Here is a 57,671-nt window from a genome sequence, read left to right as displayed (position 1 = left end):
AACTGATCTCTTTCGACCCCGTTACATCCGAAATAAATCCGGTCAACGTTGGGGCGACAACCGCTGAACTCATGCCAAAGAAGTTAAAAAGGCTGAAAGCTCTTCCCAGACTTTTTGCCGAAGCCTGTTCAGATACAAAGGAGATCAGGATCGGGTCTACCGCCATTTTCCCCAGCAAGCCGTATAGCGTCAGGCTGACCATCAGCATCGTGGTATTCGGGGACAAAACCGTAAACGCCAACATTGCTGCTGCCACAATTTCCAGACCGAGAATAACCTTAACTTTACTGTTACGAAATTTATCTGACAGATGGCTAAAAAATAACGCCCCCGGTACGCCAACTACCGCCACCAGCGCTGATGCCAGCCCGATAGCTCCGCCATCAAATCCTCTTTCAGTCTGTAGATAAGAGGGCAGCCAGGTCACTATCAAATAATAACCGTAGCAGGTACAGAAATAGAGGAAGTAAACGCTACACAATAAACCAGAGAATAAAGGCGCGCGTTTCTCATCTTCCGTAACGGTTTGGGTTTGCTTTTCCGCTTGCGCAGAGTCGCTTTTGGCTTTACCACGAATGACCAGCGTAAAAACGCACAGCATGATTACTAATATCGCGGCCACGATATACAGTACATTCTGCCAGGCCATGCTCATGTTTTTTACTAATACGCTGGAACCGATTAAGCCAATCCCCATCCCTATAGCCGACCCGCTGTTGATAATCGCATTGGCTAATGCCCGACGGGCCTGCGGCACGTTTGCCGAAGAGAGTGAATAAGCCGAGCTAAAGAAAGAAGCGCATCCTCCGCCTGCCATTAGCGACCCTATATAGATCATGGTCAGGCCATTGGCTTTCGCGATACAGAGTGTACCAATAATAAAAAGCGTAAATCCGGCCATCAGCATGATTTTTTGACCGAATTTATCGACCAATATTCCGCAAGGGATTTGCATACTGCAGTAAGCAAAAAAGTAAAAACTTGCAATGGCGCCTATTTCAGCATTACTTACATTGTCTAAAGATGCCTGAATTTCTGGATAAATTGGCGTAAGCACGGTGCGATAGATCCAAATCGCTACCCAGCCCAGACTCATTACGACAACAATTTGTTTCCAGTAATCAATTCCGGATTTTTTAGTTTCACTCATGTTCTTCACCTTTACAGAGTGTTCCTTGTGAACAGGTATCGCTGCAGCCGCAGCGATACACATAATTAGGACAATTTATGATTGGCCATTAATTCCAGCGCCTGTACCATTGCCGAATGATCAAGCTGGCTCCCGCCATTTGCCGCACAGGTATTGAATAATTCCTGGCAGGTCGCCGTATTCGGTAAATTCAGCGCCAGCGCTTTTGCGCTTTGCAATGCAAGATTAAGGTCTTTCTGATGAAGCGCGATTTTGAAACCAGGCTCGAACGTCCGGTTGATCATCCGCTCGCCGTGAACTTCCAGAATGCGTGAAGAGGCGAACCCGCCCATTAACGCCTGGCGCACGCGTACCGGATCGGCGCCTGCTTTTGAAGCAAACACTAAGGCTTCAGAAACCGCTTCAATATTCAGCGCAACAATAATTTGGTTAGCCACCTTACAGGTTTGCCCATCCCCATTGCCGCCCACCAGGGTGATATTTTTTCCCAGGATGTCAAAGAGCGGTTTAACGCGGTCAAAGACTTTCTGCTCGCCGCCGACCATAATCGACAGAGTGCCTTCACGCGCCCCGATTTCTCCCCCGGAAACCGGGGCATCCAGGTAATCAGCGCCCATTTCATTAACGCGCTGGGCAAAACGTTTGGTTTCGATAGGAGAAATAGAACTCATATCGACGATGGTTTTTCCCTGAAGCGATGTTTTGGCGCAACCGTGTTCGCCAAATAACACCTCTTCAACCTGCGGCGTATCCGGCACCATTATGAAGATAATGTCTGCAAATTCAGTTACCTGACGTGCAGTCTCAACATTTACCGCCCCCAGCGAGAGCAGTTCGTCCGCGACCGGACCAATAGTCGTAACGTGTAATTGATGACCGGCGCGTGCCAAATTGATAGCCATTGGCGAGCCCATAATTCCCAGGCCAATAAATCCCAGTTTCATATACAACCTCTTTTATTGCTTTCGGTGTTTCCAGATTCAGGCAACACAATCCCTTTCCAACACAGTGGAAAAAAAAGCGCTGCCCGAATTATTCTGCGTTTTAACGGTACTGATTAATCCACGATAATCCCGCTTCCGTGGTAGTCAGTGGTTTATATTCACAGCCAACCCAGCCATCATAACCAGACTGTTTAATGACATTAAAAATAAAGTCATAATTAATTTCCCCGGTCCCCGGCTCGCCGCGACGCGGGTTATCAGCAATCTGTAAATGGCCTATTTTATCGGCCCATGCCGTCATGGTTTGCGTTAATTCCCCTTCCATGCGTTGCATGTGATAAATATCATACTGAATTTTGATATTATCGCTGCCGATATCCTTAATTAATGCTAACGCCTGTTGAGTGCCGGTGAGATGGAACCCCGGCATATCAAAGTGATTAATAGGTTCGATAAGTAATAAAATGTCTTCTTTCGCCAGCATATTTGCCGCATAGCGCAGGTTTTCGACCAACGTGTCGTGGATCTCCGTTGCGGAGAATCCTGACGGCGTTTTACCCACCAGACAATTTATTTTCTTATTGCCTAACGCACGTGCATAGCGGATTGCGGCCGCTACGCCATCGCGAAACTCTTCTTCGCGCCCAGGAATACAGGCAATTCCACGTTCGCCAGCCGCCCAGTCGCCAGCCGGTAAATTATGTAACGTATGTTCCAGATTATTATCCCTGAGCTTACGTTTTAACACTTCGATGTCGTTATCGTAGGGAAACATGAATTCCACGCCGCGAAATCCCGACAACGCCGCTTTATCAAAGCGTTCCAGGAAATCATATTCCGTAAACAGCATAGAAAGATTGGCAGAGAAACGTAACATCGATTACCTCCCTGACTCATATTTCATAAAACAGGTTTCTGTTGGCGCATCTTTCGCACTATCCGCAACTTCTTCAAACTCGGTTACGTTATCCAGTTCGCTGCCCATGGAAATATTGGTTACGCGTTCCAGAATGACTTCCACCACCACCGGAACGCGATATTGCGCCATCAGCGCTTTAGCTTGTTCAAATGCAGGCGCAATATCTTCCGGTTTAAAGACACGAATTGCTTTACAGCCTAACCCTTCTGCCACTTTTACATGGTCAACGCCATAGCCATTCACTTCGCTGGAATTGATATTTTCAAAGGCGAGCTGCACGCAATAGTCCATGTCAAATGCGCGTTGCGACTGGCGAATCAGACCAAGATAAGCGTTGTTAACCAGCACATGGATATACGGGATGTTAAACTGCGCGCCGACGGCTAACTCTTCAATCAGGAACTGGAAGTCGAAATCGCCGGAAATCGCCACCACATTGCGTTGCGGATCGGCAGCACAAACCCCTAATGCCGCCGGGATTGTCCAGCCAAGAGGCCCCGCCTGGCCGCAGTTGATCCAGTGTCTGTCTTTAAACACATGCAGCATCTGCGCTGCCGCGATTTGCGACAATCCAATGGTGGTGACATAGCACACATCGCGACCAAAGGCTTTGTTCATCTCTTCATAGACGCGCTGCGGCTTCACTGGCACGTTGTCAAAGTGAGTTTTACGCAGCAAAGTCCGTTTACGCTGCTGGCATTCGTCCACCCAGGTCTTCCGGCATGGCAAACGCCCCGCCTTTTGCATCTCCTGCGCGACATCGATCAGCAACGTTAGCGCCGCTTTGGCGTCCGAAACGATGCCCAGATCCGGGCACAACACGCGGCCAATTTGCGTCGGTTCAATATCGATATGGATGATTTTTCGCCCCTGAGTATATTTCTCAACGGACCCCGTATGACGGTTGGCGAAACGGTTACCGATGCCAAAAACCATATCAGATGCCAGCAGAGTGGCGTTGCCGTAGCGATGCGCCGTTTGCAGGCCGACCATCCCCGCCATTAAGGGGTGATCGTCCGGGATACAGCCCCAGCCCATCAGAGTAGGGATCACCGGTACGCTGGTCAGTTCGGCAAACTGCTGCAGCAGTGGCGCGGCGTCGGCGTTAATAACCCCGCCGCCCGCGACAATTACCGGACGCTCGGACTGAATCAGCATCTCCAGCGCCTTTTCAATCTGTACGCGGCTGGCGGCTGGCTTATATACCGGCAGCGGCTCATACATATCCGGATCGAATTCGATCTCCGCAACCTGGACATCAAACGGTAAATCAACCAGCACAGGACCTGGGCGGCCTGAGCGCATCAGATGAAAAGCCTGTTGTAATACGCGCGGCACCAGCGCCGCCTCACGAACCGTCACTGCCATCTTGCTGACTGGTTTTGCAATCGCTTCAATATCGACTGCCTGGAAATCTTCCTTGTGCAGACGCGCTCGTGGCGCCTGGCCGGTAATGCATAAAATCGGGATGGAGTCGGCAGAAGCGGAATAGAGCGCGGTGATCATGTCGGTTCCCGCCGGGCCGGAAGTGCCCAGGCAGACCCCAATATTACCTGCCGCCGCACGTGTGTAGCCCTCAGCCATATGCGAAGCGCCTTCCACATGACGCGCCAGTATATGGCGAATGCCTCCATGCTTACGCATTGCAGAATAGAAGGGGTTGATTGCAGCCCCAGGAACGCCGAATGCTGTGGTGATACCTTCTTTTTCCAGCACATACATTGCCGCATCCACGGCTCTCATTTTTGCCATTTTATTGCTACCTCTTTTTATTGGAAAAAGTTTCCAACTTTTAAAAATTTTAAAAAAGTCCCGCTCCAGCGAGCGGGATGCGGCTCAGGCTACAGGGGGTTTTAGCCCAAGCGCCGTACTGATGTCTTTCGCGGTATCCCGTACCAGTTCACCCTGGCTGATAAAGCGATCTTCCGTCAGCCGGGAAGCCGGTCCCGATATCGAGATAGCGGCGACCACGCTGCCCGCATCGTCATAGATAGCGGAGGCGATACAATTCAGCCCGACAACATGTTCTTCCTGGTCGACGGTGTAGCCCTGTTCACGCGCCTGCTCCAGATTTTTAAGCAGGATAGGTAAATCCACCAGAGTGGTCGGCGTAAACCGCCGCAAACCGGTATTGACGACGATCCCCACCAGCTCTTCTTCGGTGAGCGGGTAAAGCAGCGCTTTTCCGGCGCCGGAAGCATGTAACGGCAGACGACTCCCTAAGGGCGCGCACATTCTGACCATCGATTTGCACTCCTTTTGACCGATTAACACCGCTTCATTACCGTTGCGAATCGCTACGTTGACCGTCTCGCCAGAAAGCAGCATAAGTCGGTGCATAAAGGGTCCGGCCACCGAGAGGACATCGCGATTATGAATATACGCAGAGCCCACATTAAATACGCCTAAACCAATATGCCACCAGCCAAGCTGGCTATCCTGGTACACAAAATCAGCCGCTTGCAGTACCTTTAACAGGCGAAACGTCGTAGAAAGCGGTAAATCCAGGCTGCCGGAAATATCGCTAACTGATGAACTGCCGCCGCTTCTTTCGAGATATTGCAATATCGCTATGCCCCTCTCCAGCGCCTGAGCGCCTTTCTGCGCAGTCGGCTCTGCCTGTCCTGGCCTGCCGCGTCGTCTTACTTCCGTCATATTTACGTTAACTCCGGCCCAAAATATGAGCATAAACAATGAACAATATGTTCATCTTATGCAAGAAGGCCAATAGCGTCACGCAAAACAGAGTTCATGTGTCGGGATACTTTCAACATCACAGTTATCGCTGCCACCGCGATCCACCGTCAGAAAATCGGTAACCGTCTGCCACGCAAACAGCGGGTGATGCCATACATTACGGTGATAATTGACGCCCTGCCGTCCATTGCTAATAAACGCCCGCAGCGTGGAGAGATCGGGTTTATCATCGCCGAGCGCGACAATAACGACAAAAGCCTCGCCGTTCATCGGCACAAACGCCTGCGTACCTAAAGGATGACGTTCCAGTTCATGTACCACAATAGGCATCGCGGCCGGTTGCGCCCTGTTAATACTGATCAGCGTGCGATCCTGCTCCAGAACTTCAACCTTCGCCAGGTCGTGATATCGCTCAACTAACCCGTTGTTTATATGAAAAAAGTCACGTTCCTGCGTCTCAATAACATCGCCATAAGCGCTGAACGTCTTCTGATCTAACGGTAATACCTCAAGTTTCATTATTTTTCCCTTGTAGCTCGATTCCGTTTAACCGCGGTTTGGACTCTGTCCGGTTTCAATACCATGCAATCTAAAACCTTCGGGATTTAACATCAACATAAAAGTTGGAATATTTTTCCAAAAGTAGATTTAGACCACAAATCAAACATGGCTATTATGTAAAACTACTTAAAAATCATAGGAAAACAATTCTGGTTTTATCAGGATCGTAAGGAGGCGTCTGACGATGTTTGACCCGGAAACACTGCGTACCTTTATCAGCGTTGCCGAAACGGGGAGTTTCTCCAAAGCGGCGGAGCGTCTGTGTAAAACCACGGCAACCATTAGCTACCGCATCAAACTGCTGGAGGAAAATACCGGCGTAGGGCTGTTCTTTCGCACAACGCGAAGCGTCTCGTTGACGGCGGCGGGCTCTCACCTTCTCTCTCAGGCAAAAGACTGGCTTGCGTGGCTGGACAGCATGCCTGACGAGCTACGCCAGGTTAACGACGGCGTAGAGCGTCAGGTCAATATTGTGGTGAATAACCTGCTCTATAGCCCGCAAGCGGTCGCCAGTCTCTTATCGTGGCTTAATGCGCGTTACCCTTTCACCCAGTTTCACTTTTCCCGGCAAATTTATATGGGCGTCTGGGATTCGCTCCTGTATGAAGGTTTTTCGCTGGCGATTGGCGTAACTGGCACCGAGCCGTTGGCTAATACCTTTATGCTCGACCCTTTAGGTTCCGTACAATGGCGTTTTGTGATGTCCGCGGATCATCCTTTAGCTCACGTCAGCGGGCCTCTAACAGAAGCGCAGTTGCGCCGTTTCCCGGCAATTAATATCGAAGACAGCGCACGTACGCTGACCAAGCGGGTAGCCTGGCGCCTTCCGGGGCAGAAGGAAATTATCGTGCCTGATATGGAAACCAAAATCGCCGCTCATCTGGCAGGCGTCGGTATCGGTTTTGTCCCGCAGCCGCTTTGTCAAACGCTGATCGACAAAAACGAACTGGTAAGCTGTACCATCCCTACGATGCGTCCGCCCTCACCGTTAAGCCTCGCCTGGCATAAATTTGGCGGAGGCAAAGCGGTAGAAGACATTGTGAAATTATTTACCCAACGGCAACCCGAAATAGCCGGTTTTTTATCCATTTTCAATACCGTACGCTGTTAAAAATCAAGCCACTTTGCGAATTGGCGCGTAAAATAGCGCAAAGGATGATTTAAGGTTACGTTTTACGTTATGCAAGACAGACAAAAAGCACAGGACTATCGCGCGCTCCTCCTTGCCGATACGCCTTTAATTGATGTACGCGCGCCGATTGAGTTTGAACAGGGTGCCATGCCGGGCGCTATCAACCTGCCATTGATGATGGATGACGAGCGAGCCGCCGTCGGCACCTGCTACAAACGTCAGGGCGCGGATGCGGCGTTAGCGTTGGGGCATCGGCTGGTTTGCGGCGACATTCGCCAGCAGCGGCTTGAGGCCTGGAAAGCCGCGTATCAACGTTTCCCCAACGGGTATCTGTGCTGCGCGCGCGGCGGTCAGCGGTCACATATCGTACAACGTTGGCTGCAAGAAACAGGGATTGACTGCCCGCTTATTGAAGGCGGCTATAAAGCGCTGCGCCAGACAGCAATTCAGGCGACCTGGCAACTGGCGCAAAAACCGATACTTTTAATTGGCGGCTGTACGGGCAGCGGCAAAACGCAACTGGTGCGACAACAGCCCAACGGCGTGGATCTGGAAGGTCTCGCGCGTCATCGCGGCTCCTCTTTTGGCCGCACGCTGAACCCCCAGCTCAGCCAGGCCAGTTTTGAAAACAAACTTGCCGTTGAATTGCTGAAAATTAACGCGCGTCAGACGCTAAAAAGGTGGGTACTGGAAGATGAAGGGCGAACGATCGGCGCCAACCATCTGCCTGAGTGTTTACGCGAAAGAATGGCGCAGGCCCCCATTGCGGTAGTGGAAGATCCGTTTGCGCTTCGTCTGGAACGACTGCGTGAAGAGTATTTCATCCGTATGCATCACGACTTCACCCACGCCTACGGCGATGAAGCCGGTTGGCAGGCGTATAGTGAATATCTTCATCATGGACTGTTCGCTATTCGCCGCCGTCTGGGGTTGCAACGCTTTGCCGAACTGACGGACACGCTGGATAGGGCGCTGGCAGAGCAATTATCCAGCGGCAGCACCGACGGCCATATGGCATGGCTGGTTCCGCTACTTAACGAATATTACGACCCAATGTATCGCTATCAACTGGAGAAAAAAGCCGCGAATATCGTTTTTCGCGGCCCATGGCAAGACGTTGCCAACTGGCTAAAAGCGCAATAGCTTACTTTTATTGCCGGCTGACGCTACATTGAGCCGGCTTAGTGTCTGTCGCGCTTGTCGGCACGTTTTGCCAGCCAGTCGCCCAGCATCTGAACGACCTGAACCAGCACAATCAGCGCCACTACGGTAACAACCATCACTTCGGTTTCGTAACGGTAGTAGCCATAGCGAATCGCCAGGTCGCCTACCCCGCCGCCGCCGACAATCCCGGCCATCGCCGAGTAGCCGATTAAGCTTACCAATGTAATCGTCAGGCCGCGCAGCAGCCCTGCGCTGGCTTCCGGCAACAGTACGGTACAGATAATACGCATCGGACTAGCGCCGAATGCCAGCGCCGCCTCAATAATCCCTTTATCGACTTCACGGAGCGCGCTATCTACCAGGCGTGCATAAAACGCGATTGCGGCCACCGACAGCGGGACGGAGGCTGCAATCGGGCCTATCGTATTGCCCAGCAAAAGCTGCGTTAGCGGCAGTAACAGCACCAGTAAAATAACAAATGGCACCGAGCGGATAATATTCACCAGAACCGAGGCGACGAGATAAATAAAACGGTTCTGCCAGAACAGATGACGATCGGTGACAAAAATCAGAAAACCGAGCGGTAGACCGCCAAGAATCGCCAGCACCGTTGAAATACTCAACATCTGGAAAGTTTCATTGAACGCCAGCGTTAAATCCGGCAATAAATCATCCACGGATCACCTCCACCTGTGCGGTACGTTGACGGATATGCTCCACGGCGGCGGCCACCGCCGTTGGATTATGCGGCGCGATTAATTGCACCACCAGAATGCCCAACGCGCGTTCGCCGATATATTCAATCTTGCCATGCAGGATATTGACCGCGACGCCAAACTTGATCGCCACCTCCGACAGTACCGGCTGCTCCGCCGAATCGCCGATAAACAAAATTTTCAGCAACTGCCCGGGCAGGTGTTCCCGTAAACGTTCCGGCAGGGTCAAATTAAGGGTATGAGACACCAGTTGCTGTGTGAAAGCGTGTTGCGGGTGGGCAAACACATCAAACACCTCGCCCGATTCCACAACCTTACCGCCCGACATCACCGCCACGCGATCGCAAATAGATTTGATCACGTTCATTTCATGGGTGATCAGCACAATAGTAATCCCGAGCTGTGCGTTGATCTGTCTGAGCAGGGCCAGAATCGTGGCGGAAGTTTCCAGATCCAGCGCGGAAGTCGGTTCATCACACAGCAAAACATCCGGATGGTTAGCGATGGCGCGGGCTATCCCCACCCGCTGTTTTTGCCCGCCGCTGAGCTGTACCGGGAAACGGTTCGCTTTATCGGCAAGGCCCACCAGCGTTAAAATTTCCGCCACCCGCGGCGCGATTTTGCTGCGTTCCCAGCCAGCCGCTTTCAGGCTAAACGCAACGTTTTGCGCCACTGTCCGGGTATGCATTAAGTTAAAATGCTGGAAAATCATACCAATACGCTGCCGCGCCTGGCGTAACGCTTTTCCGTCCAGCGCCGAAATTTCCACGCCGTTGACGTTGACGCGCCCCTGGCTGGGACGCGTTAAGGCGTTCAGGGTACGCAGCAGAGTGCTTTTTCCTGCGCCGCTGGTACCGACAATGCCAAAAATCTCGCCCGCGGCGATATGCAGGCTCACATCATCCACCGCGCGCGTGGGGGTACCGCGACCGGCGGTAAAATCGACGCAGACTTTTTCTATTTCAATCATATTCACCTCAGAAATTGGGGATGGCTACCGCTGCGATCAGGGTGTCGCGGTCATCCATTCCGGTTTCTGGAAGGCGCTATAAATATTCTTTGGATCGTCGATGACCGCGCGATAAGCCGGCGATTTCACCGCCTCGACAATATCTTTGGCAAACGGCTTATCGGCATCTTCACTGCGTACCGCAATGATATTTTTCAGATTCTCATCCAGGTGTTCCTGCTTAATCGCGCTGGAGAGATCCAGTCCTGCCGCCACCGCAAAGTTCCCGTTAACCAGCGCGCCGGTCACGCCATCCAGCGTGCGCGGTAGCTGTGCGGCTTCCAGCGGTTTGAAAACCAGTCCTTTTGGATTGCTGGCGATATCTCGTTCAGAGGCTTTGGTCGGATCGATATTGTCCTTAATCGTGATAAGCCCCAACGATTGCAGGAAGCGAAGGCCGCGCGCCAGGTTGGTCGGATCGTTGGAGAGGGTAATAATGTCCCCTTTTTTAAGCGCATCCAGACTGTTGATTTTACGTGAATAGAAGCCCATCCCGGCGGTCGGTACCACAATAAGTTTGCTGAGCTTCAGCCCTTTGTCAGCGGTGAATTTGTCAAAATAGAGGGTATGTTGAAAGAGGTTGGCGTCGATGCTGCCGTTAGCTAACGCCATATTGGGCTGGACATAGTCGCTAAACTCGCGCACCACGACCTTATACCCTTTTTCTTTTAATGTCGGCGCAATCGCCTGCTTCACCATGTCGCCATACGGCCCTGGCGCGACGCCAAATACGATCGTTTGCGGGGAACCATCGGCATGGGCAAACTGTAATCCGCAGGCCAGTAATAGCGTGCTGGCCGCAATGCGTAAACTCTGACGCAATCCCATAATTTCTCCATTTTAAATAGTGTGATGCTGTGCCGGATGCCGTTCATGCGGCATCGTCTGTTTTGGCCCAAACGAAAGGCTATTTCTTAACATGACACAGATCACAGCCTGCTGTCCTTGAAATTATTTCATGATGTTTCCTGGTGTGTCGTTAAATGTACGAGGCAGGCGCTCAGGCGTGTGTCAGGCGGGAATGGCGTAAAGGGAAATGCCGGATAAGACGTTTTAACGCCAACATCCGGCACAGGAAAACGCTTTAGAAATCGTAACGCAGACGCACCAGGTTCATATCGCCCAGATTATCAGTGCTGGAGGTGAAAACATGTTCATAATCAACGCGGAAACCATAATCCAGTTGGAAGGTGATCCCCACGCCGTTATCGGTGCGCAGATAGTCGCGGCCATTCACATATTCAATGCGGTCGCCCATAAAGTACGGTTGAATAGCTTTCACGGCATACTGACCAATCGGGAAAGCGTAACCGACAAAATATTCCAGACCCCACGCATCGCCGGCAAAGTAATCATTCACAGACACTTTTTTGGTTGTCATAAAGTTCTGATACCAACCGCCGCCTGCGGCGATAGTCCAGTTTTCCGGCGTCCAGCTTAACGCGGTACCGACAATATTTTGATCGTAAGTTTTATTGCCGTTGCCGCGCATCTCCGCACGGGTATAGTTCCATGCCGTCCCCCAGGTCAGATCGTCGGTGAGATGGTAATCCGCGCCTAAAGAACCGCCGCCTTTACGTTTGTAATTCAGGCCGTTATTGGCATTATAATCGTCGCTGAACAGATAAGACGCGTAGAGATCGACATTGCCAATGCTTTTCTTATACTTCAATGACTTACGCGTGCGGTAAGAACCATCGTAGTCGCCGTTAATCCCGTTGCCCGGCGCCTGACCTATCATGTCGTAATCCCAGATATCGGTTTTTACGCCCACCACATCGTAATAAATGCTGTTCTGTTGACCGAAGGTCAGCGTTCCCCACGTCGCGCTCTTGAAGCCGGTATACAGCATACGGCGAGTGGTATCAGTCGCGCCCTTCGCATAATGGTTATCCCAGTCAAATACCGCAGGGATATTGACGCCCAGCTCGTAATAGCTAATCCAACTGATATCATCAAACAGATAATAATCCGCGGCGAAGCGGAAACGCGTCCCGCCATCAAAACCATTACGTTTATAACCGTTCGCGCCGTCATTACCGGTCATATTCTGGAACTGCGGACGAATACTCCCGCCAACGGTGAAATTGAGTCGGCTGAGTGGATTACCCGCCTGGGGATCTTGTTTTAAAACGGTGATTTCCGCCTGAGTGGCGAAAGGCATGAAAGCCACTGCCGCGCCGATCGATGCCGCCAACGCTGTTATTTTAATTGTCATTATATTTTCCTTGATAGATAGCCAATCCAAATCATTTAGCAGGCAAATAATAACTGTTATAAAACCTTACGTGTTGTGTATTTTTTAATGATTTGTGCTACTAAAAATCAAGGAGTTAGCAATTTGTGCGACTAAAAAAGTACGCGCCGTTTTAAAAACCGGCGCGAAATTATTCACATCATGAATTATCCGCTAAACTGTCGGAATAGCGCTTTGCCTTTCAGCAAACGAACGCCAAGCCAGCCGCCGCATACGGAAAGCAGCAGCGCGCCGCAAAACGGCAGTGCGCCCCATAAACGCCAGTCCGGCTCCCAGGGGAAATCAAAAACGTTGATTTGTAAGATCGCCAGCGCCGTTTCCGCGCCAATCGCGGCGACCAACCCGGCAACTAATCCCAGCATGGCGAATTCGCACCAGAGTGTGGTACGCAACAGTTTCTTTCCGGCTCCTAACGTGCGCCACACCACCAGCTCCTGATGGCGCTGACGCATCCCGACCTGTACCTGGGCCAGTAATAGCAACATGCCGCAGAGGGTGACTAGCACAACCATCACCTCCAGCGCCCGACTGACCTGCTCCAGCACCTGTCCCACCTGTTTCAGGATCGCCCCGATATCCAACAGGCTGACGGTAGGAAACTCGCGGTTAAGCTGCGTTAACATGCCGTTGCCATTCTCCCAGCGAAAACTGGTCAACCAGCTTTGTGGTTGCCCGTCCAGCGCCCCGGAAGGAAAAATGAAGAAAAAGTTGGGCCGCAGGCTTTCCCAGTCCACTTGACGCAGACTGGTAACTTTAGCGCTAAACGCCTGGGTATCGCCCATAAAGGTTACGCTATCGCCGAGTTTGACGTTCAGCCGCTTCGCCAGCCCCTCTTCCATGGAGACTTCGCCCGGTTTTGGCGGCCAGTGACCGGCGACCAGCGGGTTATGCGCCGGGCGCGTATCCTGCCAGGTCAAATTCAGTTCACGGTTGAGCGACTCATCCTGCTGACCTTCCGTCGGATTACCGTTTATCCTGGTTAACCGCGCCCGCACAATCGGATAAAACGTCTGCGGAATCACCTGATGTTCTGCCAAAAAGGCTTTCAGCGGCGCAACCTGTTCTGAAGCAATATTGATAAGGAAATAGTTCGGACTTTCCGGCGGGAGCTGCTGTTGCCAGCGATCAAGGAGGTCGCCGCGCAGCACCAGCAAGAGCGCCAGCAGCATAAACGAAAGCGAAAACGCCGAAAGCTGACTCAACGTTGACCACGGCTGACGCAGAAGTCGGCTGACGGCCAGACGCAGCGGTAGCGACGTCAACGTCATGCCGCGCAGCACGTTAAGCAGCATCCAGCCCACCAGACCGCACAGCAGCGCCAGTATCACGGCGCCCGCCAGAACCGCCCACAACAGCATACTTCCGCCCATCAATCCGGCGAGCAGCGCCACCACGACAGCGCAGGCAACAGGCAAATAAATTTTTAACGGCCAGACGCGAGCAACAACATCGCGGCGCAGCACCCGTAGCGGCTGGGTCGCCAGCAACAATCGATAAGGCCGTAAACCGACCAGCAGAGAGATGACCGTCATCGCGCCCAGCGCCCACAGCCAGGGCCACAGGCTGGCGGGCGGCAAATCGGCGGGCAATACCGGTTTTAGCAGCACCAGCAATATGTTTTCAAACAGTAACCCAATCGCGCCTCCCGTGACGGCGGAAAGCCCCAGCACCATCAACCACTGTCCGATAATAAGTTTACGCAACTGGGCCCGGCCCGCGCCCAACGTTTTTAAAATCGCCACCAGATCGTAGCGGCTACGGCAGTAATGGCTCATCGCCACCGCGACGGCAGCTACCGCCAGCAGTAGCGTTAATAACGCCGAAAGCAGCAAAAACTGCTGCGAACGTTCGAGCGATTTCCCCAATGCCCCGTCATCCTCCTCCAGTCCGTACCAGCGATGTTCCGGTTTAAGCTGCGGTAACAGCCAGCTTTCATAGCCAGCAAGCTGTTGCGGCGTTCCGCCGAATTTATACCGCCACATCACGCGGCTCCCCGGCTGTATCGCACCGGTTTTTTCCACATCGGCCATATTCATCATCAGACGCGGCGCCATCTGAAAAGGGTTAAACCCGGAATCCGGCTCCTGCACCACTTCACCGGCAATACGCAAGGTCACGTCGCCGACATCAATGGTATCGCCCGTTTTCAAATTAAGCAGCGCCATCAGACGCGGCGCCAGCAGTACGCTACCCGGCTGCGCTTTCACTCCGCCTGGACGGGTTTGCAATTCGCCGTACATCGGATAAACGCTATCTACCGCCTTCACGCTGGCCAGTTGCGGCGTATCGCCGGCAAACGTCATGGTCGCAAAGGTTAACTGCTCGCCCACGTTAAGGCCGCGTTTACGCGCCTCTTCAAGCCAGGCTTTCGGTACCTCCCGCGAACTTTGCAGCGTCCGATCGCCTGCCATAAACTCGCGGCTTTGCTGACTTAACCCTTTTTCCATCCGGTCGCTGATACTGCCGAGCGCCAGTACGCAGGCCACCGCCAGACTCAACGCCAGCCAGACAATAATCAGCGACGGCGAGCGCCATTCGCGCCAGAACCAGCGGGCTATCATGCCTCCTCCTGTAACTGACCGTTGACCAACCGCAGCCGCCGGTCGCAGCGCGCCGCCAGCGCCGGGTCGTGCGTCACCAGAATCAGCGTGGTGCCGTGCTCGCGGTTAAGCGAAAATAGCAGGTCGGCGATTTTATCTCCGGTCTGACGGTCAAGGTTGCCCGTCGGCTCATCGGCAAACAGCACATCAGGACGCCCGTTAAACGCGCGCGCCAGCGCTACGCGCTGCTGTTCGCCGCCGGAAAGCTGTGCCGGAAGGTGGTCAAGCCGTTTTCCCAGTCCCAGTTGTTCGAGCAGCGCTTTCGCCCCCGCCTTACTCTGACCGCTGTTTTCACCGCGTAGCAGGGCCGGTAGCTCAACGTTTTCCAGCGCGTTAAGCGTAGGAATAAGCATGAAGGATTGAAAAACAAAACCGACATGCTGAGCGCGAAGCTGCGCCCGCGCCTCTTCGTCCATCTGGTGAAGCGGTTTCCCCACCAGACTGACCTCTCCGCTACTGCCGTCATCCAGTCCGGCGAGAATCGCCAGCAGCGTAGATTTTCCCGATCCTGATTCGCCAATCAGCGCAATGGTTTCGCCGCGTTTGACAACCAGTTCAACTCCGGTAAGGATGGAAAGCTCATGCTCACCCTGACCGACGGACTTCCTGAGACGATGAACTTCAACACTGTTTTCCGCTGGCATTTGCCCTTCCTGTTTTTGATCCTGTTAACTTTCCGTGCCGCCGCCGCAGACACCTTATTAATTCTGGGCGATAGCCTCAGCGCCGGTTACCGTATGGCCGCCAGCGCGGCATGGCCGTCGCTCCTTAATGATAAATGGCAAAACAAAACGTCGGTCGTTAATGCCAGTATAAGCGGTGATACCTCGCAGCAGGGACTGGCGCGTTTGCCGGCGCTGTTGCAACAGCATCACCCGCGCTGGGTAGTGGTGGAGCTTGGCGGCAACGATGGCCTACGCGGTTTTGCGCCTGCGCAAACCGAACAGACGCTACGTAAAATCATTCAGACGGTGAAAGCCGCCGATGCCCAACCGTTACTGATGCAAATTCATCTGCCCGCTAACTACGGTCGCCGTTATAATGAATCCTTTAGCGCCATTTATCCTAAGCTCGCCAAAGAGTTCGATATTCCTCTGTTACCGTTTTTTATGGAAGAGGTATATCTGAAACCACAGTGGATGCAGGATGACGGTATTCATCCCAACCGCGACGCCCAGCCGTTTATTGCTGACTGGATGGCGAAGCAGTTGACCCCTTTTCTCTCCTGAATCATTCGAGTTGCATGAAGGCGGCACGTAAGAGAATTTCCAGGAGCACAGATACCTATGTGACTGGAGTAAACGAACGCACAGGCAACTTGAAGTATGACGGATATAGTTAAACACGACTCTTAAATCAACGGAGATCCTGACAGGTAAAGTTATGCAAAAATCGGTCTTAATAACAGGATGTTCCAGCGGAATCGGTCTGGACAGCGCGCTTGAACTTAAACGCCAGGGCTTTCAAATCCTGGCGGGCTGCCGCAAACCTGATGATGTCGCCCGGATGAACAGTATGGGATTTACCGGCGTGTTGATCGATCTCGACTCCCCTGAAAGCGTGGATCGTGCCGCCGATGAAGTGATCGCCCTGACCGATAATCGTCTGTATGGGATCTTTAACAATGCCGGCTACGGCGTATATGGCCCCCTTTCCACCATCAGCCGTGAGCAGATGGAGCAACAGTTTTCCAGTAATTTCTTCGGTGCGCATCAGCTTACTATGCGCTTACTTCCCGCCATGTTGCCGCATGGCGAAGGACGCATTGTGATGACCTCATCGGTAATGGGGCTGATTTCCACCCCAGGGCGCGGCGCTTACGCCGCCAGCAAATATGCGCTCGAAGCCTGGTCTGACGCGCTACGTATGGAGCTACGGCACACAGGCATTAAAGTGAGCCTGATAGAACCGGGGCCGATTCGTACCCGTTTTACCGATAACGTTAACCAGACGCAGCGTGATAAACCGGTAGAAAATCCCGGCATCGCCGCACGTTTCACCCGCGATCCTGACGCGGTAGTAGCGAAAGTACGTCATGCTTTTGCAAGCGATAAACCCAGGCTGCGCTATCCTGTTACGCTGGTCACCTGGGCGGTGATGGCGCTGAAACGCATATTGCCGGGCCGGATGCTGGATAAAATTTTACAAAGCTGAGTTGAAGCGCGCCCGTCAGCCCCCATGTAAACGTGACACAGACAAAAGAGAGCGACGCCATGTCCGTACAGAACATTGTCAATATTAATGAATCCAACCTGCAGCAGACCTTAGAGCAGTCCATGACCACGCCGGTACTGTTCTATTTCTGGTCTGAACGCAGCCAACACTGTCTGCAATTAACGCCAGTGCTGGAAAGTCTGGCTGCCCAGTACCACGGTCAGTTTATTCTGGCAAAGCTGGACTGCGACGCCGAACAGATGATCGCCGCTCAGTTTGGTCTGCGCGCCATCCCGACAGTCTATCTGTTCCAGAATGGCCAACCGGTCGATGGTTTCCAGGGGCCGCAGCCGGAAGAGGCAATTCGCGCTCTGCTGGATAAAGTACTGCCGCGTGAAGAAGAGCTAAAAGCGCAACAAGCGATGCAGTTAATGCAGGAGGGCAACTACATTGACGCGCTGCCGTTGCTCAAAGACGCCTGGCAGCTCTCTTCGCAGAACAGTGAGATTGGCCTGTTACTGGCGGAAGCGCAAATTGCGCTGAACCGCTCTGAAGAGGCCGAAGCGGTGTTAAAAACTATACCGCTACAGGATCAGGATACCCGTTATCAGGGGCTGGTTGCGCAGATCGAACTGCTTAAACAGGCGGCGGATACGCCGGAAATTCAGCAACTTCAGCAGCAAGTCGCGGAGAATCCGCAGGATGCGGCTTTGGCAACGCAACTGGCGTTGCAGTTGCACCAGGTCGGACGTAATGAAGAAGCGCTGGAATTGCTGTTCAGCCATCTGAGAAAAGATCTTACCGCCGCCGAGGGACAGACGCGCAAAACCTTCCAGGAGATCCTTGCCGCGCTCGGCACCGGCGACGCGCTGGCGTCGAAATACCGCCGCCAGTTGTACGCGCTACTGTATTAATCCTCTCTTGCCTGATGGCGCGCTTATCTGGCCTACCTGTCGTCCTCAGGCCGGATAAGGCGCTTGCGCCATCATTCGGCAACTATCATGATTTCTTGAGCGGCATCACTACCAACTGATGACGCGAATTATAGAACTTCCGGTAGGTTAAATAGCAGGCAATGATGGTAGACAGGCTGGCTGTCGACAACAGCATAAACGTTACCATAATTTGATATTTAATCGCTTTTACCGGATCGATCCCGGCAAAAATCAGCCCGGACATCATCCCCGGCAGGCTCACCAGCCCAACGGTCTTTGCCGAGTCGATCGTCGGGATAAGCGATGCGCGGATACTATCGCGGATAAGCCCGGCGGAGGCCATTTTTGGCGTTGCGCCCAAACTTAACTTTTCCTGGATTTGCTGCTGCTCGCTGTGAAAACGTAGCCCCAGTTGGTTGTAGCACAGCCCTACCGCTACCATCGCATTACCGGCGACCATGCCAGCGATGGGAATCACCTGCATCGGCGCAAATTCAATCGAACCGGTAAGCACCAGTACCGTCAGCGTTAGTCCGGCGCCGACGGTGATGGCGATAAACGAGGAGAGAAATGCCTTATCGATATATTTACTGCGCTTTTGCGCGTTCCAGGCGGCGTTAAAACAGATGAACAGCACCATCAGCAGCGTCAGGGCGGCATGATTAACGCCAAAGATGTATTTCAGTACATAGCCGACAATAATGAGCTGTATCACCGCCCGGCATACGCTCCACAGAATATCTTTTTCCAGCGCCAGCTTTTCCTTGTGACTGATGAGCATCGCGACCACCACCAGCAGCATCGATAACGCCAGCGAGGTATTGGTAATATTATGCTCGTTCATAACGCGCCTCCTGCATCTCTCCGGCAGATGGCGTTAACGTTATCACCTTATCCGCGTGTTGAATTTCATCTTTATCATGCGTTACCCACAAGACAGCGACCTGCTTATCGCGAACATAGCGATGAATAATATCATTCACATTCCGTTTGTTATGTTCATCCAGCGCGCTGGTTATTTCGTCGAGTAACAGTATTTTCGGCAGAAACTGTAGATTACGAATTAGAGCAATACGCTGTTTTTCCCCGCCGGAAAGCGCGGCAATCGGTTTTTGCAGAATCGTCTCCGGCAGTTCAAAACGCGCCAGATCATCTGCGAAGGCTGTCGGCTGCGGGCGCTGATGGCGAATTTGCCAGGGAAAAATCAGGTTATCGTAAACCGTATCGCCAAATAGCGCTGGCGTCTGAGCGCAATAAGAAACCTGCTGGCGATAGGCTTCCGGACTCAGAGTAGTAATATCCTGCCCCTCAAAAAGAATCACGCCGATATCAGGGCTTATTAACGAGGCCACCATTTTCAACAACGTACTTTTTCCGCAGCCAGAAGGACCGGTAATTAACTTAAATTCGCCGCGTTGCAGCGTAAAACTGATGTTATTCACTATTTTTGTCGTCGCAGTCCGGTAACCGACCTGCTTTAACTCAAGCAACATGCTACGTTCTGTCATTTATTGCGCATCCGTTGTTCATATTTTTATAGCGATAGTGTATCCCTGTAATTAATAAGGGGGGAACATGCTTTACTGAATCAGGTATAATTCGCTTAATTCGTCAGCAAAATCGGTTTATGGACAACGCAACAGGAGGTTTAGCTATGCTCATTCTTATCCCTATTCTCATTTTCGTCGCGCTGGTGATCGTCGGCGCGGGCGTCAAAATCGTTCCGCAGGGATACCAGTGGACGGTGGAGCGCTTTGGACGTTACACCAAAACCCTGCAGCCGGGATTAAGCCTTGTTGTACCGTTTATGGACAGAATTGGCAGAAAGATCAATATGATGGAGCAAGTGCTGGATATTCCGTCGCAGGAGGTGATCTCAAAAGATAACGCCAACGTCACTATCGATGCGGTCTGTTTTATTCAGGTTATCGATGCGCCGCGCGCCGCCTATGAAGTCAGTAACCTGGAACTGGCGATCATTAACCTGACCATGACCAATATCCGTACGGTGCTCGGTTCGATGGAGCTGGATGAAATGCTCTCCCAGCGCGACAGCATCAACACGCGGCTGCTACATATTGTCGATGAAGCCACCAATCCGTGGGGAATTAAAGTTACCCGTATCGAAATTCGCGATGTCCGCCCGCCCGCGGAATTGATCTCCTCTATGAACGCCCAGATGAAAGCGGAACGTACCAAACGCGCCTATATCCTTGAGGCCGAAGGGGTACGTCAGGCGGAAATCCTGAAAGCCGAGGGGGAAAAACAGTCGCAGATTCTGAAAGCCGAAGGCGAACGTCAGTCCGCTTTCCTGCAGGCGGAAGCGCGCGAACGTTCCGCCGAAGCGGAAGCCCGCGCTACGCAGATGGTATCTGAAGCCATCGCCGCCGGGGATATTCAGGCGATAAACTACTTCGTGGCGCAGAAATACACCGAAGCGTTACAGCAAATCGGCTCGGCGAATAACAGCAAAGTGGTCATGATGCCGCTGGATGCCAGCAGTCTGATGGGCGCTATCGCCGGGATCAGCGAGCTGGTTAAGGACAGCGCCAGCGAACGGAAAAAAGCATGATAGCGATGATTCTGGTACATCCGCATATCTTCTGGCTTAGCCTCGGCGGCCTGTTGTTGGCTGCGGAAATGCTCGGCGGTAACGGCTATTTGCTGTGGAGCGGCGTGGCGGCAGTGATTACCGGCTTAACCGTCTGGCTCTTACCGCTCGGCTGGGAATGGCAGGGCGTGCTGTTTGCGGCCTTAACGTTGCTGGCGGCCTGGCTTTGGTGGCGCTGGCTGGCGCGTCGCGTGCGGGAACAGAAGCCGACCGACAGCCGCCTTAACCAACGCGGACAACAACTGGTAGGCCGCCGGTTTATGCTTGATGCCGCGTTAGTGAACGGACGGGGTCATATGCGTGTCGGCGACAGCTCGTGGCCGGTATGCGCTGACGAAGACCTGCGCGCAGGTACGCATGTCGAAGTGATCGCCGTGGAAGGCATCACCTTACGCATTCGTGCCGTTTAATCAACGTGGCTTTTGCGCCTTGTGATGACAGCAGCCGGAAAGATTATCAATAATCGGGCAGTCGGCGCTGTCATCGCCGGGACAACTCTCCGCCAGCGCCAGCAGTTGATCGCGCATTGATTGCAGCTCGCTGATATGGCGCTCGATCTCCGCGACCTTTTCCAGCGTCCGCTTTTTCACATCTGCGCTATGGCGTCGCGGATCGTTAAACAGATTGACCAGTTCGCCACACTCTTCCAGATTAAACCCCACCTGCCTCGCCTGTCGCAGCAACGTCAGCTCGTTTAAATGCTTCTGCGTGTAGGTGCGATAACCATTTTCGCTACGTAATGGCGGCGTCACCAGCCCTTTCTCTTCATAAAACCGAATGGCTTTGCTGGTTAAACCGGTTTTTTTCGCCACATCGCTAATATTCATATTTCCCCCTTGACCTTAACCTTGCTGGAAGGTTTAACCTTTATCACAGTGAGTCACTACGATTACTAAGGTCAATGAATTGATGACCAATCATAAAGGAGTTTTTACTATGTCTCAAACTATCGACCTGACCCTGGACGGTTTGTCCTGCGGTCATTGCGTTAAACGCGTGAAAGAAAGTCTTGAACAACGTCCGGATGTTGAGCTGGCGGACGTCACCGTAACCGAAGCGCACGTTACCGGTACAGCCAGTGCGGACGCGTTAATTGAAACCATCAAACAAGCCGGGTATGGCGCGACGTTAAGCCACCCAAAGGCTAAACCGCTGACAGAGTCATCAATCCCGTCGGAAGCACTGGCAGCGGTTCCTCATGAGCTTCCGGTAGCGACGGCCGATGAAGAAAGCCAACAGTTGCTGTTAAGCGGCATGAGCTGCGCCAGTTGTGTCACCCGCGTACAACATGCGCTACAAAGCGTACCGGGCGTCACACAGGCACGGGTAAACCTGGCGGAACGCACTGCGCTGGTGATGGGCAGCGCGTCCGCCGCTGATTTAGTGCAGGCGGTGGAAAAAGCCGGCTACGGCGCAGAGGCGATTGAAGATGACATCAAACGCCGCGAGCGCCAGCAGGAAACCGCCATCGCCACCATGAAACGTTTTCGCTGGCAGGCCATCGTCGCCCTGGCGGTCGGTATACCGGTCATGGTCTGGGGGATGATCGGCGATAACATGATGGTGACCGGCGACAACCGCAGCCTGTGGCTGGCTATTGGCCTGATCACGCTTGCGGTGATGGTCTTTGCGGGCGGTCACTTTTACCGTAACGCGTGGAAAAGCCTGCTGAACGGCACGGCGACGATGGATACGCTGGTGGCGCTCGGCACCGGGGTCGCCTGGCTCTACTCCATGAGCGTCAACCTGTGGCCGCAGTGGTTCCCGATGGAAGCGCGGCACCTCTATTACGAAGCCAGCGCGATGATTATCGGTCTGATTAATCTCGGACACATGCTGGAAGCGCGCGCCCGTCAGCGTTCCTCAAAAGCGCTGGAAAAATTACTCGATCTCACCCCGCCCACCGCACGCGTCGTGACAGAAGACGGCGAAAAAAGCGTCCCGCTGGCGGACGTTCAGCCAGGGATGCTACTGCGACTCACTACCGGCGATCGCGTGCCGGTGGATGGCGAAATTACCCAGGGCGAAGCGTGGCTTGATGAAGCCATGCTGACCGGCGAACCCATTCCGCAGCAAAAAGGCGAAGGCGACAGCGTTCATGCCGGCACCGTCGTCCAGGACGGCAGCGTCCTGTTCCGCGCCAGCGCGGTGGGCAGTCATACCACGCTGTCACGCATTATTCGCATGGTACGCCAGGCGCAAAGCAGTAAACCGGAAATTGGCCAACTGGCCGATAAAATCTCCGCGGTATTCGTTCCCGTCGTCGTGGCCATTGCGCTGTTCAGCGCCGCTATCTGGTATTTCTTCGGACCGGCGCCGCAAATTGTTTATACGCTGGTCATCGCCACCACCGTACTGATTATCGCCTGCCCTTGCGCATTAGGCCTGGCGACGCCAATGTCGATTATTTCCGGTGTAGGCCGCGCTGCCGAATTCGGCGTGCTGGTACGCGACGCCGATGCCCTGCAACACGCCAGTACGTTGGATACCCTCGTTTTTGATAAAACCGGGACGCTGACGGAAGGCAAGCCGCAAGTGGTGGCGGTAAAAACCTTTAACGGCGTTGATGAAGCTCAGGCATTACGTCTGGCAGCCGCGCTCGAACAAGGCTCCAGCCACCCGCTGGCCCATGCGATTCTGGAAAAAGCCGACGACGATAAACTGCCGCAGGTGAACGGTTTCAGAACTCTGCGCGGACTGGGCGTCAGCGGTGAAGCGGAAGGCCATCAACTGCTTCTGGGGAACCAGGCGTTGCTGAACGAACAGCACGTCGCCACGGATGATATGACGGCGGAAATCACCGCGCAGGCCTCGCAAGGCTCGACTCCGGTCCTGCTGGCGATTGACGGTAAAGCGGCGGCGTTACTGGCGGTACGCGATCCATTGCGCAGCGATAGTATTGCCGCGCTTGAACGCCTGCACAACGCCGGATACCGTCTGGTAATGCTCACCGGGGATAACCCAACGACGGCTAACGCGATTGCCAAAGAAGCGGGCATTGATGAAGTGATTGCGGGCGTTCTGCCGGATGGCAAAGCCGATGCGATTAAACGTCTGCAAAGCCAGGGTCGTCAGGTTGCGATGGTCGGAGATGGTATCAACGATGCGCCCGCGCTGGCGCAGGCGGACGTCGGTATCGCGATGGGCGGCGGCAGCGATGTGGCGATTGAAACCGCGGCGATTACGCTGATGCGCCATAGTCTGATGGGCGTGGCGGATGCGCTGGCCATTTCGCGCGCGACGTTGCGCAATATGAAACAAAACCTGCTTGGCGCATTTATCTACAACAGCATTGGTATCCCGGTGGCCGCCGGTATTCTGTGGCCGTTTACCGGTACCTTGTTAAACCCGGTAGTAGCGGGCGCGGCAATGGCGCTGTCTTCCATTACCGTCGTCAGCAATGCCAACCGGCTATTGCGCTTTAAACCGAAAGCGTAAAAACGCTATATCAGGCAGCATCAGCTGCCTGATATATTATTAAGCCATCAGTAATTTACCGTATCAATATATAAAAATTTAACCGCACATCCTGTAGAAAAATAAAAATCAACATTTTATAATGCTTTTTTGAATCATAAGGATGTGTTATTTATGTTTAGAAAAGCAGTTACGCTTCTTTTCCTGCTTTCTCCCGCCGTCAGTTATGCAGGGTTATTTGATTCCACTCCAGAGTTAAAATGTGGCAACGATAATGCAGTCACGGCGGCAAAAGAATGGATTTACAATGAAGCATTAGGTCGTTTACAGCAAGACTATATTAAAGAGCCCTCCACGCTTTTCTTCGATATCCCCCAGACTCAATACGAGCAGCAACTCCGGGCTATTCCTGTTCAATTCAGTGATGTAATCACGCAGAACCCTCAAGCAGAAAATGCCAACCTACGAACTTGCTCGGCTACCGTCGCCATGGGTATTCCTCAGCCATTATTTAAATTAATGAAAGACTTACCAAATACTCTATTCTATATTTCACAAGGGGATGGACAGGTAATAAACAATACGGTGACCTGGAAACAGGTTAACTACAATATTCAGCTAGCAGACAACAACAAAGATATTGTTGTCACCTCTGTGCAAAAAACCGATAAATTGGCGCGATCTATTTATGTAATGGCAAGAATGACGGTATCTGGTGATAGCATTATAAAGAAAAAAAATAACTCACTGATTGAAATCGCAGCAAAGAAATTTGAGAGTAGAGATCGCGAGCTTAATCAGGTCTGGAAATCGCTACCCGCCTCTGCCCGAACGGCATTAAAACAAGAGCAGCGAGTCTGGGTGACCAAAAAAGAGCAGCAGTGCGGCAAACTTAGCGATGCAAAATCCGAGGCCATACCTGCTGAAAAGCGCATCAGTATTTATAAATGCCAGCTTGAAATGACCATCGCCAGAACGGCCTATCTCGACGGCAGCGAATAACCCGACCGATCGTTGACGTCCCGTCAGGGCGCATTGCGCCCTTTTCTCCAACGCGCTAGCATGAGCTTTTTCAAAGGGAGCGCGTATGGAGTTATTAAATCAACTTAAACGTTTATGGCGCGCGCTGCGTGGTACCCCAAATAGTTGGCCTGCTATCGATCTCTCCCTGCCCGGCGGTCGTCATCTGCATCTGGTTGGCAGTATTCATATGGGGACGCGCGATATGGCTCCTCTTCCAGCAAAGCTGGTGAAAAAGCTACGCCAGGCCGACGCGCTGGTCGTTGAAGCGGATATTTCTGGTAACGAAACGCCATTCAGCAATCTCCCCAAATGCCCGCCGTTGGTCGAACGTCTCAGCGCCGGGCAGCTAAGCGCACTGGAAAAACGGGTCAGCGAGTTGGGTATGCCGCTGATCCATTTTGATAATCAACCTTTATGGCAGATAGCTATGGTGCTACAGGCCACGCAGGCGCAACGGCTGGGATTGCGCCCGGACTATGGCATTGATTATCAGCTATTACAGGCTGCCCGCGAAATGTCGCTGCCGGTGCAAGAGCTGGAAGGGGCGAAACACCAGCTCGAACTACTCTGCGATCTGCCCGATGGCGGGATGGCGCTGCTCGACGACACGCTGACGCACTGGCACACCAACGCACGGCTTTTGCAGGTGATGATCGGCTGGTGGCTTGAGCAGCCGCCGACCAGCGTCGGCGCTTCGCTCCCCAGAACGTTTAGCCAGCCGCTGTATGATGTACTGATGGTGAAACGCAATGAAGCCTGGCGCGACGCGCTGCTGGCACTGCCGCCGGGACGCTACGTGGTAGCCGTAGGGGCGCTACATCTGTACGGCGAAGGCAACCTACCGCAAATATTGAAATAAAAAAATGGCCAATATCGCTATTGGCCCGTCAAAGAGGAATTTCATCGTTATTATTATCCCGACGCTTTCGCTTCGGATCTTCAGATTGTCGCTCAAAGTTGCCGCAACTGCCAAGACCTAATGCACAAGATTATACTATTTTTTAGTCCGCTTTCGGGCGTATGCTGATGGCAAATCACGTCTGTAGTAAGAAGGAACGTTATGACACCCGCAGTTAAGTTACTCGAAAAAAACAAGATTCCGTTTAACATTCACACCTACGATCACGATCCGAATGAAACTAACTTTGGCGATGAAGTGGTGCGTAAGCTCGGGCTAAACGCCGATCAGGTGTATAAAACGCTTTTGGTCGCCGTGAATGGCGATATGAAGCAACTGGCCGTCGCCGTGACGCCTGTAGCCGGACAGCTGGATTTGAAAAAAGTCGCCAAAGCTCTGGGCGCGAAAAAGGTCGATATGGCCGACCCGATGGTGGCGCAACGCACCACGGGATATCTGGTCGGCGGGATCAGTCCGCTGGGACAGAAGAAACGGCTGCCCACGCTGATTGACGCGCCAGCCCGCACGTTTGCCACTATTTATGTTTCCGGTGGTAAACGCGGGCTGGATATTGAACTGGCGGCTGACGATTTGGCCGCCATACTGGGTGCTAAATTCGCTGATATCGCGCGTCGGGATTAAGCCTGCGTAAAATACATTGCCGGATAGCGGCGCAAACGCCTTATCCGGCCTACAGCAGACATAATCCGTAGGCCTTAAGGCTGCGCGCCATCAGGCAGAAATGGCTATCCGTACCGCTACAGCCAGCTCACCTCGCCTTTTGGCGTAAACGCCGCCGCATCCAGCGGTGAATTTTGCTGAATAAACTCTTTCAGCACTTCCGCGTCAATAAACCCGGTATTCACGTATCCCGGTTTGTTATCGATGCGCGGATAACCATCGCCGCCCGTGGCGTTGAAACTCAGCGTCGCCATGCGGTAGGTTTTGGCCGGATCAACAGGCTCGCCTTTGATTTTCAGCTCGGTGAGCTTGCCCTCTTTGGCGACAAAGCTCACATTGGCGAACTGTGGATAGGCGCCGGAGTCCGGTTTCATCTGTGCTACGGCGGTGAGATAATCAACCACCTCTTTGCCGCTCATATCGGCATACACCACAATGTTGCCGAACGGCTGTACCTTGAGCACGCTTTTATAGGTAATATCTCCCGCCTCAATCGAGTCGCGAATACCGCCGCCGCTCATCACGCCAAAATCGGCGCCGGTGCGCGCGATCTGCGCAGCCAGAATCACCCGTCCCATATTGGTCTGGACAAATCTGACCTTACTGCGATCGCCTTCAAGAAGGCCATTCACGCTACCAATTTTCACCTCCAGTTGCGCTTTACCTTTATTCTGGAACGGCGTTAATAACGAGAGCATTTGCGGATTTTCTGCGATTTCCGGCGTGTAAAGTACACGCTCGCTTTTCCCGTTATCCCAGGTCACTTTTTTCTTGAGATTTACCGGAATAAGCTGGTAGTTAACCATTTTCATCTCGCCGTTACGGAATTCGAAATCCGCGCGGCCCACATATTTACCCCACTCATGCGCCTGCACGATCCAGATGCCATTTTGCTTATCCGGCGCGCAGGGCGTTCCCGGTACGTAATTCACCTGTTTTTTATTTTCCGACGCCATGCATACCGGGTCTTGTGAGTGACCGCCCACAATCATCGCCAGCGAACCGGCAGGCAGGCTACGCGCCATCTCAACGTCGCCCGGCGCGTTCGAACCGTGATCGCCGTTGTCATAATGTCCCATATGCGTGGTCGCGATAATCACGTCCGGTTTTTCATTCATATTAAGTTCCTGAATCACCACCTTTGCTTCTTCAGCAGGTTTACGAAACTCAATATCGGTGAAATATTCCGGGTTGCCTATTTTCGCCGTGTCATCGGTGGTTAAGCCGATTACCGCGATTTTTATATCCTGGCGTGTAAAAATAGCCCACGGCTTAAACAGACGCTCGCCGGTACTTTTTTGATAAATATTGGCGGAAAGAAAGGGAAACTTCGCCCACTTTTCCTGCTGGCGCAATACGGTGAGCGGATTATCAAACTCATGATTACCGACGGCCATAGCGTCGTAGCCAATCAGATTCATCCCGCGGAAATCGGGCTCCGCATCCTGGAGATCGGATTCCGGCACCCCGGTATTAATGTCGCCGCCGGATAACAACAGGACGCTTCCCCCCTCTTGCGCCACCTCTTTACGGATACTGTCCACCAGCGTTTTTTGCGCCGCCAGACCATATTCGCCATATTCGCTGCGCCAGAAGTGACCGTGGTGATCGTTGGTATGCAGGATAGTAATTTTATAGGTTTTATCTTTTTCGTAAGCCTGTGCAGGCTGAGTCGTCAGCGCGAACGCCGCCAGTAACGCCAGCGCCACACCCCGTTTCAAAAATTTCATCTTTCTCTCCCTGACTCAATATCAACCGCAGAAATTACCTTTCCTTGCAATAATAGACAAATATGTTTTCAGAATTGAGACTTCCTTCAAACACATTTCACAGGTATGTTAGGCAAGTAATAATTACACATCCTACTATCTCCAACATCGCATAAAATTTAAGTGACTTTCTATGGCCATGAGTGAACCAACCCAGCCGTTAGCCGGCGCGCCCGCAGCGGCCGCTAAAGCACGTACTTCGTTTGGTATTTTGGGCGCGATCAGTCTTTCCCATCTGCTGAACGATATGATCCAGTCGCTAATCTTAGCCATTTATCCCCTGTTGCAGGCGGAGTTCTCGCTGACCTTCGTCCAGATAGGTTTGATCACCCTGACGTTCCAGCTCGCCTCATCGCTACTGCAACCGGTCGTCGGCTACTGGACGGATAAGTATCCCATGCCGTGGTCGCTGCCTGTCGGCATGTGTTTTACCCTGAGCGGGTTGGTACTGCTGGCAATGGCGGGAAGTTTTGGCGGCGTATTGCTCGCTGCGGCGCTGGTGGGTACCGGCTCGTCCGTTTTTCACCCGGAATCGTCCCGCGTGGCGCGCATGGCCTCCGGCGGACGTCATGGTCTGGCGCAGTCTATCTTCCAGGTCGGCGGAAACTTCGGCAGTTCATTGGGCCCGCTGCTGGCCGCCGTGATTATCGCGCCCTATGGCAAAGGGAATGTCGCCTGGTTTGTGCTGGCCGCGCTGCTGGCGATCGTGGTGCTGGCGCAGATCAGCCGCTGGTATGCAGCCCAGCACCGGATAGCGAAAGGCAAGCCAAAAGCGATAATCGCTAACCCGCTGCCGCGCAATAAAGTCGTGCTGGCGGTCAGCGTGTTATTGCTACTCATTTTCTCGAAATATTTTTATATGGCGAGCATCAGTAGCTATTACACCTTTTATCTGATGCAAAAATTCGGATTATCAATACAAAACGCGCAGCTCCATCTGTTTGCCTTCCTGTTTGCGGTGGCTGCCGGGACGGTAATCGGCGGGCCGGTGGGCGATAAAATCGGCAGGAAATATGTGATTTGGGGCTCTATTCTCGGCGTCGCGCCGTTTACCCTTGTTTTACCCTACGCCACGCTGTACTGGACGGGGATTTTAACGGTGATTATCGGCTTTATTCTCGCGTCGGCGTTTTCCGCCATTCTGGTGTATGCCCAGGAGCTGCTGCCAGGACGCATCGGTATGGTTTCCGGCCTGTTTTTCGGGTTTGCCTTCGGGATGGGAGGCCTGGGCGCAGCGGTGCTGGGGCTGATTGCCGACCATACCAGTATCTATTTAGTTTATAAAATCTGTGCTTTCCTGCCGCTTCTGGGGATACTGACCATATTCTTACCTGATAATCGACATAAAGCGTGATTTTATGGCGGTTAAAGGTACGCTTTAACCGCCTGTACATCCCGATGCCATCATGCTTTGCCCATCCCATACTTATCACTTTTCCGTTCCGTGCTCTTTTTACCGTCAAATTGTATTTTTTTATAAAACACAACCATTTTTTATAAACATCCTGATTGAAATTGTCATAAACTATTACCCGGAGTTTTGGAGTCCAGCAACCAAAGGAGACGGAATGCATCACGCTACCCCGCTTATCACCACCATTGTCGGCGGCCTTGTGCTCGCTTTTATTCTCGGCATGATTGCCAACAAATTGCGTATTTCTCCACTGGTGGGATATCTGTTAGCGGGCGTTCTGGCGGGACCTTTTACCCCTGGTTTTGTTGCGGATACCAAACTGGCGCCGGAGCTGGCGGAGCTCGGCGTGATTCTATTGATGTTCGGCGTCGGACTGCATTTTTCGCTGAAGGATTTGATGGCGGTAAAGTCTATCGCCATTCCCGGCGCTGTCGCTCAGATAGCGGTGGCGACGCTGTTGGGTATGGCGCTTTCCGCCGTGCTGGGATGGTCATTAATGACCGGCATCGTTTTTGGGCTCTGTCTGTCTACCGCCAGTACCGTCGTCCTGCTGCGCGCGCTTGAGGAGCGACAACTCCTTGATAGCCAGCGCGGGCAAATCGCCATCGGCTGGCTGATTGTCGAAGATCTGGTGATGGTGCTGACGCTGGTCTTGCTGCCCGCCGTTGCCGGCATGGTGGAAAAAGGCGATGTCGGCATAGCCTCGCTGGCAGTCGATATGGGGATAACCATTGGTAAAGTGGTGGCGTTTATCGCCATCATGATGCTGGTCGGACGCCGCCTGGTGCCGTGGATTATGGCCCGCAGCGCCGCCACCGGCTCGCGCGAATTATTTACCCTTTCCGTACTGGCGCTGGCGTTAGGCATTGCGTTTGGCGCGGTAGAACTGTTTGACGTCTCTTTTGCGCTGGGCGCGTTCTTCGCTGGAATGGTGCTTAATGAGTCGGAACTGAGTCACCGGGCGGCGCACGATACGTTGCCGCTGCGCGACGCCTTTGCCGTCCTGTTTTTTGTTTCCGTCGGCATGTTGTTCGATCCGTTAGTCTTGATTCAACAGCCGCTGGCGGTGCTGGCGACGCTTGCCATTATCGTCTTTGGCAAATCGATCGCTGCGTTTTTCCTGGTGCGTATGTTCGGCCACTCGCCGCGAACCGCGCTGACCATTGCCGCCAGCCTGGCGCAAATCGGCGAGTTCGCCTTTATTCTCGCCGGACTCGGCATGGCGCTCAACCTGCTGCCGCAAGCGGGACAGAACCTGGTGCTGGCAGGCGCTATTTTGTCGATTATGCTTAATCCCGTACTGTTTACCCTGCTGGAGAAGTATCTGGCGAAAACCGAAACGCTGGAAGAGCAAACGCTGGAAGAGGCTATCGAAGAAGAGAAGCAAATTCCGGTGGATATCTGTAATCATGCCCTGCTGGTGGGTTTTGGCCGCGTAGGCAGTCTGCTGGGAGAAAAATTACTGGCGGCGGGGATTCCGCTGGTGGTTATCGAAACGTCCCGTACCCGCGTGGATGAACTGCGCGAACGCGGGATTCGCGCCGTGCTGGGCAACGCCGCTAACGAAGAAATCATGAATCTGGCGCATCTGGACTGCGCCCGCTGGCTATTATTGACCATCCCCAACGGTTACGAAGCCGGCGAGATTGTCGCCTCAGCGCGGGAAAAAAGCCCTGATATCGAGATAATCGCCCGCGCGCACTATGATGATGAAGTGAAATATATTACCGAGCGGGGAGCCAATCAGGTAGTGATGGGCGAGCGAGAAATTGCCCGGGCGATGCTGGAACTGCTTGAAACGCCGCCCGCGGGTGAAGTCGTCGCCAGTTAAGGGTTTGCCGGACGGCCCGATGCGCGCAGCGCCATCGGGCAAGCCAGATTAGCGATCCCAGTACGACTCTTCCAGGCTGTCCTCACGCTCCGGCAGCCCGCGTGTCAGACGCGGAGAATGCTGGTTCAGTACCTGATAACTGACACGGTTAGCATATTTACACACCTGCGCCAGCGACGAATAGGTCAGCCAGGTAAATTTGTGCTTACTGGAGTTCGGTACGTTGCTACGATGGTAACTGTTCGCCGTAATATCGTGCAGCAGCGCCGCCAGCGCGCCATCGCCCGCGCCGTTGGTGTTCATGATTTTTTCCGGCCCGCCCATATACGGCGCAATATGCGAATAAACGCGCAGCGGATTAATACAATCTTTATGGCGCATTGCCCGGCTAAATTCATACTGGTTAAATTCAGCAATAGCTCCCGGTAGCAGCGGATGCTGGGTTTTACGTTTTGCTTCCTCTTCGGTGAAGCCCGCCATATATAACCCTATCGGCCCGGCGGTGCATAACACCAGGTCGACCCAGTCCAGCGCCTTATCCGCCGCCAGCAGCGGGTCGTTTTCGCCGGTCAGCGCTTCCGCTTCTTCTTCATTCATTGCCAGAATCGAGACATTCTCTTTGAGAAACGCCTGCCACCACTGCGGATTATCGGCGATCACAAATTTGGTGCCCAGCGTCATGACAACCGGCACGTTATGCTTTTTCGCGTATTCGATCGCTTTCATCGTCGCGTCAGGCATCGGTTCGCCAGGCTTACAGCGCACCAGATATGAGGTCAACACCAGCGCGGAGGCGCCAGCGATCACCGCTTCCGGAATACTTTCCGCCCGTAGCTGATTCATATGGCCGGGGCTGATAGCGAAGGTACGCTCGCCGGATTCGCCAATCAGCGTGAAACAGCGGCCAATCGGGCCATCTACCGCTTGCAGATAATTCAGGTCAGTACGGCTGGAAGTATTACACAGGTAGCGATAAGCGTAGCTGCCAATCTCAATGTTGCTGCACATCACGCCCAGTAACACCGAACGGTCATCCGCCAGTACCGAGTAATTATGCATCGTATTGCCTATGGTGCCGCCAGCAAACTGATGGGTGATCAGATTTTCCCGCGTCAGTTCCTGATACAGCTTCTCCGCCACCTCGTCTTCTATCACCAGAGAATGCCCGGCGCTTAATCCATAGCGTGTAATAAAATCGTCATCCACTTTCGCCTCAATATCCACCAACGTCTGGTCGATACCGACGACCCAGGAGGCATTGGTTTCCTGTTCTGGCTGAATTTGTTGCAACAACGGGTCACGCGCATTGACGGGAAAATAGTGTTTGGATTTACGTTTACCGGGAAATTTCATGATTGTGCTTACGGATGAATAACGGAGCGCTGCATGGTAGCACATTCCCCCTGCTGCGCGCGACGGACGATGGCGTTTCAATATCGGACGACGAGATCGCAGTTTCTCCAGCCGCGTTTTTTACAATGGTTCACTTTCACAAGGAGCGTTTTATGAAGCCGGAAAATAAAATTCCCGTACTCACCCGACTGTCAGACGAAATGAAAGCCGTCGTAAACTTCCAGCAACCAGGCCTTCCCCCCTGGCCTGCCGATGGCGATATTGAGACCCAGCGTCAGTATTATCTTCTTGAGCGCCGTTTCTGGAATGCCGACGCGCCGTCCATGACCACCCGCACCTGCGTCGTCCCTACGCCTTATGGCGATGTAACAACCCGGCTCTACTCGCCGCAGCCGACCAGCCAGGCCACCTTATACTATCTGCACGGCGGCGGATTTATCCTCGGTAATCTGGATACGCATGACCGGATAATGCGTCTGCTGGCGCGTTATACCGGCTGTACCGTGATCGGTATTGATTATTCGCTGTCGCCACAAGCGCGTTATCCGCAGGCCATTGAAGAAACCGTCGCGGTATGCAGCTACTTCTCTCAACATGCCGATGAATACTCGCTCAACGTGGAGAAAATCGGTTTCGCCGGGGATTCCGCAGGCGCCATGCTGGCGCTTGCCAGCGCGCTCTGGCTACGTGATAAGCACATTCGCTGCGGTAACCTTATCGCGATTCTGTTGTGGTATGGGCTGTATGGGTTGCAGGACTCGGTAAGCCGCCGTCTGTTCGGCGGCGCATGGGACGGCCTGACGCGTGAAGATCTGGACATGTACGAAAAGGCCTATCTGCGTAACGATGAAGATCGGGAATCGCCCTGGTATTGTCTGTTTAATAACGATCTCACGCGCGATGTGCCGCCCTGCTTTATTGCCAGCGCGGAGTTTGATCCGCTCATTGATGACAGCCGCTTGCTGCACCAGACATTACAGGCGCACCAGCAGCCCTGCGAATACAAAATGTATCCCGGCACGCTGCACGCCTTTCTGCACTATTCGCGAATGATGACAATCGCCGACGATGCCTTGCAGGACGGCGCGCGATTCTTTATGGCGAGGATGAAGACGCCGCGTTAACGGTACGGCGCCGTGAGTTTCAGCATCATATCAATATGTTCCGGCGTCGCGTTCAGCGCCGGAATGTACGCATATTTTTTACCGCCCGCTTCAAGGAAAATCTCGCGGTTCTGTTCCGCTATCTCTTCCAGCGTCTCCAGACAATCCGCGGCAAATCCCGGACACATAACCTGAATATGGCCAGTCCCCTTTTCACCCAACATTTTTAGCGTTTCATCGGTGTACGGCGTCAGCCACGGTTCACGGCCAAAGCGCGACTGGAACGTCATCATTACCTTTTCCGGCGGCAGTCCCAATGCGGAAACCAGTTCGCGCGTGGTATCGCGGCAGCGCTGCGGATAGTCATCGCCTTCATCCGCATAACGTTGTGGAATGCCGTGATAGGAGAGCAGAAGCACATCGGGCTCGCCGTGCCTGGCGAACGACTCACGCGCGCTTTTCGCCAGCGCATCGATATAAGCGCCGTCATCCGCGTAATCGCGAATAAATGAGATACCGGGAATACGACGTTTACGCGCCAGTATCCGCCCCAGTTCGTCCCAGACTGCGCCCACCGTTGAGCAAGAGTATTGCGGGTACAACGGCAGCACGACGATATGGTCGACGTCGCTTGCTAACAGTTCATCGACAGCGCTTTCCAGCGAGGGCGAGCCGTAGCTCATCCCCAGCGCGACGGGCGTATCTGGCAACCGCGCGGCCAGCGCCTGTTGCTGTTCGCGGCTATATACCATGAGCGGCGAACCGCCATCCATCCAGATAGATTGATAGAGTTTCGCGACGCGCGGCGAACGCAGCGGTAAAATAACGCCACGCAGCAGCGGCCACCACAGCAGACGAGGAGTATCCACCACGCGTCTGTCGCTTAAAAATTGTTTCAGGTAGCGCTTTACCGCTTCGGGAGTTGGGGCATCTGGCGTGCCAAGGTTAGCCAGCAGGATACCGGTTTTCGTCTGACGCATTGCCGCCTCTTATCTATTCAAATTGTTGATAATTGTAGCGGAAAAGTGATAAAGAAGAACTAATTGCTGCGAGAGGTAAGACGAGAATTCGCCGAATGGCGCTAACGATACCAGTAGGCCGGATAAGGCGTTCAGGCCGCCATCCGGCACCGATTGCCTGATGGCGCTACGCTTATCAGGCTTGCGGGATAATGGCAGGCCTGATAAGCGGTTCACTACGCGAAAAAAATTAACCGAGGATTTTTTCCAGCGCTGCGCGCACGTCGGCAACGGCCTGCGTACCGTCAACTTTAGCGTATTTGGTGTTGCCCGCTTCCGCTTCTTTCTGGTAGTAGCCAATCAGCGGCGCGGTCATCTGATGATATTCCACCAGACGTTTGCGAACGGTCTCTTCCTGATCGTCTTTACGGGTCGTCAGATCTTCGCCGGTGACGTCATCTTTGCCTTCCACTTTCGGCGGATTAAACTTAACGTGGTAAACGCGGCCAGAGGCGGCGTGTACGCGACGACCCACAATACGGTCAACGATCAGTTCGTCCGGTACGTCGAATTCCAGCACGTAATCCACCACAATACCCGCTTCTTTCATTGCGTCAGCCTGCGGGATCGTGCGCGGGAAACCGTCCAGCAGAAAACCGTTACGGCAGTCTTCCTGGGCGATACGCTCTTTAACCAGCGCAATCACCAGTTCATCGGTCACCAGTTTACCGGCGTCCATGATATCTTTCGCCTGTTTGCCCAACTCGGAGCCTGATTTCACTGCGGCGCGCAGCATATCGCCAGTGGAGATTTGCGGAATACCATATTTCTCCATGATGAACTGAGCCTGAGTTCCTTTACCCGCGCCCGGAGCGCCAAGCAGAATAATACGCATTACGAAAATCCCCTCAAAGGTTGTCGATATTTTTTAAAAAGCGCTAAACGATACCACCATCACGCATTTCGCTCAAGGAAGCCGCCTGATGCTGAAACGGTTAACGAAGAGAAATCCAGAAAAGAGAAGGTATTATAAAAAATGCCGGATGGCGCTGGCGCTTATCCGGCCTACAAACAGTACTCGCCCGTAGGCCGGATAAGATGCTTCACGTCGCCATCCGGCAGTCACAAAACAGTACTCGCCCGTAGGCCGGATAAGACGCTTCGCGTCGCCATCCGGCAGTCACAAAACAGTACCCGTCCGTAGGCCGGATAAGACGTTTCACGTCGCCATCCGGCAGTCACAAAACAGTACCCGTCCGTAGGCCGGATAAGATGCTTCGCGTCGCTATCCGGCAATCAGATGAGCGTTATCAGGACACCAGCAACTGGTTCATACGGCGGATAAACTGGTTCGGATCTTCCAGCGTACCGCGTTCAGCGAACAGCGCCTGATCCAGCAGCAGCTCGACCCACTCTTTAAACTGCGCTTCATCCTCGGTATCGGCAGTGCGTTTAACCAGCACATGATCCGGGTTGAGCTCAAAGATGTATTTCACTTCCGGCACGGACTGACCGGCCGCGGCGAACAGTTTCGCCATCTGGGTGCTCATTTCATCCGCATCGGTGGTGACAATCGCCGGCGTGTCGGTTAAACGATGCGTCAGACGCACCTCTTTCACGCGATCGCCCAGCAGGGTTTTGACACGCTCCACGAACGGCTCAAGCGCCTTTTCCGCTTCTTTCGCGTTTTCGTCGACTTCATCCGCCAGTTTTTCGATGGACTCATCGGCTTTAGCGACCGACTGGAATGCTTTACCGTCAAACTCGGTCAGGTAGTTCATCATCCACTCGTCGATGCGATCGGAGAGCAGCAGCACTTCGATGCCTTTCTTACGCAGCAGCTCCAGGTGCGGGCTGTTTTTCGCCGCCGCATAGCTGTCTGCGGTGATGTAGTAGATTTTTTCCTGCCCTTCTTTCATCCGGGAGACGTAATCTTCCAGCGACACGGTCTGGGCGGAAGAGTCGGTATGGGTGGAGGCAAAGCGCAACAGTTTAGCGATCGCTTCCTGGTTGGCGTGATCTTCCGCCGGGCCTTCTTTCAGCACCAGACCAAACTGTTTCCAGAAGGTTTGGTATTTTTCCGCGTCGTCTTTCGCCAGTTTTTCCAGCATTTGCAGAACGCGTTTGGTTAGGGCGCTGCGCAGATTACGCGTTACCGTGCTGTCCTGCAGGATTTCACGGGAGACGTTCAACGGCAGGTCATTAGAATCAATCAGGCCGCGCACGAAACGCAGATAGTTCGGCATGAACTGCTCGGCATCGTCCATAATGAACACGCGCTGTACGTACAGCTTCAGACCATGTTTGTGATCGCGGTTCCACAGATCCCACGGCGCCTGCGACGGAATATACAGCAGGCTAGTGTACTCCTGCTTACCTTCCACGCGGTTGTGGCTCCAGGTCAGCGGATCGGTGAAATCATGCGCGATGTGCTTGTAAAACTCGTTGTACTCGTCGTCTTTAATTTCCGACTTGTTGCGGGTCCACAACGCCTGAGCCTTGTTGATTTTCTCCCAGGAAATCACGGTTTCGCCGTCTTTTTCTTCCCGTTTTTCAATCTCTACCGGCAATGCGATGTGATCGGAATATTTACTAATAATCGAGCGTACGCGCCAGTCATCGAGGAATTCATCTTCGCCTTCACGCAGGTGTAAGGTGATTTCCGTACCACGGTCATTTTTGGTGATATCGGCAACGGTGTATTCGCCTTCGCCTGCCGATTCCCAGAACACGCCATTTTCCGGCTTGTCGCCTGCCGCACGAGTACGTACGGTCACTTTATCGGCCACAATAAACGCGGAGTAGAAGCCTACGCCAAACTGACCAATGAGCTGGCTATCTTTCGCCTGATCGGACCCCATTGATTCGAGGAAAGATTTGGTGCCGGACTTGGCAATGGTGCCTAAGTGGTCAATCACCTCATCACGATTCATCCCCACGCCGTTATCGGCAATGGTCAACGTACGCTTATCTTTATCGAAAGAGACGCGCACACGCAGCTCGCCATCTCCTTCATACAGATCCGGGTTTGACAGAGCGCGGAAACGCAGCTTGTCCGCCGCATCTGAGGCGTTAGAGATGAGTTCACGCAGGAAGATTTCTTTATTTGAATAAAGAGAATGGATCATCAGGTGCAGAAGCTGTTTAACTTCTGACTGAAAACCACGCGTTTCTTGTCCTTTCATGTGGATAGACCTCAACAAAGCCATTTTTAATGGTAAAAATACGTTGAGGGTGAGATGGGGACAAGCGGGTGTGATTTCAAGCGGAGGCCGCGAATGCCGCCTCCGTTTGTTCAGAAAATAATCTTATGGCGTCCCGCCAGCGAGTGGGACAGCGTCGTACCGTCGACCATCTCCAGTTCGCCGCCAACCGGCACGCCGTGGGCGATACGACTGGCTTCGACGCCGGCCTCCGCGCACAGCTCGGCAATATAGTTCGCGGTAGCCTCCCCTTCAACCGTCGGGTTGGTCGCGAGGATCAGCTCACTGATTTTTTCTGACGCCAGCCGCTGTTCCAGACGATCGAGACCGATATCATCCGGCCCGATGCCGTCCAGCGGCGACAGGTGGCCCATCAGCACGAAATACCGCCCGGAAAATTGCCCGGTCTGCTCAATGGCGTAGATATCCGCAGGACTCTCCACCACGCAAATCTGGCCGTTTTCCTGACGCCGCGGGTTCGAACAGATATTACAAACATCCTGCTCGGTAAAGGTGCGGCAGTCGGCGCAGTGGCCGATTTCCGACATCGCCCGGGTCAGCGCCTGCGCCAGGCGCATTCCGCCGCTGCGATCGCGCTGCAACAGGGTAAACGCCATCCGCTGCGCCGACTTAGGGCCGACGCCCGGAAGGCAGCGCAACGCTTCCATAAGCTGAGTTAACAGCGGACTGGTTTGCATCAGAATGGCATCTTAAAGCCTGGCGGCAGTTGCATACCGGAAGAGACGGAAGCCATCTTCTCTTTTTGCGTCTCTTCAATGCGGCGCGCCGCATCGTTGAAGGCCGCAGCGACCAGATCTTCCAGCATCTCTTTGTCATCTTCCAGCAGGCTTGGGTCAATTTCCACGCGGCGGCAGTTATGCGCGCCGTTGATGGTAACCTTCACCAGACCCGCGCCGGATTCGCCGGTCACTTCCAGCTGCGCAATCTCTTCCTGCATTTTCTGCATTTTTTCCTGCATCTGCTGGGCCTGTTTCATCAGATTGCCCAGACCGCCTTTTCCAAACATAAGCTCTCTCTCTTGATGGTTCACAATCGCAAGCCGGGCTTACGATCAAATGGGGCGGATACTCTCTTCATCCAGCTCGGCGTCGAAGAATCGACGCAGCGTCTGAATGTTATTATCCGCAATAATTGACTCACGCGCTTGCGCGAGTTTCTCTTCATAAATGGCCTGACGCCATTCCAGCGGCGTACGCACCGCGGGATTATCATCTTCAACGATGGTCAGTTCAACCGTCGTTCCCGTCAGATCGCTGAGCGCTTGCGCCAGCTTTTGCTGCGCGCCGCTGGAATTGAGGTGCCGCTGCGTCGAGCGCAGATGCAGACAAACCGCGTTGCCGTTCTGCTCCTTCCAGGCATTGAGCGCCACCTGCTCCACCAGCTTAGGCAAAGAAAGCTGGCTTACCTGCGCCGCCCACGGATCGCGCTCAATCGCTTCCGCCGCCAGTTTAGCCGCCAGCTCCGGCGTTTTTTCATGCTCCAGAGCTTTCTTAAGCGCTTTTGGCGTAGCCACCACTTCTTTGGTTTGTACTACCGGCGTGGTGGCCTTCCAGCGATAAGCCTCTTTCTTTACTGGCGCCGTTTCCAGCGCGGACGGCGCCGGGCGCGCCTGTACGCGCTCCGAAACCGAGGCCAGCCGCTCCAGCGCAGAGTTATTCACCGGCCGCGCGCGGGATGCGGCTGCCGGTTCACTCTTTTTTGTTTTGGTTACTCCCTGCGCGCGCTGTAGCTGATTGCGCGCCGCCAGCACCTGACTGGTAGACGCCGGCAGCGGCGCTGGCGATGTCTGCGGCGCGGGCGCCGACGGCTGCTGCACCTGCGGCGGCGTCATTACCGCCGTTGGGGCCACGGGCGCAAAAGACTGCCGCGGCGTTTCAGGCTCCGGCAAGGGCATACGCGGGTGAAACGCCAGTGCACGCAGTAACGTCATTTCAACGCCCATCCGCCGGTCCGGCGCCCAGGGCAATTCTTTGCGACCAATCAACAACGTCTGATAATAGAGCTGAAGATCGCCGGGAGGCACCGTCCGGGCAAGTTCGCGCATCCGTTGCTCGATAGCCGCCATATCGCTGCCTAACGCGGCAGGCGAAAGTTGCACCATCGCAATACGGTGCAGCAGGCTAAGCATTTCGACCAGCAGCGCTTCCCATTCAATACCGCGCGCCGCCGCCTCGTTGATAAGCGACATGACGCGTTCGCCGTTAGCGTCAACCACCGCCTCGACTAATGACAAAGCCTGGTCGTCGTCCAGCGTACCGAGCATGGCGCTTACCGCCTGCGTCGAAACCTGCCCGTCGCCGCTGGCGATCGCCTGGTCAGTCAGACTTAATGCATCGCGCAGGCTGCCGTCAGCCGCACGCGATAACAACTGCAACGCGCGGGGTTCGTGAGCGATATGTTCCTCATTGAGAATATGCTCAAGCTGATGGCGAATCTGTTCAACATCCAGCGCTTTGAGATGAAACTGTAGGCAGCGCGACAAAATGGTCACCGGCAGCTTCTGCGGATCGGTGGTAGCCAGTAAAAATTTCACATGTGCTGGCGGCTCTTCAAGCGTTTTAAGTAGCGCATTAAAGCTGTGGCGCGACAGCATGTGGACTTCATCGATCAGATAGACTTTAAAGCGACCGCGCGCAGGCGCGTACTGGACGTTATCCAGCAGGTCACGGGTGTCTTCGACTTTGGTACGCGATGCGGCGTCAATCTCAATGAGATCGACAAAACGCCCCTGCTCAATTTCCCGACAGTTATCGCAAACGCCGCACGGCGTCGCGGTAATACCGGTTTCGCAGTTCAGCCCCTTCGCCAGCAGTCGGGCGATAGAAGTTTTACCGACGCCGCGCGTGCCGGAAAAAAGATATGCGTGATGAATGCGCCCTAACGACAAGCCGTTCGCCAGTGCGGTCAGCACATGTTCCTGGCCGACGACGTCAGCAAAGGTTTGTGGGCGCCATTTTCTGGCTAAGACCTGATAACTCATTGGCAGGCTCTGAAACGCTGGAAGGTGGATTCATAGAAGGGTAATGCTAACACAACCTCGCCGATACAGCGAGGTTGTCTCTCTGGCTAAAATAGCAGTGCGAATAGCCTGAATCAATGCCCTGGAAACGGCACCAGGCTATAACAGGTAATCCCCTGCTTTTCCAGACGCTGCTCGCCGCCCAGATCGAACAAATTGATGATGAACGCCGCATCGGTGACTTTCCCGCCCAGACGACGGATCAGCTTCACGGTCGCCTCAATGGTGCCGCCAGTCGCCAGCAGATCGTCCACGACCAGCACGTTGTCGCCAGGTTTAATCGCGTCGACATGGATTTCCAGCTGATCGGTGCCGTACTCTAATTCATAGGTCTCGGCAATAGTTTCACGCGGTAATTTGCGCGGTTTACGTACCGGAACAAAACCAACGCCCAGCCCAAGCGCAACCGGCGCGCCAAACAGGAAGCCACGCGCTTCGGTGCCGACCACTTTGGTGATACCCGCATTTTTATAACGCTCAACCAACAGTTCAATACTGAGCGCGTAGGCTTTCGGGTCTTCCAGTAAGCTGGTGACATCACGGAAAAGAATGCCCGGTTTCGGGTAATCCTGAATGCTTTTGATGCTGTTTTTGAGAAACTCAAGCTGCTGTGCAGTCGCGGTCATGGATATATGCCTGCTAAGTACGGTGTTACTCACGGCGCAATACTTTTCAGTCAGGGGTAACGCTCGGTTACTCTTTGACCGCCTGCGCCTGTGCTCGAAAACGGTCGAATTTACTGGCTGTGAACGACAATTGCAACAGCGATTCGTGTGCTTCAGCGCTTTTGTTGCTTTTCATCAATCACCGGTATCCGCCACATAAAAATCAGCAGGCAGGCCAAAATAACCAACAGCAGCACCCGCACCCACATCATATTCACCAGCCACAGCGAAATACCAAAGGTCAGCAATATCAACGCGATCGCTCGCGGTTTCGCTCCCGGCGGCATGGCCCGATAGCGCTGCCAGTGGCGCAGATAACCGCCAAACCATGAGCGGTATAACAACCAGGCATGGAAACGAGGCGACGAGCGGGCGAAACACCAGGCCGCCAGTAAAATGAACGGCGTAGTCGGCAACAGGGGCAAAACCACGCCCAGTGTCCCTAATACTACCGCCAGCCAGCCAATGATGATTAAAATAGTACGTTGCATAATGCGAATCGTTATCAAACAGAAGGCTACTGTAGCACAGCCTGTCTTATTTTCATCGGGGTGTTGAATTGAAAACCGCTATGCTGTTACAGACGCTGGAAGAGAGGCTGGCGACGCTACGCCAACGCTGCGCGCCGCTGGCGCAACATGCGACGTTAAGCGCGCGCTTTGACCGACATCTTTTCCGTACCCGCAGTACTCTGTTGCAGGGATATCTGGAAGAGGCTGACACCAATCTCGCCGCGTTGCGTCAGGCGGTAAAACATGAGCAACTGCCGCAAGTCGCCTGGCTGGCGGAACATCTGGCTTCGCAACTGGAGGCGATATCGCGTGAAACCGCCGCCTGGTCGCTGCGCCAGTGGGATGCCGCTGCGCCAGGGCTGGGCCGTTGGCAGCGCAGACGAATACAGCATCAGGAGTTTGAACGTCGACTACTGGCGATGACACAGGAGCGCAAAATTCGTCTGGCGCAGGCGACCGGCCTTGTCGAACAACAAACGCTGCAAAAGGAAGTCGAGATCTATGAAGGACGGCTGGCGCGCTGCCGACATGCGCTGGAGAAAATAGAAAACGTACTGGCGCGTTTAACCCGTTAACCCTGGAGAAAGTATGTCGCTTGAAAATGCCCCTGATGAAGTCAAACTGGCCGTGGATTTAATTGTTCTGCTTGAAGAGAATCGCTTACCGGCACGAACGGTGCTACGCGCGCTGGAAATTGTTATGCGTGATTATGAAAACAAGTTAAAAAGTACGGAAGACGACTCGCAAACAGAGTAATTGCCCTCTGGTTTGTCCTCGTTGTCGCTGACAAAGTGGTCGCTACAGTCAGGCAACAAAGGACGGGGCATGGAACGTCTACCCACCACGCCGCACGATGCGGTATTCCGACAGATGCTGATGCAAAAAGAGGTCGCCCGCGACTTTCTGGCTATCCACTTGCCAGAAGACTTTCTTGCAATCTGCGATCTGGATTCACTGAAGCTGGAGTCAGGGAGTTTTGTTGAAGACAATTTACGCAGCCGCTATTCAGATATTCTCTACTCTCTGCATACCCAACACGGCCCCGGGTATGTTTACGCGCTCATTGAACATCAGAGCAAATCAGACCGGCTGATGGCTTTTCGCCTGATGCGTTACGCCATTGCCGCCATGCAGCGTCATCTGGATGCCGGCCATGATACCTTGCCGCTGGTGGTACCAATCCTCTTTTATCACGGTCCGGAAAGCCCGTGGCCCTATAGCCTTAACTGGCATAATATGTTTGTGAAACCGGATATGGCGAAGGCCTTATACCCAAAATAATTCGAGTTGCTTAAAGGCGGCAAGGGAGTGAGTCCCCAGGAGCATAGATAACTATGTGACTGGGGTGAGCGAGCGTAGCCAACACATAAGCAACTTGAAGTATGAAGGGTATATACAGTCATGAATTTGCGCTGGTCGACCTGACGACAATGCCGGATAATCAGCTTTTGCAGCATCGGCGGATAGCGATGTTAGAGCTCCTGCAAAAACATATTCGTAAACGCGATTTAAGCGAACTGCTCGACCCCCTTATCACGCTTTTAACGCAGGATCATTTGACGGACACGCAGCTCAGTGTGCTGGTCAACTATATGTTGAAAGCAGGAAACGCCGCAGAACCCGGGGCGCTGATTCGTCAACTGGCGCAGGGCGCGCCGCAGTATAAGGAACAACTGATGACAATAGCGGAATGGCTGGAAGAAAAAGGCCGAACGGAAGGGTTGCGAAAAGGCCTTGAGCAAGGGTTAGCACAAGGCCGTGAGGCCGAAGCGCGCGCTATTGCCCGCAAAATGCTTGCCAACGGGCTGGAACCCGGGCTCATCGCCAGCGTCACCGGCATTACGCCGGAAGAGCTTTCTACGCTTTCGCATTAGCGGCGCCGCGCGCACTCATAAAGCGCGCGGCCCACCGCCTTTTAGCTTGCCGTAGGCGCCAGATCGCCGCCGTTGAGATCGCGCTTCACTTCAGTGACTTCGTCACCCTTCGCGTTATGCAGATGCACCTCAAGCTGGTTAAAGGCGATATTGATATCATTTTCACGGCACAGTCGATCGATCGCGCGGTTCAGTTCATCCACCGTATGGCTACGATCGCGCAATTCACGCACATACAGACGCAGTTCATGATCCAGAGTGCTGGCGCCAAAGGTGGTGAAGAATACGGCAGGTTCCGGATCGTGCATCACCTTCGGATGCTCCATCGCCGCCTGTAGCAGGACTCTTTTCACTTTCTCCAGATCCGAGCCATAAGCCACGCCAAGCCGGATTACCAGACGTGTCGTGGTATCGGAGAGGGACCAGTTAATCAGCCGCTCCGTCACGAACGCTTTGTTCGGAATGATCACTTCTTTACGATCAAAATCGGTAATAGTGGTGGCGCGAATACGAATCTTACTGACCGTGCCGGAATAGGTGCCGATCGTTACCGTATCGCCAATGCGTACCGGACGTTCGAAGAGGATGATTAAACCCGAGACAAAGTTACCGAAGATCTCCTGTAGCCCAAAACCGAGACCTACCGACAACGCCGCCGCCAGCCACTGGAGTTTATCCCACGAGACGCCGAGCGATCCGAATACTGTCATCGCGCCAACAGCGATAATGACGTAGTTAAGGATCGTGGTGATCGCATACGAAGCCCCCTGGCGCATATTCAGGCGTGAAAGCACCAGCACTTCCAGCAGGCCGGGTAAGTTGCGGATGAGCGCCCAGGCCACCATCGCGGCAATAATGGCAAATAGCAAGCTGCCCATCGTCACGCTTTTCACCACCGCAGCGCCAGCTTCGGAGCCGTTGTAGTGCCACAGCGTGATGCTATCAAGATAGCTGAATACGGTGATCAAATCGGACCAAATCGCCCAGAACATAACGCCAAACAGGGCAAGCATTAGCAGCATCGTGATACGTAATGTTTGCTGGTTAATTTGCTCCAACGCGATGGTGGGTTCTTCCTGTGGTTCCGCCCCTTCCGCTCCCTCTTTTACCAGGTTCTGACGACGAGCCAGCGCGCGTCGCCAGGCAATCCGGCGCGCCGCTACGCTTAACCCGCGCAGCACCGTTTGATAAAGCAGGTTCCAGATAATGACCAGATAGACGGTTTCAATCCAGCGCCCCGCCAGGCGCAGGGTGGTATAGAAATAGCCGGTCGCCGTTAATACCATTAACGCCACCGGAATGATGGAAAGAATCGTCACGGTCACCAGTCGAATGCCGTGAGATTCTTTATCGCGCCAGCTTTCCCGGCACAGTGGCCACACCAGCAATGTTATGACCAGCAGATTGAGGAAAATAACCGCCTGCCCCAGCACGTCATCCATCAGATTCAGCGGCGACAACTCCGCCACCACAGACCAAAAGTGCAGCGGCAGCAATGCGAGGCTAATGCGTACAATCTGGCGACGCCAGTGGCTGGTCAACTGCGCCGGCATACCAAAATGACGTATCGCCACGCCCTCTTTTTCCAGCACCTTCCAGCACAGCCCAAAGACCAGCCAGAACATTGCGAGCTTTTTACTAAAGGCCCAGAGCAGATCGCTGATATTTAGCTGCATGGTCAGCAGGATCAGTCCAAGCGCGAGGATAATCAGACACACCGGCAGCGCGCGGATCAGATCGATCAGAATAGCTTTTGGCGTATTGAGTTGACTATCGTTACGCAGCGATCCCACGGCGGCGGCCAGCTTCTGTTGATACGCTTTTAACCATTTCAGACGCCAGCGGATTAAACCGGCGATGAGCAAGAGCGGCAACCCGGCCAAAAAAGCAATAAATACCGCGGGCCAGGCTTTTTGCCAGTTCACCGTGATTTTCATGGCGCTGAATTGCTCTTTTAACGTTTGGGGGAACGCTTTAAGCCAGTCCCAGTCCATAGGGCGGTTACTGTTCACCCAAAAAATCTGCTGCGTCAAAATGGCTTTCAGATTTTTCGAGACGCTCATCAACTGCTGCTGGTTAACTTGCAGGTTAATCGCCATCATCAGCTGGTTACCCAACTGTTTATTTAGCTGATCCAATAGCTCACGGCGCATCTCCACCACCTGAAGCAACGCATCATGAACTTCATCATTCACCTCGCTGGTATGCCCCTCCTCCAGCTTGTCGACAAAGGCATCGCTTTGGAATAAGGCATCACGCTGCTGGTTGATTTCAAACTGCTCCAGACGCAAATCCGCAATACGGTTGGTCATATCTTCGAGTTCGTCGGCGGAGGGCAGGGTTTGCTGCTGTTGATAAAGAATACGCGACAGCAACAGGCTGCCTTTTAAGACGGCAATCTGTTCTTTGATATTTCTTTCCGACTGCAGCGCGCGATCGAGCCAGTTTTTTACTTTAATGTTTTGCTGCATCAACATATTGCCGTTTTCGGTCGCGACAATCAGACGCTGGCTGAGTTGATGGTTAATATCCAGTTCCTGTTTTACCAGCGGGTTTGCCTGGATACGCGCCGTTTCGTCCGGCGAAATGGCCTCCTGGGCCGTTTTTTCCGTTAGCGTAAGTCGTTTACTGTTGACCGCCTCCTGTAAAAGTTGAAGCTGATGTTCAAGGCGATTACTGTTGGCCGTCACGTAATCCCGCTGTTTTTGCAGGGTGTCCTGCAAAACGGTATTTCCTTCAAGACTCTTACGTTGCTGGTCGATCTGCGCATTAAGCAGCGCCTGTTGTGCCTGTAATAACACCTGTTGGCTGGGGCGAAGCGCGGCTTCGCCGACGTTATTGCCGTCCAGACGGTTACGGATTTGCTGTATTTGCTGTGAGGCGGTATACATGGCGTTTTGCACGCGCTCAGGCTGGGTCTGTAGCGAAACAAGCTGGCTGTTATAAGCGGCAAGATCGTTTTGCGAATTTTGCAAATCATCCAGTACCTGCGCCACGCGCAGCTCAAGCTGACGTAGCGAAAGCGCACTCAGCGTTTTTCGCATTTCATCATCATTATCGACGTCGCTCAGCGCATTCAACGCAGCCGTCGCCTGACGCATTTTTTCAGGCGCCTGCGCCACCTTCTGCCGTAGCTGTACGGTCTCCTCTTTCACCCGCTCGATTTTATCCAGCGTAGCTAACGTATCAATAAGGTCCTGCTGGACGAGCTTATCCTGGGCGGAGAGATCTTTTTGCTTATTCAGCGTATCCAGCTGGTTTTGCACATCCGCTTTTGACGGCAGGTCGCCATTCGTTTGCCCCCGGGCAAATGCCAGAGACTGACAGGACAGCAGGATAATAAGGACGCTAATTGTAATAAAAACAAAATGCTGTGAACGTTTATAAAGCTGCAACATAGTCATGAGAATGAAGTGTCTGAACCGGCAAGCAGACCGGAAATAATTGAGTCGCAAGAATATCACGCCTGTAACAAACAGAATAGCGACACAGAAAATGTCCAGGAGTTTTCCTGGAATATTATCAGGGGGAGCCGTTGACCGTCGACGCGCGCAGCGTCGGACACAATTGATACATCTCCAGCAGGATCGTGACGTAGGCGCGAGCTTCTTTTTTTAAATCAAACGATTGCGGAGCAAATAACCAGTTTTCCATGAGCCCTGAAATAAAGCTGCGCATCAGTATCGCCGCACGACGGGTCAGCAGATTTTCAGGCAGCATTTTAGCATTAATACAATGTTTTAACGTTTGTTCAATCCGATCGTAACTTTCCAGACAAAGGCTACGTTGCGCCTGTTGAACCACAACCATTTCTCCGACAAACTCACATTTATGGAATATAATCTCCATCAATAAGCGGCGTCGTTCTTCTGTTACAGTAGCTTCAAGAATATGAACTAAAATTTCTCTTAATACAGATAGTGGATCGTCGGGGAATTTTGCCTGATACTCAATCTCAAGCTCACCAATATTGGATTCTGATAGCTCCCAGATCTCACTGAATAAATCCGACTTATTTTTGAAATGCCAATAGATTGCGCCGCGCGTCACGCCAGCAGCGTTCGCAATCTCCGCCAGCGAGGTTGCTGATACGCCTTGCTGCGAGAACAAACGCAGGGCCACATCCAGGATGTGTTGTCGTGTCTCCAGCGCTTGTTGTTTGGTTTTTCGTGCCATATGTCGGTGAATTTACAGGCGTTAGATTTACATACATTTATGGATGTATGTACCATAGCACGACGATAATATAAACGCAGCAATGGGTTTAAGGACCTTTGACCATTGACCAATTTGAAATCGGACACTCGAGGTTTACATATGAACAAAAACAGAGGGTTAACGCCTCTGGCGGTCGTTCTGATGCTCTCAGGCAGCTTAGCGCTAACAGGATGTGACGACAAACAGGACCAGCAAGGCGGCCAGCAGATGCCAGAAGTTGGAGTTGTCACACTAAAAACGGAACCACTGCAAATCACAACTGAACTTCCGGGTCGTACCGTTGCTTACCGTATCGCCGAAGTTCGCCCGCAGGTAAGCGGCATTATCCTGAAGCGTAATTTCGTTGAGGGAAGTGATATCGAAGCGGGAGTCTCTCTCTATCAGATTGATCCTGCGACCTACCAGGCGACTTACGACAGCGCTAAGGGCGATCTGGCAAAAGCGCAGGCCGCCGCGAATATTGCTGAACTGACGGTGAAGCGTTATCAAAAGCTGCTGGGTACGCAGTACATCAGTAAGCAGGAATACGATCAGGCGCTGGCTGACGCACAACAAGCGACTGCCGCTGTTGTCGCAGCAAAAGCCGCCGTTGAAACCGCACGTATCAACCTGGCGTATACCAAAGTCACCTCACCGATTAGCGGTCGTATTGGTAAGTCGTCCGTAACGGAAGGCGCGCTGGTACAGAACGGTCAGGCGTCGGCGCTGGCGACAGTGCAGCAGCTGGACCCTATTTATGTCGATGTGACCCAGTCCAGCAATGACTTCCTGCGCCTGAAGCAGGAGCTGGCAAATGGTTCGCTGAAACAGGAAAACGGCAAAGCGAAGGTCGACCTGGTGACCAGCGACGGTATCAAATTCCCGCAGTCCGGTACGCTTGAATTCTCCGATGTGACCGTTGACCAAACCACCGGGTCTATTACTTTGCGCGCCATCTTCCCTAACCCGGATCACACCTTATTGCCAGGAATGTTCGTTCGCGCACGTCTGCAGGAAGGGACAAAACCGACGGCATTACTGGTTCCACAACAGGGCGTTACCCGTACTCCACGCGGCGATGCCACGGTGCTGGTGGTTGGCGCTGATAACAAAGTGGAAACCCGCCAAATCGTCGCAAGCCAGGCGATCGGCGATAAGTGGCTGGTGACTGACGGGTTGAAAGCGGGCGACCGCGTAGTCGTCAGCGGGCTGCAAAAAGTACGTCCTGGCGCACAGGTTAAAGTGCAGGAAATTACCGCGGATAACAAACAGCAAGCCGCAAGCGGTGATCAACCTGCTCAGCCCAGGTCTTAACTTAAACAGGAGCCGTTAAGACATGCCTAATTTCTTTATCGATCGCCCTATATTTGCGTGGGTGATCGCCATCATCATCATGTTGGCAGGGGGGCTCGCGATCCTCAAATTGCCGGTAGCGCAATATCCGACGATTGCGCCACCAGCAGTGACGATCTCCGCAACCTACCCTGGCGCTGATGCGAAAACGGTACAGGATACCGTCACGCAGGTTATCGAACAGAATATGAACGGTATCGATAACCTGATGTATATGTCCTCCAACAGTGACTCCACGGGGACCGTGCAGATCACGCTGACCTTTGAATCCGGCACCGATGCGGATATCGCGCAGGTTCAGGTTCAGAACAAGTTGCAACTGGCAATGCCGTTACTTCCCCAGGAAGTACAGCAACAGGGCGTGAGCGTTGAGAAGTCCTCAAGTAGCTTCCTGATGGTAGTGGGCGTCATTAACACCGACGGCACCATGACCCAGGAGGATATTTCGGATTACGTTGCCGCCAATATGAAAGATCCGATCAGCCGTACCTCTGGGGTGGGCGACGTCCAGCTGTTTGGTTCGCAGTATGCGATGCGTATCTGGATGAATCCGACAGAGCTGACCAAATACCAACTGACGCCGGTCGACGTGATTAACGCGATCAAAGCGCAGAACGCCCAGGTCGCGGCTGGTCAGCTCGGTGGTACGCCGCCGGTAAAAGGCCAGCAGCTTAACGCATCGATTATTGCCCAAACGCGTCTGACCTCAACGGATGAGTTTGGCAAAATCCTGCTGAAGGTGAATCAGGATGGCTCTCAGGTTCGTCTGCGGGATGTAGCGAAAATTGAGCTTGGCGGCGAGAACTACGACGTCATCGCGAAATTTAACGGTCAGCCAGCGTCAGGTCTTGGCATCAAACTGGCTACCGGCGCCAACGCGCTGGATACCGCTACCGCTATTCGCGCCGAACTGAAAAAAATGGAACCGTTCTTCCCGCCAGGGATGAAAATCGTCTACCCGTATGACACCACGCCGTTCGTGAAGATCTCTATTCATGAAGTGGTAAAAACGCTGGTCGAAGCGATTATCCTCGTGTTCCTGGTGATGTACCTGTTCCTGCAGAACTTCCGCGCGACGTTGATTCCGACTATTGCGGTTCCGGTGGTGTTGTTGGGAACCTTTGCCGTGCTTGCGGCATTCGGTTTCTCGATAAACACGCTGACGATGTTCGGGATGGTGCTCGCCATCGGCTTGCTGGTGGATGACGCCATCGTGGTGGTCGAGAACGTCGAACGTGTTATGACGGAAGAAGGCCTTCCGCCGAAGGAAGCGACGCGCAAATCCATGGGCCAGATTCAGGGCGCATTGGTGGGTATCGCGATGGTACTGTCGGCGGTATTTATTCCGATGGCCTTCTTTGGCGGCTCAACCGGGGCAATTTATCGTCAGTTCTCTATCACCATCGTATCGGCGATGGCGCTGTCGGTGCTGGTCGCGCTGATCCTGACGCCTGCGCTGTGCGCGACGATGCTCAAACCCGTCGCCAAAGGCGATCATGGCGAAGGGAAAAAAGGCTTTTTCGGCTGGTTTAACCGCCTGTTCGATAAGAGCACGCATCACTACACCGATAGCGTAGGCAATATTCTGCGCAGCACCGGGCGTTATCTGCTGCTCTATCTCATTATCGTCGTCGGTATGGCTTATCTGTTCGTTCGTCTGCCAAGCTCTTTCTTGCCGGATGAAGACCAGGGCGTATTCCTGACAATGGTCCAGCTCCCCGCCGGCGCGACGCAAGAGCGCACGCAAAAAGTGCTGGATGAGGTCACGGATTACTATCTGAACAAAGAGAAAGCCAACGTTGAATCGGTATTCGCCGTCAACGGCTTCGGTTTTGCAGGGCGCGGTCAGAATACCGGTATTGCATTCGTGTCGTTGAAAGACTGGGCCGATCGTCCAGGCGAAAAAAACAAGGTTGAAGCGATTACCCAGCGGGCAACCGCAGCGTTTTCACAAATTAAAGATGCGATGGTCTTCGCCTTTAACCTGCCGGCGATTGTTGAACTGGGCACCGCAACCGGGTTTGACTTCGAGTTGATTGACCAGGCGGGACTTGGTCATGAAAAACTCACCCAGGCGCGTAATCAGTTGTTCGGCGAGGTGGCGAAATATCCTGATCTGCTGGTCGGCGTTCGACCTAACGGTCTGGAAGATACGCCGCAGTTTAAAATCGATATCGACCAGGAAAAAGCTCAGGCGCTGGGCGTGTCTATTAGCGACATTAATACCACGCTGGGCGCAGCATGGGGCGGCAGCTATGTAAACGACTTTATCGATCGCGGTCGTGTGAAGAAAGTTTACGTGATGTCCGAAGCGAAATACCGCATGTTGCCGGATGATATTAACGACTGGTACGTTCGTGGTAGCGATGGTCAGATGGTGCCGTTCTCCGCATTCTCCTCTTCCCGCTGGGAATATGGTTCGCCGCGTCTGGAACGCTATAACGGTCTGCCTTCGATGGAAATTCTGGGTCAGGCGGCGCCAGGCAAGAGTACTGGTGAAGCGATGGCGATGATGGAGGAACTGGCCAGCAAGCTGCCGTCAGGCATTGGATATGACTGGACCGGGATGTCCTACCAGGAGCGGTTGTCCGGCAACCAGGCCCCTGCCCTGTATGCTATCTCGCTGATCGTCGTCTTCCTGTGTCTGGCGGCATTGTATGAGAGCTGGTCTATCCCGTTCTCCGTAATGCTGGTTGTTCCGCTTGGGGTTATCGGCGCGCTGCTGGCTGCGACCTTCCGCGGACTGACTAACGACGTTTACTTCCAGGTGGGCCTGCTCACAACCATTGGGTTGTCGGCGAAGAACGCGATACTTATCGTCGAATTCGCCAAAGACTTAATGGATAAAGAAGGGAAAGGTCTGGTAGAAGCGACGCTGGAGGCCGTCCGGATGCGTTTGCGTCCGATTTTGATGACCTCGTTAGCGTTCATGCTGGGGGTTATGCCGCTGGTTATCAGTTCCGGCGCGGGTTCCGGCGCGCAGAATGCGGTAGGTACTGGCGTACTGGGCGGGATGGTAACGGCAACCGTACTGGCTATTTTCTTCGTACCGGTCTTCTTCGTGGTGGTACGCCGCCGCTTTAGCCGTAAAAGCGAAGATATTGAGCATAGTCATTCGACAGAACATCGCTGATTTGCTCACTGTTGATAAGGCCGCGCAAGCGGCCTTTTTTACGCAAAAATCATAAAATACGCTTATTGTTAGATTGATTATTTTTTGCCATATTAATAAAAGGTATAATCCTTACTGCGTTAAAGGCTTTTCTTAGGAAAGTTGGCCATTTCTTAATTCAGCCATTAATTAAGAAATATTAAGAATATTCCTGGCTATTTTCTCCTGTCAGAGTCTATTGTTTTAGCCTGAAAAGCTAAAAAACGTTAACCCAATGATTACACAAACAATAAAACTGGTTCCTTTTTAGGCGACCGACGATCACTGTTAAAATTCGAAAAAGTATGGCGACACACGGCTTTCACGCAATTGTAATTTTTAGTAATATGACGATGAAAAGTTTTTTAGAGTAGATTATAGTTAAATCATAAGGTGACGTGGGAAGTACCAGGTTAGTTAGTTGTATCCATCCCGAAGGTGTTCGGTTAGTTTAAGCCACTAAAAAGGGGATGCATTATGGACGAATACTCACCCAAAAGACATGATATAGCACAGCTTAAATTTCTTTGCGAAACCCTGTATCATGACTGTCTTGCAAACCTTGAAGAAAGCAACCATGGCTGGGTTAATGACCCGACCTCAGCAGTCAACCTGCAGCTCAATGAGCTGATAGAGCATATTGCAACTTTCGCGCTTAATTATAAAATTAAGTACAATGAAGACAATAAATTGATTGCGCAGATAGATGAATACCTGGACGACACCTTTATGTTGTTCAGCAGCTATGGTATTAATACGCAGGATTTGCAAAAATGGCGTAAATCGGGCAACCGCCTGTTCCGTTGTTTCGTCAACGCCACCAGGGCCAATCCTGTTAGTTTGTCTTGTTAAAAATTATTACAATCATAGGTAGAATTTATGTCTGATAAACCATTAACTAAAACTGATTATTTGATGCGTTTACGGCGCTGTCAGACAATTGACACTCTGGAGCGCGTCATTGAGAAAAATAAATATGAATTGTCTGACAATGAGCTGGCTGTATTTTACTCAGCTGCGGATCACCGTCTTGCAGAATTGACGATGAACAAACTCTACGACAAGATCCCCTCTTCAGTATGGAAATTCATTCGTTAATCACGCTACATTACTTTTTAGAGAACACGCAGGTGTTATCTGCCTCCTCGTTCTGGCTAATAACACAACGGGCTATTATAGAACAGTGATATAGATCACATACCAATAGCGGGGAACGTTCCCTCTAATACTTTATTATTGCTTCTATTGCGATAATATCCACCAAGGGGAGCGCGCGATGAGTGACGAAAAACAAAAAATGATCGCTGGGGCACTGTATTGCCCGACCGATGAAACTTTATGCCAGGATCGACTGCGGGCGCGTCAACTCATCCATCAATACAATTATACTACGCCTGATGAAATAAATAAGCGTCAGGCGATTTTACGCGACCTGTTGGGTCGATGCGAAGACGCCTATATTGAACCTTCCTTTCGTTGCGACTACGGCTATAATATTTTTCTTGGTCACTCCTTTTACGCTAACTTCGACTGCGTCATGCTTGATGTTTGCCCAATTCATATTGGCGATAATTGTATGCTCGCGCCAGGGGTACATATCTATACCGCCACGCACCCGCTGGACGCCGTCGAACGCAACAGCGGCAGAGAATTAGGTAAACCCGTCACTATCGGAAATAACGTCTGGATAGGCGGACGAGCCGTCGTTAATCCTGGCGTAACCATCGGCGATAACGTCGTCGTCGCTTCAGGCGCTGTGGTGACAAAAAACGTACCGCCAGACGTCGTGGTAGGTGGAAACCCGGCGCGAATCATTAAAAAATTGTAGTTAAAATGATAACTGTTATGCTAATTCGTGGTTAATCTGTTACTTTTTTCACGTTACACCTCCCTTTAAAATGGGCTGTTACTACCCCCTATGTCGCAGAAATCATGAAGGCAAAAGATGACAGAGATACAGCGCCTGCTTAGCGAAACTATTGATGACTTAAACGTCCGTGAAAAACGCGATAACAGGCCGCGTTTTAGTATCAGTTTTATCCGCAAGCATCCTGGGTTATTTATCGCGATGTATGCAGCCTGGTTTGCGACGCTGGCGGTCATGCTGCAATCAGAAACGCTGGTGGGGTCAGTGTGGCTGTTAGTGGTGTTATTTATCGCATTTAATGGCTTCTTCTTTTTCGACATCGCCCCGCGTTATCACTATAACGACATCGATGTGCTGGACCTCCGGGTCTGTTACAACGGCGAATGGTACAACACCCGCTTTGTTCCCCCCACGCTCATTGAGACGATTCTTCAGTCTCCACAGGTGGATAATGAACATAAAGTCCAGCTGCAAAAAATGGTTGCCCGTAAGGGCGAACTTTCCTTCTACGATATTTTTACGCTGGCCCGCGCAGAAGCCAGCCGGTAATAAAAAAGTGCGCACCCTCCCTGGTACGCACTGCTTTCCCTGAACTGTTGGTTTTTTAACGTCTTTTTTTACGCCCCTGAACCGCCTTAAAACGCGGATTTGTTTTACAAATCACGTATAAGCGTCCTTTGCGTTTGACTATCTGGCAATCCGGATGCCGTTGTTTTGCATTGCGAAGTGAGTTTAACACCTGCATTTCATTTACCCCCTTTTAGCGCCGATAAAATGACCAAAACGTTTCTGGAAGCGTGCGGCGCTACTTTCGCTATCAAACGTTTTCTGTCTACCGGTATAAAAAGGATGCGATTTTGATGACACATCAATAGTGACATACGGATATGTCACGCCGTCCAGTTCGATTTCACGTTCAGTTTTGATAGTTGATCCCACTTTCACATATTCATTTGCGCTGGTGTCGTGAAATACGACGGTGCGGTATACAGGATGAATATCAGGTTTCATTGCGCTCTCTCAATTATGTTATAACATAACAATAAAATACGCTATCAACGCTCTTTTTTCAACCGGTAAACATTCACGATCTCTTCCTGGCGGCAAAAGCAACGTGGCGTAACGCGTTAGTCTGGCCCCTGTATCTGTAAAATCGATAAAATAGCTTTATCATTCGAGGGCGCGATTTACGATCGGATATACTTTCTCTACGCTGTGTTTATAAGGACATCACTGTGACAACACGACATCTGGTCAGCCTGGTAACGGGAGTGCTTATCCTGTCTGTCCTTTTCCCGATAGGATTGAGCCTGTGGCTGGCGCACCGTCAAGTTGAAAAAAGGTTTAACGAAGAGCTGGATATCTTCTCGTCCCGGGTGGCGCTACGTACAGAAAGGGTCAGTGACCAGGCAAAAGCCGCGTTAACGCATATTGCCTCCTTTAAAGGCGAGCCCTGCAGCAGCGCCCATTTACTCGCCATGCGCCGCGTGTCTTATAGCTTTCGGTATGTCCAGGAAGTTCTGTATCTTAAAAATTCGATTCCCGTTTGCTCCTCACTTGAAAAAGAGAGCCATATTCCCGCTTTCCCTCCGCCCATGAAAATCACTCGCGACGGTTATCGCGCCTGGTTTACGGCGCAAAACGATCTGGGTATAAAACGCTATATGGCGGCGCTCGGGAGCGACAGCTATATCGTGATGATCGACCCGGCATCCTTTATCGATGTGATTCCGTTTGGCGCATGGCCGATTGACGTCGCCATTATTGGCCGGGAACGCAATACTGTGGTTGCCAGCAGCGGTAACCTTGACCCCGCTATTCTTCCGCTCATTCACCATGAGACGCCCCTGCGGCTGGAAAACCGAGGCATTCAGTATGCTATCCACCCCTTTCCGGAAATGGGCATAACTATCGTAAGCTGGGCACCGACCGCTCCGCTGGAAAGGAGCTGGTATCGACAAGCGTTTATCTGGCTACCTGCGGGCATCGTAACGGGTCTGCTGGCCGCGGCCTTTATTCTGCGTATTTTGCGTCGACTACAGTCGCCCCGCCACCGTCTCCAGGATGCGATAGACAATCGCGAAATTAACGTACACTATCAGCCTATTGTCTCCCTGAGCAGCGGAAAAATTGTCGGTGCCGAAGCCTTAGCTCGCTGGCAACAGGCGGACGGCACTTTCCTTTCGCCGGAAATTTTTATCGCGCTGGCTGAACAAACCGGGCTCACGGAGCCGCTAACCCGGCTAATCATCGACACCGTTTTTGAAGACATGGGGAGTTGGTTAAAGTCCCATCCCGAACAACATATTTCAATCAATCTTGAGGCATCCGATCTGGCGTCGGAAACGTTGCCGACGCTGTTAAGCACGCTGCTGAACCGTAGCCAAATTTCTCCGTCGCAAATCGCGCTTGAGTTAACGGAACGCGAGTTCGCCGATCCGAAAACCAGCGCGCCCATTGTCGCCAGATACCGTAACGCGGGACATTCCATTTATATTGATGACTTTGGCAC

At 52.9% G+C, this 57,671-nt stretch carries 52 protein-coding genes, 2 pseudogenes and 1 other annotated feature (2 of these 55 only partly in view); of the genes and pseudogenes, 25 read left to right on the top strand and 29 right to left on the bottom strand.

Going from position 1 to position 57,671, the window contains the following annotated elements; translation table 11 throughout:
* The 6 genes from J4650_RS18820 to allA form a co-directional block, all read right to left on the bottom strand.
* Window positions 1-1,150: the 5' portion of an MFS transporter gene (locus J4650_RS18820; RefSeq protein ID WP_023993886.1), read on the bottom strand. 98 nt of this gene lie to the left of the window's left edge; the window shows 1,150 of its 1,248 coding nt (coding positions 1-1,150); its start codon is at window positions 1,148-1,150; the stop codon falls past the left edge of the window.
* Window positions 1,151-1,215: 65 nt separating this feature from the next.
* A complete protein-coding gene (gene glxR / locus J4650_RS18815; protein ID WP_000765815.1) occupies window positions 1,216-2,094 on the bottom strand; it encodes a 2-hydroxy-3-oxopropionate reductase in 879 nt (292 codons plus the stop codon).
* A 100-nt stretch (window positions 2,095-2,194) separates the two neighbouring features.
* Entirely contained in the window at window positions 2,195-2,971 is a 777-nt protein-coding gene (gene hyi / locus J4650_RS18810; protein ID WP_000943591.1) for a hydroxypyruvate isomerase, read from the bottom strand.
* A gap of 3 nt (window positions 2,972-2,974) precedes the next feature.
* Window positions 2,975-4,765, bottom strand: coding sequence for a glyoxylate carboligase (gene gcl / locus J4650_RS18805; RefSeq protein WP_023993887.1), 1,791 nt, complete (start codon window positions 4,763-4,765; stop codon window positions 2,975-2,977).
* Between the two features lie 84 nt (window positions 4,766-4,849).
* On the bottom strand, window positions 4,850-5,668 hold the full coding sequence (gene allR, locus J4650_RS18800; protein ID WP_000141265.1) for an HTH-type transcriptional repressor AllR: 819 nt from the start codon (window positions 5,666-5,668) through the stop codon (window positions 4,850-4,852).
* Between the two features lie 78 nt (window positions 5,669-5,746).
* Window positions 5,747-6,229 carry an ureidoglycolate lyase gene (gene allA / locus J4650_RS18795; RefSeq protein WP_000764659.1) on the bottom strand — a complete coding sequence of 161 codons (483 nt, stop codon included), beginning with the start codon at window positions 6,227-6,229 and terminating at the stop codon, window positions 5,747-5,749.
* Window positions 6,230-6,455: 226 nt separating this feature from the next.
* On the opposite strand from allA, the gene allS reads away from it, so the two are divergent.
* Together allS and mnmH are read left to right on the top strand one after the other, a co-directional pair.
* Window positions 6,456-7,382, top strand: coding sequence for an HTH-type transcriptional activator AllS (gene allS, locus J4650_RS18790; RefSeq protein ID WP_000460169.1), 927 nt, complete (start codon window positions 6,456-6,458; stop codon window positions 7,380-7,382).
* A 69-nt stretch (window positions 7,383-7,451) separates the two neighbouring features.
* Window positions 7,452-8,546 carry a tRNA 2-selenouridine(34) synthase MnmH gene (mnmH, locus tag J4650_RS18785; RefSeq protein ID WP_001154077.1) on the top strand — a complete coding sequence of 365 codons (1,095 nt, stop codon included), beginning with the start codon at window positions 7,452-7,454 and terminating at the stop codon, window positions 8,544-8,546.
* Between the two features lie 38 nt (window positions 8,547-8,584).
* Here mnmH and J4650_RS18780 read toward each other — a convergent pair whose 3' ends face one another.
* From J4650_RS18780 to ybbA, 6 genes are all read right to left on the bottom strand, one after another.
* Window positions 8,585-9,244, bottom strand: coding sequence for a methionine ABC transporter permease (locus J4650_RS18780; RefSeq protein WP_000342247.1), 660 nt, complete (start codon window positions 9,242-9,244; stop codon window positions 8,585-8,587).
* Complete coding sequence (gene sfbB / locus J4650_RS18775; protein WP_023993888.1) at window positions 9,237-10,253, bottom strand: virulence-associated ABC transporter ATP-binding protein SfbB; 1,017 nt, start codon at window positions 10,251-10,253, stop codon at window positions 9,237-9,239. The genes J4650_RS18780 and sfbB overlap by 8 nt, the downstream gene beginning before the upstream one ends.
* A gap of 36 nt (window positions 10,254-10,289) precedes the next feature.
* The gene (locus tag J4650_RS18770) at window positions 10,290-11,120 is read right to left on the bottom strand and encodes a MetQ/NlpA family ABC transporter substrate-binding protein (protein ID WP_000524311.1); all 831 of its coding nucleotides are present in this window, start codon (window positions 11,118-11,120) and stop codon (window positions 10,290-10,292) included.
* Between the two features lie 256 nt (window positions 11,121-11,376).
* A complete protein-coding gene (locus tag J4650_RS18765; protein ID WP_000152869.1) occupies window positions 11,377-12,510 on the bottom strand; it encodes a porin in 1,134 nt (377 codons plus the stop codon).
* A gap of 185 nt (window positions 12,511-12,695) precedes the next feature.
* A complete protein-coding gene (ybbP, locus tag J4650_RS18760; RefSeq protein WP_023993889.1) occupies window positions 12,696-15,110 on the bottom strand; it encodes a putative ABC transporter permease subunit YbbP in 2,415 nt (804 codons plus the stop codon).
* The gene (gene ybbA, locus J4650_RS18755; RefSeq protein ID WP_001110598.1) at window positions 15,107-15,793 is read right to left on the bottom strand and encodes a putative ABC transporter ATP-binding protein YbbA; all 687 of its coding nucleotides are present in this window, start codon (window positions 15,791-15,793) and stop codon (window positions 15,107-15,109) included. The genes ybbP and ybbA overlap by 4 nt, the downstream gene beginning before the upstream one ends.
* Here ybbA and tesA point away from each other — a divergent pair.
* From tesA to cnoX, 3 genes are all read left to right on the top strand, one after another.
* Entirely contained in the window at window positions 15,764-16,378 is a 615-nt protein-coding gene (tesA, locus tag J4650_RS18750) for a multifunctional acyl-CoA thioesterase I/protease I/lysophospholipase L1 (protein WP_001010574.1), read from the top strand. The genes ybbA and tesA overlap by 30 nt on opposite strands.
* 154 nt (window positions 16,379-16,532) lie before the next feature.
* Complete coding sequence (locus tag J4650_RS18745; RefSeq protein ID WP_001172802.1) at window positions 16,533-17,303, top strand: SDR family oxidoreductase; 771 nt, start codon at window positions 16,533-16,535, stop codon at window positions 17,301-17,303.
* Window positions 17,304-17,362: 59 nt separating this feature from the next.
* Entirely contained in the window at window positions 17,363-18,217 is an 855-nt protein-coding gene (gene cnoX, locus J4650_RS18740; RefSeq protein ID WP_000116061.1) for a chaperedoxin, read from the top strand.
* A gap of 85 nt (window positions 18,218-18,302) precedes the next feature.
* Here the strand turns inward: cnoX and fetB are convergent, their stop codons facing one another.
* Window positions 18,303-19,082 (bottom strand): iron export ABC transporter permease subunit FetB, encoded by a 780-nt coding sequence (gene fetB / locus J4650_RS18735; protein ID WP_001002130.1) that lies wholly within the window; start codon window positions 19,080-19,082, stop codon window positions 18,303-18,305.
* Window positions 19,069-19,746, bottom strand: a complete 678-nt coding sequence (gene fetA, locus J4650_RS18730; protein ID WP_000140192.1) for an iron ABC transporter ATP-binding protein FetA — start codon at window positions 19,744-19,746, stop codon at window positions 19,069-19,071. Before fetA ends, fetB begins: the two co-directional genes overlap by 14 nt.
* Window positions 19,747-19,892: 146 nt before the next feature.
* Between fetA and J4650_RS18725 the strand changes: the two genes are divergently transcribed.
* Window positions 19,893-20,810, top strand: a complete 918-nt coding sequence (locus J4650_RS18725) for an SPFH domain-containing protein (protein WP_000906146.1) — start codon at window positions 19,893-19,895, stop codon at window positions 20,808-20,810.
* Complete coding sequence (locus tag J4650_RS18720) at window positions 20,807-21,259, top strand: NfeD family protein (RefSeq protein ID WP_000561177.1); 453 nt, start codon at window positions 20,807-20,809, stop codon at window positions 21,257-21,259. Before J4650_RS18725 ends, J4650_RS18720 begins: the two co-directional genes overlap by 4 nt.
* On the opposite strand, the gene cueR is transcribed toward J4650_RS18720, so the two are convergent.
* Window positions 21,260-21,676, bottom strand: coding sequence for a Cu(I)-responsive transcriptional regulator (gene cueR / locus J4650_RS18715; RefSeq protein WP_001026760.1), 417 nt, complete (start codon window positions 21,674-21,676; stop codon window positions 21,260-21,262).
* Window positions 21,677-21,785: 109 nt separating this feature from the next.
* On the opposite strand from cueR, the gene copA reads away from it, so the two are divergent.
* The 4 genes from copA (at window position 21,786) to ybaK (ending at window position 26,829) form a co-directional block, all read left to right on the top strand.
* Complete coding sequence (gene copA, locus J4650_RS18710) at window positions 21,786-24,287, top strand: copper-exporting P-type ATPase CopA (protein WP_023993890.1); 2,502 nt, start codon at window positions 21,786-21,788, stop codon at window positions 24,285-24,287.
* A gap of 153 nt (window positions 24,288-24,440) precedes the next feature.
* Window positions 24,441-25,268 (top strand): lysozyme inhibitor LprI family protein, encoded by an 828-nt coding sequence (locus tag J4650_RS18705; RefSeq protein WP_001523411.1) that lies wholly within the window; start codon window positions 24,441-24,443, stop codon window positions 25,266-25,268.
* Window positions 25,269-25,353: 85 nt separating this feature from the next.
* Entirely contained in the window at window positions 25,354-26,148 is a 795-nt protein-coding gene (locus J4650_RS18700; RefSeq protein ID WP_000421861.1) for a TraB/GumN family protein, read from the top strand.
* Between the two features lie 201 nt (window positions 26,149-26,349).
* Complete coding sequence (gene ybaK / locus J4650_RS18695; RefSeq protein WP_000186618.1) at window positions 26,350-26,829, top strand: Cys-tRNA(Pro)/Cys-tRNA(Cys) deacylase YbaK; 480 nt, start codon at window positions 26,350-26,352, stop codon at window positions 26,827-26,829.
* Window positions 26,830-26,945: 116 nt separating this feature from the next.
* Here the strand turns inward: ybaK and ushA are convergent, their stop codons facing one another.
* On the bottom strand, window positions 26,946-28,598 hold the full coding sequence (gene ushA / locus J4650_RS18690) for a bifunctional UDP-sugar hydrolase/5'-nucleotidase UshA (RefSeq protein ID WP_023245534.1): 1,653 nt from the start codon (window positions 28,596-28,598) through the stop codon (window positions 26,946-26,948).
* 172 nt (window positions 28,599-28,770) lie between these two features.
* Between ushA and J4650_RS18685 the strand changes: the two genes are divergently transcribed.
* Both J4650_RS18685 and ybaL read left to right on the top strand, forming a co-directional pair.
* Window positions 28,771-29,991: an MFS transporter gene (locus J4650_RS18685; protein WP_001251593.1), complete on the top strand. Its 1,221-nt coding sequence runs from the start codon at window positions 28,771-28,773 to the stop codon at window positions 29,989-29,991.
* A 214-nt stretch (window positions 29,992-30,205) separates the two neighbouring features.
* Window positions 30,206-31,882, top strand: coding sequence for a YbaL family putative K(+) efflux transporter (gene ybaL / locus J4650_RS18680; protein ID WP_000546202.1), 1,677 nt, complete (start codon window positions 30,206-30,208; stop codon window positions 31,880-31,882).
* Window positions 31,883-31,930: 48 nt separating this feature from the next.
* Here ybaL and gsk read toward each other — a convergent pair whose 3' ends face one another.
* Entirely contained in the window at window positions 31,931-33,235 is a 1,305-nt protein-coding gene (gene gsk, locus J4650_RS18675) for an inosine/guanosine kinase (protein WP_000671592.1), read from the bottom strand.
* A gap of 152 nt (window positions 33,236-33,387) precedes the next feature.
* On the opposite strand from gsk, the gene aes reads away from it, so the two are divergent.
* On the top strand, window positions 33,388-34,359 hold the full coding sequence (aes, locus tag J4650_RS18670) for an acetyl esterase (protein WP_023993892.1): 972 nt from the start codon (window positions 33,388-33,390) through the stop codon (window positions 34,357-34,359).
* Here the strand turns inward: aes and hemH are convergent.
* The 8 genes from hemH to J4650_RS18630 form a co-directional block, all read right to left on the bottom strand.
* The gene (hemH, locus tag J4650_RS18665; RefSeq protein WP_001250078.1) at window positions 34,356-35,318 is read right to left on the bottom strand and encodes a ferrochelatase; all 963 of its coding nucleotides are present in this window, start codon (window positions 35,316-35,318) and stop codon (window positions 34,356-34,358) included. The genes aes and hemH overlap by 4 nt on opposite strands.
* Window positions 35,319-35,547: 229 nt before the next feature.
* Window positions 35,548-36,192 carry an adenylate kinase gene (adk, locus tag J4650_RS18660; RefSeq protein WP_001220237.1) on the bottom strand — a complete coding sequence of 215 codons (645 nt, stop codon included), beginning with the start codon at window positions 36,190-36,192 and terminating at the stop codon, window positions 35,548-35,550.
* Window positions 36,193-36,607: 415 nt separating this feature from the next.
* Complete coding sequence (gene htpG / locus J4650_RS18655) at window positions 36,608-38,482, bottom strand: molecular chaperone HtpG (RefSeq protein WP_001523272.1); 1,875 nt, start codon at window positions 38,480-38,482, stop codon at window positions 36,608-36,610.
* A gap of 110 nt (window positions 38,483-38,592) precedes the next feature.
* The gene (gene recR, locus J4650_RS18650; protein WP_001195023.1) at window positions 38,593-39,198 is read right to left on the bottom strand and encodes a recombination mediator RecR; all 606 of its coding nucleotides are present in this window, start codon (window positions 39,196-39,198) and stop codon (window positions 38,593-38,595) included.
* Complete coding sequence (locus J4650_RS18645) at window positions 39,198-39,527, bottom strand: YbaB/EbfC family nucleoid-associated protein (RefSeq protein WP_000467098.1); 330 nt, start codon at window positions 39,525-39,527, stop codon at window positions 39,198-39,200. The genes recR and J4650_RS18645 overlap by 1 nt, the downstream gene beginning before the upstream one ends.
* Window positions 39,528-39,572: 45 nt before the next feature.
* Window positions 39,573-41,501 (bottom strand): DNA polymerase III subunit gamma/tau, encoded by a 1,929-nt coding sequence (dnaX, locus tag J4650_RS18640; protein ID WP_000121967.1) that lies wholly within the window; start codon window positions 41,499-41,501, stop codon window positions 39,573-39,575.
* Window positions 40,176-40,240, bottom strand: a sequence feature (DnaX frameshifting element). It overlaps the preceding gene by 65 nt.
* A gap of 113 nt (window positions 41,502-41,614) precedes the next feature.
* The gene (gene apt / locus J4650_RS18635) at window positions 41,615-42,166 is read right to left on the bottom strand and encodes an adenine phosphoribosyltransferase (protein ID WP_000127350.1); all 552 of its coding nucleotides are present in this window, start codon (window positions 42,164-42,166) and stop codon (window positions 41,615-41,617) included.
* 152 nt (window positions 42,167-42,318) lie between these two features.
* Entirely contained in the window at window positions 42,319-42,696 is a 378-nt protein-coding gene (locus tag J4650_RS18630; RefSeq protein ID WP_001189860.1) for a DUF454 family protein, read from the bottom strand.
* A 68-nt stretch (window positions 42,697-42,764) separates the two neighbouring features.
* Between J4650_RS18630 and priC the strand changes: the two genes are divergently transcribed.
* From priC to J4650_RS18610, 4 genes and pseudogenes are all read left to right on the top strand, one after another.
* Window positions 42,765-43,292 carry a primosomal replication protein N'' gene (gene priC, locus J4650_RS18625; RefSeq protein ID WP_023993893.1) on the top strand — a complete coding sequence of 176 codons (528 nt, stop codon included), beginning with the start codon at window positions 42,765-42,767 and terminating at the stop codon, window positions 43,290-43,292.
* Window positions 43,293-43,305: 13 nt separating this feature from the next.
* Window positions 43,306-43,473 (top strand): pleiotropic regulatory protein RsmS, encoded by a 168-nt coding sequence (gene rsmS / locus J4650_RS18620; protein ID WP_000051161.1) that lies wholly within the window; start codon window positions 43,306-43,308, stop codon window positions 43,471-43,473.
* A gap of 69 nt (window positions 43,474-43,542) precedes the next feature.
* A pseudogene (locus J4650_RS18615) lies at window positions 43,543-43,989 on the top strand (Rpn family recombination-promoting nuclease/putative transposase); the annotation flags it as partial.
* Between the two features lie 119 nt (window positions 43,990-44,108).
* A pseudogene (locus J4650_RS18610) lies at window positions 44,109-44,591 on the top strand (Rpn family recombination-promoting nuclease/putative transposase); the annotation flags it as partial.
* Window positions 44,592-44,632: 41 nt separating this feature from the next.
* Here J4650_RS18610 and mscK read toward each other — a convergent pair.
* Together mscK and acrR are read right to left on the bottom strand one after the other, a co-directional pair.
* Entirely contained in the window at window positions 44,633-47,995 is a 3,363-nt protein-coding gene (gene mscK / locus J4650_RS18605; protein WP_000178234.1) for a mechanosensitive channel MscK, read from the bottom strand.
* A 118-nt stretch (window positions 47,996-48,113) separates the two neighbouring features.
* The gene (gene acrR / locus J4650_RS18600; protein ID WP_000101755.1) at window positions 48,114-48,767 is read right to left on the bottom strand and encodes a multidrug efflux transporter transcriptional repressor AcrR; all 654 of its coding nucleotides are present in this window, start codon (window positions 48,765-48,767) and stop codon (window positions 48,114-48,116) included.
* Window positions 48,768-48,908: 141 nt separating this feature from the next.
* Here acrR and acrA point away from each other — a divergent pair, with 141 nt between their 5' ends.
* From acrA to J4650_RS18570, 6 genes are all read left to right on the top strand, one after another.
* Complete coding sequence (acrA, locus tag J4650_RS18595) at window positions 48,909-50,102, top strand: multidrug efflux RND transporter periplasmic adaptor subunit AcrA (protein ID WP_001039202.1); 1,194 nt, start codon at window positions 48,909-48,911, stop codon at window positions 50,100-50,102.
* Window positions 50,103-50,124: 22 nt separating this feature from the next.
* Complete coding sequence (gene acrB, locus J4650_RS18590) at window positions 50,125-53,274, top strand: efflux RND transporter permease AcrB (RefSeq protein ID WP_001132508.1); 3,150 nt, start codon at window positions 50,125-50,127, stop codon at window positions 53,272-53,274.
* A 495-nt stretch (window positions 53,275-53,769) separates the two neighbouring features.
* A complete protein-coding gene (tomB, locus tag J4650_RS18585; RefSeq protein ID WP_000344807.1) occupies window positions 53,770-54,144 on the top strand; it encodes an Hha toxicity modulator TomB in 375 nt (124 codons plus the stop codon).
* Window positions 54,145-54,171: 27 nt separating this feature from the next.
* Window positions 54,172-54,390, top strand: coding sequence for an HHA domain-containing protein (locus tag J4650_RS18580; RefSeq protein WP_001280991.1), 219 nt, complete (start codon window positions 54,172-54,174; stop codon window positions 54,388-54,390).
* Between the two features lie 178 nt (window positions 54,391-54,568).
* Window positions 54,569-55,120: a maltose O-acetyltransferase gene (maa, locus tag J4650_RS18575; protein WP_001278793.1), complete on the top strand. Its 552-nt coding sequence runs from the start codon at window positions 54,569-54,571 to the stop codon at window positions 55,118-55,120.
* A gap of 117 nt (window positions 55,121-55,237) precedes the next feature.
* A complete protein-coding gene (locus J4650_RS18570) occupies window positions 55,238-55,708 on the top strand; it encodes a YlaC family protein (RefSeq protein WP_000136183.1) in 471 nt (156 codons plus the stop codon).
* Between the two features lie 55 nt (window positions 55,709-55,763).
* On the opposite strand, the gene ykgO is transcribed toward J4650_RS18570, so the two are convergent.
* Window positions 55,764-55,904, bottom strand: coding sequence for a type B 50S ribosomal protein L36 (ykgO, locus tag J4650_RS18565; protein WP_001197749.1), 141 nt, complete (start codon window positions 55,902-55,904; stop codon window positions 55,764-55,766).
* Window positions 55,905-55,909: 5 nt separating this feature from the next.
* Window positions 55,910-56,170: a type B 50S ribosomal protein L31 gene (locus tag J4650_RS18560; RefSeq protein WP_000801415.1), complete on the bottom strand. Its 261-nt coding sequence runs from the start codon at window positions 56,168-56,170 to the stop codon at window positions 55,910-55,912.
* Window positions 56,171-56,394: 224 nt separating this feature from the next.
* Between J4650_RS18560 and J4650_RS18555 the strand changes: the two genes are divergently transcribed.
* A protein-coding gene (locus J4650_RS18555; protein ID WP_000213140.1) for an EAL domain-containing protein crosses the window boundary here: on the top strand, window positions 56,395-57,671 show its 5' portion. 274 nt of this gene lie beyond the right edge of the window; 1,277 of the gene's 1,551 nt are visible here — the first part of the coding sequence; its start codon is at window positions 56,395-56,397; its stop codon lies beyond the right edge, outside the window.

It is taken from the genome of Salmonella sp. 32120201201600049SM (assembly GCF_017572835.1).
GTDB classification, from domain to species: Bacteria; Pseudomonadota; Gammaproteobacteria; order Enterobacterales; family Enterobacteriaceae; genus Salmonella; species Salmonella enterica.
The sequence above is the reverse complement of the archived record's forward strand: the minus strand, read 5'-3'. Positions and strand labels throughout refer to the sequence as shown.

Excerpts from the sequence above, each read along its gene's own strand:
- glxR (WP_000765815.1), bottom strand. The coding sequence starts at position 2,094 with ATGAAACTGGGATTTATTGGCCTGGGAATTATGGGCTCGCCAATGGCT.
- hyi (WP_000943591.1), bottom strand. The coding sequence starts at position 2,971 with ATGTTACGTTTCTCTGCCAATCTTTCTATGCTGTTTACGGAATATGAT.
- gcl (WP_023993887.1), bottom strand. The coding sequence starts at position 4,765 with ATGGCAAAAATGAGAGCCGTGGATGCGGCAATGTATGTGCTGGAAAAA.
- allR (WP_000141265.1), bottom strand. The coding sequence starts at position 5,668 with ATGACGGAAGTAAGACGACGCGGCAGGCCAGGACAGGCAGAGCCGACT.
- allA (WP_000764659.1), bottom strand. The coding sequence starts at position 6,229 with ATGAAACTTGAGGTATTACCGTTAGATCAGAAGACGTTCAGCGCTTAT.
- allS (WP_000460169.1), top strand. The coding sequence starts at position 6,456 with ATGTTTGACCCGGAAACACTGCGTACCTTTATCAGCGTTGCCGAAACG.
- mnmH (WP_001154077.1), top strand. The coding sequence starts at position 7,452 with ATGCAAGACAGACAAAAAGCACAGGACTATCGCGCGCTCCTCCTTGCC.
- sfbB (WP_023993888.1), bottom strand. The coding sequence starts at position 10,253 with ATGATTGAAATAGAAAAAGTCTGCGTCGATTTTACCGCCGGTCGCGGT.
- J4650_RS18770 (WP_000524311.1), bottom strand. The coding sequence starts at position 11,120 with ATGGGATTGCGTCAGAGTTTACGCATTGCGGCCAGCACGCTATTACTG.
- J4650_RS18765 (WP_000152869.1), bottom strand. The coding sequence starts at position 12,510 with ATGACAATTAAAATAACAGCGTTGGCGGCATCGATCGGCGCGGCAGTG.
- ybbP (WP_023993889.1), bottom strand. The coding sequence starts at position 15,110 with ATGATAGCCCGCTGGTTCTGGCGCGAATGGCGCTCGCCGTCGCTGATT.
- tesA (WP_001010574.1), top strand. The coding sequence starts at position 15,764 with ATGAACTTCAACACTGTTTTCCGCTGGCATTTGCCCTTCCTGTTTTTG.
- ybbA (WP_001110598.1), bottom strand. The coding sequence starts at position 15,793 with ATGCCAGCGGAAAACAGTGTTGAAGTTCATCGTCTCAGGAAGTCCGTC.
- J4650_RS18745 (WP_001172802.1), top strand. The coding sequence starts at position 16,533 with ATGCAAAAATCGGTCTTAATAACAGGATGTTCCAGCGGAATCGGTCTG.
- cnoX (WP_000116061.1), top strand. The coding sequence starts at position 17,363 with ATGTCCGTACAGAACATTGTCAATATTAATGAATCCAACCTGCAGCAG.
- fetB (WP_001002130.1), bottom strand. The coding sequence starts at position 19,082 with ATGAACGAGCATAATATTACCAATACCTCGCTGGCGTTATCGATGCTG.
- fetA (WP_000140192.1), bottom strand. The coding sequence starts at position 19,746 with ATGACAGAACGTAGCATGTTGCTTGAGTTAAAGCAGGTCGGTTACCGG.
- J4650_RS18725 (WP_000906146.1), top strand. The coding sequence starts at position 19,893 with ATGCTCATTCTTATCCCTATTCTCATTTTCGTCGCGCTGGTGATCGTC.
- J4650_RS18720 (WP_000561177.1), top strand. The coding sequence starts at position 20,807 with ATGATAGCGATGATTCTGGTACATCCGCATATCTTCTGGCTTAGCCTC.
- cueR (WP_001026760.1), bottom strand. The coding sequence starts at position 21,676 with ATGAATATTAGCGATGTGGCGAAAAAAACCGGTTTAACCAGCAAAGCC.
- copA (WP_023993890.1), top strand. The coding sequence starts at position 21,786 with ATGTCTCAAACTATCGACCTGACCCTGGACGGTTTGTCCTGCGGTCAT.
- J4650_RS18705 (WP_001523411.1), top strand. The coding sequence starts at position 24,441 with ATGTTTAGAAAAGCAGTTACGCTTCTTTTCCTGCTTTCTCCCGCCGTC.
- J4650_RS18700 (WP_000421861.1), top strand. The coding sequence starts at position 25,354 with ATGGAGTTATTAAATCAACTTAAACGTTTATGGCGCGCGCTGCGTGGT.
- ybaK (WP_000186618.1), top strand. The coding sequence starts at position 26,350 with ATGACACCCGCAGTTAAGTTACTCGAAAAAAACAAGATTCCGTTTAAC.
- ushA (WP_023245534.1), bottom strand. The coding sequence starts at position 28,598 with ATGAAATTTTTGAAACGGGGTGTGGCGCTGGCGTTACTGGCGGCGTTC.
- J4650_RS18685 (WP_001251593.1), top strand. The coding sequence starts at position 28,771 with ATGGCCATGAGTGAACCAACCCAGCCGTTAGCCGGCGCGCCCGCAGCG.
- ybaL (WP_000546202.1), top strand. The coding sequence starts at position 30,206 with ATGCATCACGCTACCCCGCTTATCACCACCATTGTCGGCGGCCTTGTG.
- gsk (WP_000671592.1), bottom strand. The coding sequence starts at position 33,235 with ATGAAATTTCCCGGTAAACGTAAATCCAAACACTATTTTCCCGTCAAT.
- aes (WP_023993892.1), top strand. The coding sequence starts at position 33,388 with ATGAAGCCGGAAAATAAAATTCCCGTACTCACCCGACTGTCAGACGAA.
- hemH (WP_001250078.1), bottom strand. The coding sequence starts at position 35,318 with ATGCGTCAGACGAAAACCGGTATCCTGCTGGCTAACCTTGGCACGCCA.
- adk (WP_001220237.1), bottom strand. The coding sequence starts at position 36,192 with ATGCGTATTATTCTGCTTGGCGCTCCGGGCGCGGGTAAAGGAACTCAG.
- htpG (WP_001523272.1), bottom strand. The coding sequence starts at position 38,482 with ATGAAAGGACAAGAAACGCGTGGTTTTCAGTCAGAAGTTAAACAGCTT.
- recR (WP_001195023.1), bottom strand. The coding sequence starts at position 39,198 with ATGCAAACCAGTCCGCTGTTAACTCAGCTTATGGAAGCGTTGCGCTGC.
- J4650_RS18645 (WP_000467098.1), bottom strand. The coding sequence starts at position 39,527 with ATGTTTGGAAAAGGCGGTCTGGGCAATCTGATGAAACAGGCCCAGCAG.
- dnaX (WP_000121967.1), bottom strand. The coding sequence starts at position 41,501 with ATGAGTTATCAGGTCTTAGCCAGAAAATGGCGCCCACAAACCTTTGCT.
- apt (WP_000127350.1), bottom strand. The coding sequence starts at position 42,166 with ATGACCGCGACTGCACAGCAGCTTGAGTTTCTCAAAAACAGCATCAAA.
- J4650_RS18630 (WP_001189860.1), bottom strand. The coding sequence starts at position 42,696 with ATGCAACGTACTATTTTAATCATCATTGGCTGGCTGGCGGTAGTATTA.
- rsmS (WP_000051161.1), top strand. The coding sequence starts at position 43,306 with ATGTCGCTTGAAAATGCCCCTGATGAAGTCAAACTGGCCGTGGATTTA.
- mscK (WP_000178234.1), bottom strand. The coding sequence starts at position 47,995 with ATGACTATGTTGCAGCTTTATAAACGTTCACAGCATTTTGTTTTTATT.
- acrR (WP_000101755.1), bottom strand. The coding sequence starts at position 48,767 with ATGGCACGAAAAACCAAACAACAAGCGCTGGAGACACGACAACACATC.
- acrA (WP_001039202.1), top strand. The coding sequence starts at position 48,909 with ATGAACAAAAACAGAGGGTTAACGCCTCTGGCGGTCGTTCTGATGCTC.
- acrB (WP_001132508.1), top strand. The coding sequence starts at position 50,125 with ATGCCTAATTTCTTTATCGATCGCCCTATATTTGCGTGGGTGATCGCC.
- tomB (WP_000344807.1), top strand. The coding sequence starts at position 53,770 with ATGGACGAATACTCACCCAAAAGACATGATATAGCACAGCTTAAATTT.
- J4650_RS18580 (WP_001280991.1), top strand. The coding sequence starts at position 54,172 with ATGTCTGATAAACCATTAACTAAAACTGATTATTTGATGCGTTTACGG.
- maa (WP_001278793.1), top strand. The coding sequence starts at position 54,569 with ATGAGTGACGAAAAACAAAAAATGATCGCTGGGGCACTGTATTGCCCG.
- J4650_RS18570 (WP_000136183.1), top strand. The coding sequence starts at position 55,238 with ATGACAGAGATACAGCGCCTGCTTAGCGAAACTATTGATGACTTAAAC.
- ykgO (WP_001197749.1), bottom strand. The coding sequence starts at position 55,904 with ATGCAGGTGTTAAACTCACTTCGCAATGCAAAACAACGGCATCCGGAT.
- J4650_RS18560 (WP_000801415.1), bottom strand. The coding sequence starts at position 56,170 with ATGAAACCTGATATTCATCCTGTATACCGCACCGTCGTATTTCACGAC.